The 51,072-nt window shown below is 42.6% G+C and carries 37 protein-coding genes (1 of these 37 cut by a window edge); 8 read left to right on the top strand and 29 right to left on the bottom strand.

The features are described from left to right. From VM932_RS12315 to VM932_RS12290, 6 genes are all read right to left on the bottom strand, one after another. Positions 1-1,406 (bottom strand): PAS domain S-box protein (locus VM932_RS12315; RefSeq protein ID WP_326279089.1); only part of this gene is annotated, 1,406 nt, incomplete at its 3' end. 521 nt (positions 1,407-1,927) lie between these two features. Further along, the gene (locus tag VM932_RS12310; protein WP_326279088.1) at positions 1,928-2,326 is read right to left on the bottom strand and encodes a hypothetical protein; all 399 of its coding nucleotides are present in this window, start codon (positions 2,324-2,326) and stop codon (positions 1,928-1,930) included. 41 nt (positions 2,327-2,367) lie between these two features. Next, a complete protein-coding gene (locus tag VM932_RS12305; RefSeq protein ID WP_326279087.1) occupies positions 2,368-6,579 on the bottom strand; it encodes a hypothetical protein in 4,212 nt (1,403 codons plus the stop codon). Between the two features lie 32 nt (positions 6,580-6,611). Next, entirely contained in the window at positions 6,612-7,070 is a 459-nt protein-coding gene (locus tag VM932_RS12300) for a DUF4402 domain-containing protein (RefSeq protein WP_326279086.1), read from the bottom strand. Between the two features lie 15 nt (positions 7,071-7,085). Further along, positions 7,086-7,937, bottom strand: coding sequence for a fimbrial biogenesis chaperone (locus VM932_RS12295; protein WP_326279085.1), 852 nt, complete (start codon positions 7,935-7,937; stop codon positions 7,086-7,088). Positions 7,938-8,173: 236 nt separating this feature from the next. Next, entirely contained in the window at positions 8,174-8,680 is a 507-nt protein-coding gene (locus VM932_RS12290; RefSeq protein WP_326279084.1) for a DUF4402 domain-containing protein, read from the bottom strand. 391 nt (positions 8,681-9,071) lie between these two features. Here VM932_RS12290 and VM932_RS12285 point away from each other — a divergent pair, with 391 nt between their 5' ends. Beyond that, entirely contained in the window at positions 9,072-9,305 is a 234-nt protein-coding gene (locus tag VM932_RS12285; RefSeq protein WP_326279083.1) for a hypothetical protein, read from the top strand. 222 nt (positions 9,306-9,527) lie between these two features. On the opposite strand, the gene VM932_RS12280 is transcribed toward VM932_RS12285, so the two are convergent. The 18 genes from VM932_RS12280 to VM932_RS12195 all read right to left on the bottom strand — a co-directional run bounded on the left by VM932_RS12280 (position 9,528) and on the right by VM932_RS12195 (position 40,084). Further along, positions 9,528-11,351, bottom strand: a complete 1,824-nt coding sequence (locus tag VM932_RS12280; RefSeq protein WP_326279082.1) for a helix-turn-helix domain-containing protein — start codon at positions 11,349-11,351, stop codon at positions 9,528-9,530. Between the two features lie 553 nt (positions 11,352-11,904). After that, complete coding sequence (locus VM932_RS12275) at positions 11,905-15,261, bottom strand: VCBS repeat-containing protein (RefSeq protein ID WP_326279081.1); 3,357 nt, start codon at positions 15,259-15,261, stop codon at positions 11,905-11,907. A 132-nt stretch (positions 15,262-15,393) separates the two neighbouring features. Next, the gene (locus VM932_RS12270; RefSeq protein WP_326279080.1) at positions 15,394-17,148 is read right to left on the bottom strand and encodes a RagB/SusD family nutrient uptake outer membrane protein; all 1,755 of its coding nucleotides are present in this window, start codon (positions 17,146-17,148) and stop codon (positions 15,394-15,396) included. Between the two features lie 22 nt (positions 17,149-17,170). Next, on the bottom strand, positions 17,171-20,377 hold the full coding sequence (locus VM932_RS12265) for a SusC/RagA family TonB-linked outer membrane protein (RefSeq protein WP_326279079.1): 3,207 nt from the start codon (positions 20,375-20,377) through the stop codon (positions 17,171-17,173). A 250-nt stretch (positions 20,378-20,627) separates the two neighbouring features. After that, positions 20,628-21,335: a gluconate 2-dehydrogenase subunit 3 family protein gene (locus VM932_RS12260; RefSeq protein ID WP_326279078.1), complete on the bottom strand. Its 708-nt coding sequence runs from the start codon at positions 21,333-21,335 to the stop codon at positions 20,628-20,630. A gap of 5 nt (positions 21,336-21,340) precedes the next feature. Then, complete coding sequence (locus VM932_RS12255; protein ID WP_326279077.1) at positions 21,341-23,062, bottom strand: GMC family oxidoreductase; 1,722 nt, start codon at positions 23,060-23,062, stop codon at positions 21,341-21,343. Positions 23,063-23,227: 165 nt separating this feature from the next. Next, on the bottom strand, positions 23,228-24,388 hold the full coding sequence (locus tag VM932_RS12250; RefSeq protein ID WP_326279076.1) for a multiheme c-type cytochrome: 1,161 nt from the start codon (positions 24,386-24,388) through the stop codon (positions 23,228-23,230). A gap of 339 nt (positions 24,389-24,727) precedes the next feature. Next, entirely contained in the window at positions 24,728-26,170 is a 1,443-nt protein-coding gene (locus VM932_RS12245; RefSeq protein WP_326279075.1) for an SLC13 family permease, read from the bottom strand. Between the two features lie 69 nt (positions 26,171-26,239). Further along, entirely contained in the window at positions 26,240-28,903 is a 2,664-nt protein-coding gene (locus VM932_RS12240; protein ID WP_326279074.1) for an exo-rhamnogalacturonan lyase family protein, read from the bottom strand. A gap of 13 nt (positions 28,904-28,916) precedes the next feature. Further along, the gene (locus VM932_RS12235; RefSeq protein ID WP_326279073.1) at positions 28,917-29,771 is read right to left on the bottom strand and encodes an ROK family protein; all 855 of its coding nucleotides are present in this window, start codon (positions 29,769-29,771) and stop codon (positions 28,917-28,919) included. Next, positions 29,771-31,027 (bottom strand): MFS transporter, encoded by a 1,257-nt coding sequence (locus tag VM932_RS12230; protein ID WP_326279072.1) that lies wholly within the window; start codon positions 31,025-31,027, stop codon positions 29,771-29,773. Before VM932_RS12230 ends, VM932_RS12235 begins: the two co-directional genes overlap by 1 nt. Before the next feature lie 50 nt (positions 31,028-31,077). Then, positions 31,078-31,965: a PIG-L deacetylase family protein gene (locus tag VM932_RS12225; protein WP_326279071.1), complete on the bottom strand. Its 888-nt coding sequence runs from the start codon at positions 31,963-31,965 to the stop codon at positions 31,078-31,080. Between the two features lie 197 nt (positions 31,966-32,162). After that, on the bottom strand, positions 32,163-33,542 hold the full coding sequence (locus VM932_RS12220) for a RagB/SusD family nutrient uptake outer membrane protein (RefSeq protein WP_326279070.1): 1,380 nt from the start codon (positions 33,540-33,542) through the stop codon (positions 32,163-32,165). Between the two features lie 16 nt (positions 33,543-33,558). Continuing rightward, on the bottom strand, positions 33,559-37,083 hold the full coding sequence (locus VM932_RS12215; RefSeq protein WP_326279069.1) for a TonB-dependent receptor: 3,525 nt from the start codon (positions 37,081-37,083) through the stop codon (positions 33,559-33,561). 71 nt (positions 37,084-37,154) lie between these two features. Further along, positions 37,155-38,324, bottom strand: a complete 1,170-nt coding sequence (locus tag VM932_RS12210; protein WP_326279068.1) for a FecR family protein — start codon at positions 38,322-38,324, stop codon at positions 37,155-37,157. A gap of 148 nt (positions 38,325-38,472) precedes the next feature. Then, a complete protein-coding gene (locus VM932_RS12205; RefSeq protein WP_326279067.1) occupies positions 38,473-39,027 on the bottom strand; it encodes an RNA polymerase sigma factor in 555 nt (184 codons plus the stop codon). A 762-nt stretch (positions 39,028-39,789) separates the two neighbouring features. After that, the gene (locus tag VM932_RS12200) at positions 39,790-39,927 is read right to left on the bottom strand and encodes a hypothetical protein (RefSeq protein WP_326279066.1); all 138 of its coding nucleotides are present in this window, start codon (positions 39,925-39,927) and stop codon (positions 39,790-39,792) included. Then, positions 39,917-40,084, bottom strand: coding sequence for a hypothetical protein (locus VM932_RS12195; protein WP_326279065.1), 168 nt, complete (start codon positions 40,082-40,084; stop codon positions 39,917-39,919). Before VM932_RS12195 ends, VM932_RS12200 begins: the two co-directional genes overlap by 11 nt. 111 nt (positions 40,085-40,195) lie before the next feature. Between VM932_RS12195 and VM932_RS12190 the strand changes: the two genes are divergently transcribed. From VM932_RS12190 to VM932_RS12160, 7 genes are all read left to right on the top strand, one after another. Then, positions 40,196-41,002: a LuxR C-terminal-related transcriptional regulator gene (locus VM932_RS12190; RefSeq protein ID WP_326279064.1), complete on the top strand. Its 807-nt coding sequence runs from the start codon at positions 40,196-40,198 to the stop codon at positions 41,000-41,002. Positions 41,003-41,217: 215 nt separating this feature from the next. Further along, complete coding sequence (locus VM932_RS12185) at positions 41,218-41,541, top strand: hypothetical protein (protein WP_326279063.1); 324 nt, start codon at positions 41,218-41,220, stop codon at positions 41,539-41,541. Positions 41,542-41,698: 157 nt separating this feature from the next. Continuing rightward, positions 41,699-42,646: a hypothetical protein gene (locus VM932_RS12180; RefSeq protein WP_326279062.1), complete on the top strand. Its 948-nt coding sequence runs from the start codon at positions 41,699-41,701 to the stop codon at positions 42,644-42,646. A 212-nt stretch (positions 42,647-42,858) separates the two neighbouring features. Then, positions 42,859-43,812, top strand: a complete 954-nt coding sequence (locus VM932_RS12175) for an alpha/beta fold hydrolase (RefSeq protein ID WP_326279061.1) — start codon at positions 42,859-42,861, stop codon at positions 43,810-43,812. Positions 43,813-44,008: 196 nt separating this feature from the next. After that, entirely contained in the window at positions 44,009-44,788 is a 780-nt protein-coding gene (locus VM932_RS12170) for a DUF4349 domain-containing protein (protein ID WP_326279060.1), read from the top strand. Between the two features lie 296 nt (positions 44,789-45,084). After that, complete coding sequence (locus tag VM932_RS12165; RefSeq protein WP_326279059.1) at positions 45,085-45,366, top strand: exonuclease/endonuclease/phosphatase family protein; 282 nt, start codon at positions 45,085-45,087, stop codon at positions 45,364-45,366. A gap of 540 nt (positions 45,367-45,906) precedes the next feature. After that, positions 45,907-46,191 (top strand): AAA family ATPase, encoded by a 285-nt coding sequence (locus VM932_RS12160; protein WP_326279058.1) that lies wholly within the window; start codon positions 45,907-45,909, stop codon positions 46,189-46,191. A 60-nt stretch (positions 46,192-46,251) separates the two neighbouring features. On the opposite strand, the gene VM932_RS12155 is transcribed toward VM932_RS12160, so the two are convergent. From VM932_RS12155 to VM932_RS12135, 5 genes are all read right to left on the bottom strand, one after another. Further along, a complete protein-coding gene (locus tag VM932_RS12155; RefSeq protein WP_326279057.1) occupies positions 46,252-46,446 on the bottom strand; it encodes a hypothetical protein in 195 nt (64 codons plus the stop codon). A 128-nt stretch (positions 46,447-46,574) separates the two neighbouring features. Then, positions 46,575-46,985, bottom strand: coding sequence for a response regulator (locus tag VM932_RS12150; protein WP_326279056.1), 411 nt, complete (start codon positions 46,983-46,985; stop codon positions 46,575-46,577). Beyond that, complete coding sequence (locus tag VM932_RS12145) at positions 46,969-48,006, bottom strand: response regulator (RefSeq protein ID WP_326279055.1); 1,038 nt, start codon at positions 48,004-48,006, stop codon at positions 46,969-46,971. Before VM932_RS12145 ends, VM932_RS12150 begins: the two co-directional genes overlap by 17 nt. Positions 48,007-48,010: 4 nt before the next feature. Beyond that, positions 48,011-48,436: a response regulator gene (locus VM932_RS12140; RefSeq protein ID WP_326279054.1), complete on the bottom strand. Its 426-nt coding sequence runs from the start codon at positions 48,434-48,436 to the stop codon at positions 48,011-48,013. A gap of 10 nt (positions 48,437-48,446) precedes the next feature. Further along, a protein-coding gene (locus VM932_RS12135) for a CheR family methyltransferase (protein ID WP_326279053.1) crosses the window boundary here: on the bottom strand, positions 48,447-51,072 show its 3' portion. 1,376 nt of this gene lie beyond the right edge of the window; 2,626 of the gene's 4,002 nt are visible here — the last part of the coding sequence; the start codon falls outside the window, past its right edge; the stop codon is at positions 48,447-48,449.

Here is a 51,072-nt window from a genome sequence, read left to right as displayed (position 1 = left end):
ACCGATTGTCCGGTTTCCCATACCGTGCCGGGCAAGCCTTCTCCAAATCCCATTTCCCTGGTCTCCCTAGAGTGTTCGTAAAAGGTTTCCCCGGCCCCATCCTTCCCGTACATGGCCGCGAAGCGAAGGCTGTTTTTGTGGCTGCTCGGCAGCCAGACCTCGCAAAAAGTGAAATCCCCATGGTGGGTGACCAGCCTGCACACCTGTTCAAGGGAACTGCCCAGGTCTTCATTATCCTTGAAGGTGGTGCTGATCTTGGAGAGAAAATCCTTATGGACCCTTTTATTCACAGTCGCCGTGACGTCCCGTTCAATGGCAATCCAATGGGTGTACCAACCTGCTTCATCTGCTACGGGCACCACGGAAAAATTGACCCAGAAGGGAGTACCTCCTTTTTTATAGTTAATAGTGGTTATTTCACAAGGCTCCCAATTGCGTAGTGCCTTTCCGAGCTTTGCAAGTTCTTCTTTATTGGATTCTGGACCTTGCAGGATCCTTGGCGATTTACCAATGACCTCCTCAGGTGCGTATCCGGTCATACGGGTGAATGATTGGTTAACATAAAGGATTCTTGGCCCAGGTTCATCAATAGGTTCAGCCTCGGTGATCATAACGGCGTCAGTTGTATGCGTAATGACACTTTCCAGCAGTTTGAGCCGTTGTTCCTCCTCTATTTGGGCTGTAATATCCTGAACGGTTCCTTCAAAGGAGATAGGATCGCCATTGGCGTTCCTATTCAATCTCCCCTGTTCCCGAACCCATTTGACACAATCATCGGGTAAGAGAATACGATGGACAAAATCCATTTCTGAATGCCCTGACAGTGCGTTTTTTTGTTCCAGCTCAAATAGTTTTCTGTCTTCGGGGTGTATAGAATTGTAAAAACCGTCAAAAGTTACTTGAAACCTGTTTTTATCCCTTCCCCAGATTTCATATACTTTATCCGTCCAACTCAGGGTATTGGTCCGAATATCGAATTCCCAATATCCCAGTTTGGCAATATTTGAGGATACTTCCAACCTTCTTTCAGCTTGCTGCCATGCCGAGTGTTGTTTTTCCTTTTTGGTTATGTCCACACCTACTGCCATGACACAGCTCTTATTTTTAAAATCGACTTTTTGACTATGCACTTCCACCCGGAATTCTTCACCATTTTTTTTCTTATGGGTAAAGGTCGCTAAAGGGATGTTGCCATTTTTATGGTCGATGTTTTCATGAAAAGCTTCTATATCCAAGGTTTCTCCTTGAGACACAAGATCTTTCAAGGAAAGTGATAGGAATTCATTTCTGCCGTATCCGTAAAGATCTATAGCTGCCTGATTGACATCCAAAATCTCTAAATTCTCCAACTCATAGACCCAGTTGGGCAAAGGGTTATGGTAAAAAAGATTGTTATAGTCGTTCATTTTGTTTTGGTGGGTATTTGGGTCAATGTACTTTGGATGCAGGTGGTCCAATGATTATATGGTTCAACTGGACCCGGCCCTGGAAGTAGGTTTTAGGTTTTTCTAGAATCCTCTAGCGGCAATCAATGTTATTTACAGGCAGACCATGATCAAGGAAAACTTATATCCGGTCTAACTGAAAGGCGAAAAATAATAAACATCAATATTTCCCAAGGGAGCACATAAGCTCCCAAGCTATCAATATCCGGCTTTATATCCCAATGCAAAAAAATGAAGATCACTAAAAGACATCAGGACAAGGCATTGGAAAGGTCTTAACATATAGAAAGGAAAAAATATATTTGATGGTTGTTTGTTTCGCATTATTAATCGGGTCAGAGCATTGTTTTTGTTAGTACTTAAAGATAACATAGGATTATTCTTCGATGCAACCAATTGTTGTGAAACCCACTTCCCTATATGTAATATTTATCTCACATGTTGTGAAACTTCAAAAGAATCATCAATGGCGAAAACTTAAGTCAAATATTAAGTATTGACCCGTAGTACCATAAGGTTGGGGCAACTTTTGTATTGTTCGAACCACCTAAAAAAGACAAAGTAATCGATGTTAAGGTCCTTAGTGGAATATGTTTCTCCCACAGCAGCGGATTTGTTGGGTACAGACCCGAGAAAACCACCGTGGAGCTGTTGTTGGACATGGCCTTGCCAGAGGTTATTCCCACCATTGCCCAAAGGGAAATAACCAAGCTTTGGGCCAAGGCACCAAATGATACGGAAATTGTGGAGGAATTGAAAATAGCCTTTCCACTGTCCGTACATAAAAGGAACATGCTCAAAAAGACCCAGTGCATCAATGGTGTGGAATTGGTAACCCTATGCCCAATGAATGGCGGGGCTTGGATGCTATGCACATACATATTGGAAGGGGTATATCACAAATATGGTTTGTTATTGTTCATTATGGCTTGTATAATAGATCAATGGATAAAAGCCGGGGTGGGGATGAAAGGTCCCATCGGATTTCAAAATCCTTGGAAAAATTTGCAGGCTTCAGTCCCAAACGCTGTAGTTGCAAGGCATTACCTTCAATCCTATATTTCCCTGGTTTTAATCCCAGGAAATGGAAATAACCCTCATGTTCCGATACCAAGGTGGTGATCATTTTATTGGTATCTCTTGGATATACATGTAATTTAATGCCTTCCATTCCAACTTTTTGATCTTCGGAGCGAATAAAAATGCGTCCGGTCAGCTCCAACATTTTAAGTCTTCTATTCTTATAGAAACAGACAATGAATGCGTCTTTGAAACCTTTTTCCTGAAGTTCCAACTTCAATGCCCTGGCATCTTCCAAAAGCTTAAATTCCCCTACCGTATATTTATACATGCCCAGATGGGTATAGCTCTGTACATTTGCGAGTCCACTAAAAAGATCATGGTTTACCGAGACACTCTCGTTTACCGCCAGGATTTGTACCTTAAAAACCAAATCGTCCATACGCCCGTTTTTGGTGGTTTCCGTTTTTTTGGTCCTAGGTGAAGGTGGGCCCAGCACCCAATTTTTTTCAATCAAGGAACCTTTTGCCCCACTTGGTATTGAAAAGGAAAATTCTTCATTCATTACGGTAAAGGTTTCCAGTTGTGAGATATCCAGCATAGCCTTATAATTTCCAGGGGGCAGTCCCTTGACCATAAATGTGCCATCTGCATCGGTAAGATACTCGACGACTTTCTGTTCAAGTTCATTGTAGATTGAAATGGATGTTCCTGCCATTCCGTTAAATTGATCGCCTTCCCGGTACCTTACCTGACCATAGACTTGTAATGGGCTTAAAATCCCAGTTGTATCAAAAGGGACGACCGTTGCGTTGCCAAAACCATTCTTGGCCAAGGTCTCTTTGAGGTCAATGGCATTTTTTAGACCAAGGCTTTTCTTCAAAAAATATTTGTAATGGTGGCCGTCATAGTATTCAAAAAGATCGGGAAGTAGATCAAACTGCCCTGCATTGACTTGTAGGGGTTCCTTGGATTTTTTTAGTTGGACTTTAAATGCCAAAGGATTTAGGGAGTCTTTGTCAGCTCCATGGGATGAAAGCATGATTTGACCGTGCAATTTCAACAACATCCCGAATTCATCGGGCGACAAGGGACGTCCGTTATATAGAGGCACCACTGTAGGTTTACGAATACCATTTTCCCGAGCCATCCTAGCCAATTTTGACGCTTCATCAAAACGGTTGACGCCTCCAAAAAGGTAGCCATATCCCCCCTTGCGCTCGTAAGGTATCATATCTGGATACTCCTGTAGGATTGGATGTGAGGAAGGCAATTCATTACTTGTTGTAAAAAGGTGAATACCATAGGTAAGCCCTGGCAGATCGATGGCAGTTCCCATTGTCCGGAACAAGCGCTCATAGACTTCGTCCACTTGCAAGGAATCCAAAGGTTGATCTGTTTGTTGGACAAGCGCTAGATCATCGGTATTAAAATAGGTCCCATTCCGCATTGTCTTGCCTTTATCCGCGGTGAAGCTGACAGATACGTTTTCGGCTTGGGCCTGCTTGTTGTCCGGATGTGGTTTTTGGTTTTCCAATGACACGACAGCTATATTTTTAGCTGAGTTTCCGTTGATTTTCTTAAGGTGTACGTGGAGATCGTCGACATAGTCGCCATTAGTGCCATTATCGATTGTGAAACGGGGTGTATGCTCCGACCGAAGCCCGATTTCTGCCAATTGTATCGAATCAAATTGAATGAGGTATTCACCATTGGGCAAACCATAATGGCCAAAGTAACCATCGTTTTCGGAAACCAGTTCTGCAACTTTTTTCCCAGAACTGGTTTTCAATTCCATTTTAAGCCCGCCAATGGCCTGACCATCATTTTGTACAATCCCCAATACTTCGCCGACCACCTTTATCGGAATCTTTATTCCTTTGACTTGGTTGGGGCTCAATATGAGGCTCATTGATTCATGGTCTAAGGTCCAGGCAATATTCTGAAGTGCATCCAGATCAAAGGAAAAATATTGATCTACATAAGGTTCCATGCCCATGAAGGTTATGGAGCCAGATTCCAAGTACTTCTTTTTCCCCCCATTTGCACTATACACCTCAAGACCCTTAATTGTGGTTTCTCCCTTATCTTTTATTCCATTGCCATTGCCATCGAGGAACGGTTCAAATAGCACACTTGCACGCCCTAGGGAACCCATATCGTCAAAAAACAGCTCGTTCTCCCCGGCAGTGTGGTTTAAGGAACCTCTCAAATGTTGGGAAAAGGCCCTTTGGTTGTTTCCCATGCTACCGCTAAGGCCCAAGCGGGAAAATCCCAAACCAACGTTGATTCCAAAATTCAAATAGAAACGATCATACTTAAAGTTTTGCTCAATGGAAGCCCGTAGTTGGGTATCCTTAAAAATGGATTTGGAAATTTCCGCCTTTAGGGAGTTGAAGTCATGGTCCTTAAAACTGTATTCCAGTTGGGAGGTTATAAACAGCTTGCCAAAAACCGCCTTGGACAATCTAAATTGGCTGACGTAATCCAGAGGTGCCCATTCACTGAAAAATAACCTTGTATTTAAATTGGCGTTGAACCCCAAAAAACCGGCGTTCAACAACCAATCCATATTCTCGAAGGTGTTGTGCTTAAAGATGGTCTGGTGTAAGGCCAATCTGGATGTGATGTTGACATTCTGGGGTCCAATCCGATTGGTCAGTACTGCAGACCGTTTTTCTTTGTAGGTATATAGAACGGTATTTTGATCAGCTTCGTATTTGGTATACGAGAGGTCCAACCGGTGGTTTTTTGGATGTTGGTACAGAAGATTGGACCGATATCCCACATTATGCAGGTAAGTTCCGGATAGCAATGTCTGGGGCCCAAGGCGCATATCTCCGGTAATAAAGGGAAGTACACTGTTCCTTTGAAGCGTTGACAGATACTCCAAGCCTCCGCCCACGGTTATTTTTTGTGAAATACCATAATTAAACCCTGACTGAAAGAAAAAAGCACCGGTTTCCTCCACCATTCCCGCACTTAGGTCATATTCGACATTTCCCTTTGGTTGAAACCCCAATGGTACAGACAGCTGTTTGGACAAGTGCTCCTCCTCTCCGAAAGGTCCAAAACAACGAATATCCATGGTAGTTATTCCATAACCCAAGGGTATTTCAAATTGGTAAAACCCCGTATCATCCGCTTTGGTAAAATCCACCAGTACATTATTGATATATAATTCGACCATCCAGTTCGCCTTGGTAAAGTCACTTATCGTATACCTCCCGAATTCCTGTTTTTGATAGGTAGGTCTATTTGTAATGTGCACACCGACGATAGGGCTAAAAATTGAAGCCTTGGGCCGGATATTTATTTTTCCCAGAACCAACTGCCGGATATTTTTGCTTTGGTTGTTGATCAACTGCCATCTATAAAATTGGTTTTGCGAATTGAACGGTTCATTGCTTACAAGGTTCAGCTTGGCGCTGAAATCACCCCCCATAAACCCACCTCCCAATCCAAGACCGACCCGATTGTAGTTCGACCCATCCGATCTTTGGCTTGTAAATATGTCCCATGTTGCGGTGCCGATCTCAAGTTCCGAATTGTACCGAATAAGTGTGGTGTCTGCAACAGGGTGCCCAGGATACTTGTTCAAATTGTTTCGTAATTTATCCCTGAACAATTTTTTGACATACGGCAGTGGCGCCTCTGCTTGCAATAAAACGGATAGGTTCCTATAATTGAAAGTGCTTTTCAGTCCAAAAACCTTGTAGAGGATTTCCTGGCCTAGGAATATAGCTGAGCGCTGTTTTTTAATATCGGTTTCCGAGAGTCCAAAAATGTTGCCTTGGTACGCTATAGTACGGTTCAAGACATCAATGCGATAGGTATCGTCCATTCCCCTTATATATCCCACAAGAGCATTTTGTTGGGAATCATCATTTACTTTGATTCTTAAAAACCCGAACAGCTCTGTGACGGACAAGAACAGCTTGTCCCCACAGATCAGTGCGGTCAACTCTGTCTTACCAATATGCTCCACTTTCATGGAAAGTGGGAACTCATCACAAGTTGGTTCAGATTCGGCCATGGCTATCCCTGACAATGCACAGAATAAAATAGTACAGAGTGTTTTTTTATGGAAAAGCCATTTGAGATCCAATACCATAAGGGAGGGTTTATGGCTTAATTACCGATTGTTCAAAAAGGCACCTTAGTAGTCCTTATCATAACCTGGCCTTGAAAGGTTCCAAAACCCGATCCCCTTGGTTCTACATCCAAGACCCCACCTATCTTAACCTGTAAGGGCGCCCTTTGGCTCAGGACATGGTAATCCAGGTTATTTTCACCAATTACGCTCAAATCCATTGGTTCATCGCTATTGGAGAGTTTGCTATAAACTACTTCGACGCGGATTTTGATCGGTTCGGGGCTTTCGGTCCAGATGGTGAAAATGGCAGGCTTGGGGGGTACCTCAAGATGTCTTAGGTGTCCTTCATCAATCCATGTACCATCTTCATGGACTGTTATCCTTCCGCCCCCGCTCCCCATAAGGTAAAATTTTCCAAAATCAAGGTCTTGAGTCTTCACCAAGTGAATCTCCTGGGCGTGTCCTGATACATGGAATAGGGCAATCAAAAAATAGATAAGGGGTTTCATTAACTAACGATTACTTCATAGGTTTAGGGTTTGTTGTGCATATATCCGTTTGCTTCCATCTTCCAAATAAGTCACCCTAATGTGCCCTTGCCCCAGATGTATATCTTCCGGGATGTTTATATCAAAGGTTGCATACCTTAGATTGCCTGGTGTGTAAATTGCAAATCCTTTTATGGTATTCAGGAGTACCGGCGATCCCTTTAGGGGGATGTATTCCATCACGATGGAACCATAGGAGGAAACATTCCCGCTTCTTCGGAAGGCCATTGTTAGGGTAAAACGATCCTTTTGGAGATTTTTCAATTCAAGGGAATCAATGGAAACCTTGATTTCAGGCTTACCAATTCTTATGATATTGGCAATGGAAATGCCATAAACATAATTCAATTTAATTTTGATTTGGTCAGTGACAGGTTCTCCGGTTTGGTCCCGATCAGGGTTCTGGGGCTCCAATACGGGCCTAAAGTACAGATGAGACCTATATTCGCCCTTTTCCAATGAATTTCCGTTGACCATTTGTATCTTGACCACTTGTGATTCTCCGGGGGATAGTGTTACACGTCGCGGGAAAACACGCAAAAATTTTGAGGCCAGATTGTGGGAGGCCTCCAAAGTATCGAGTTCCACCAACCGACCATCCGATACCATTTCCATTTCGATATGGGATATCCGATAGGTCGTGGTATCCGTTCCGATATTGCTAATGTGTAGGGTTTTGACTTTTTGAAGGGATCCGTCAAAGACAATGCGTTTGGGAAAAACCAACAGATCCCCCTGTGCACAAATGCTTGACGATGTGAAGGCCACCAATAAAAATAATGGGAAGGGTTTGAACCGGCCCGTAGTAAAATTCCTGATTATATTCATACCCTTAAAATTTGGATGTCCATAGAATTCTATGGACATCCGGTCTTAAAATTGGTTACAACCCTTTTTTGGTTTTAAGAGGTCGCACAAGGGCTATCCCACTCTTAAATCCACCAGGGAAAGAGATTGTCCAAACGAAGGGCCTTGAAAATGGATTCTGCTTTTCGATACCCAGTATCATCAACTACCATATTACGCTCTCGAATTGACATTCTTTTAGGAAAGAATCTTATAGGTTAATTGTAATTAACCGTTACCGTAAGGTCGGATGTATTGCTATAAGTCCCTGAAGCTTGGGCTGCTGCAAGGTTCAGCGTCGCACCAACATTGACTGTTTCAGCACCGGCTGTCAAAGTACCGGTTCCGGATGGAGTACTGGTAAAAGTGTCCACGGTCATGGTATTGACCCCGCCATCGTTCAAGGTTATCGAACTGGGCAAGGTTATCGAATAGGTATAACCGGCTTCACCTGTTATATTGAAGGCTGCCGCATTAACGGTGCCTGTTGTAGCGGGAATAGTGGCTCCGCCCGTAACAGTTCTAGTACCACCGGGTGCCAATACGACAGTACCTGAGGTGGATGCACTTACTGCAACATTACCGAAGTTCATATCAGCAGATTTGGTAATGGCAATGGGGGCAACCACTGTGGCCGTGGCGGTGGCGGTGGCTGATTCTTGGGCATACAGACCACTAAACGACCCAACCACCGCAAACATAATAAAGTAAACTACTTTTTTCATACAAAATTGATTTTTGTGTTATTTATCTTACAAAAGAAAGAATATTACCTTATTAAAACGATAAAAAGCATATATTTTCGATAAATTACCCTTTTTTTTTAATAAGTATCCCCTAAAAAAAGTTGTGTTCACTAGCAAATAGTGGAAAACTGAAGCTAATGTAGCTGAAATTTCAACTATTTGGACACCTAACTTTGGGGGCCCAATGGAAAGCAACAAAAACCCAAAAAAGCCATAAAAATCCTTAGGGAGCCATATCGGTGGTAGCGCATAATGAAGTATATTTAAAAGAGAAAACAAAGACCATCCGTATGCGAGCGACCTTGGTGAATTTTTTATCCATGATCCGTCCCAGCCCGTTTATACCACGGAAGCGCTATTACGGTTGGACATGAGGATGGGCTTCATGCAGCGTTTGGACCGCCACTTAGGACTGCTCTTCATAGATGAGGAGGCTTCGGAAGGCAATCTGTGCTATGCCTTTGAACCAGGGCTGAACCCAGATTATATCAGCTCATTTACAAAGGAGGACATTAAGAGCTTTCTCGAAAGGACCTTGACAGCCTCCCGTTACCATATGGGAAGGGATGCCGTGGAATTCCCAAAATCCCTGCATTTGGAATAACATCCGCGTGAAAAAACCAACACCCGGACAAAATTGGATGATGAAGAAAAGGGACAAGCCCAAATGGTCTTGTATCCGGTATGGTTGAAAACAATAGCCAAGTCCCGACAGGGAGTCACCGTATTGGGCCGCCGATAGCGCACCAATTATATACTGAACGGGCATCCAATACCAAGGATTGGAAACACGACAGTCCCCCAAACACTTTATGTGAAACTAAAATCACAGATCTTCCTTATTGAGTTTATCTATAAAATAAGAGGGCAAGATTCCCAAACGTTTTTTAAAGGCAGAATAAAATGTATTGAGGTTATTAAATCCGCTTGAAGTTGCAATATAGGATAACTTATTTTTACGGTACTCTTTATCCTCCAACAATCTATTTAAAAGATGATTTATCCGAAGCCCGTTAATATAATTATTAAAATTGGACTTTTTCTCATGGTTGATTACCTGAGAGAGGTATTTCTGATTTGTTTGCAATAGATTTGCCAAACTGCGCAGATTACATTTAGTGTCAAGAAAAAAAGCTTCTTCTTCCAGCCTATTGAGTTTGGTAAGAATTATTTCCTTTATATCCTCATCCAGATAATCCTTGCTGGGAATAGGTTTGGCAATTTGTCCATTGGGCCTATTTTCCTTCCCGATGGCAAACTTCTTTTTTTGACCAAGTTTTTCAACAGCCAGTTCCCGTGTTCTATAATATAATAGCTTATTTTTTCTCTTCACCTTAAAGTATGAAAGTGTTGCAAAAAATCCGGACACCAAGAGAATGGCCAATATTATGGTTAGGAAACGATATCGTTCTTCTTGCGACTTGGATTTAAGTTCCAAAATTTCCTTTTGTCTGGATATTTGTGAAATGCGCCTACTAGCCTCCAATATCCTTAATCGCTGTTCGGATTCGATGGTGAAAAGCGAATCCTTTAGGGATAAATGCAAATTGGAGAAATGAAGCGCTTCTTCGGTATTGCCCATTGACATGTTAATGGTAGACAAGGATTTACTCACTTCCTTAATAACATCAAACGCTTTGATTTTCTTTGCTGCCTGATAGGCCTTATTATATTCAATTATGGCACTTAGGCTATCACCTTTGTGCAAACTTAGAGCAGCCATTAAAACATGTGCTCTTGGCTTTCTAAACCTATAGTTGTTGGAATCGATCAATACCATTGCCCTATCCAAAAATTCCGCTGCCTTTTCCAACTCCGATTCTTCCAAGTAAATGGCCGCTATGTTCATGTACACGGCACTTTGGATATAATTGCCCGGGGCATCTGCAGAACTTTCCAACTCCAGATAAAAATCATAGATTTCTCGAGCTTTTTTACTCCCTTCAAGTTTATGGGTCATTCTGGCTATTTCATCAACTTTTGGAAAAATAAACCTAGCTTCTTTCAACTCCAATATATAGCCAAGTCCCTTTAAGCAATTGTCAAGTGCCTTTTGATAATCTCCCATTCTCAAATAGAAATGGGATATTGCAGAATATGCCCGCATTAAACAGTATCGATCATTTAGCCCCTCCCCTTTCTCTAGTAAATTCAAGGCAGTTTCATAGGCCAGGTCATACTCGCCCCTTTCAGTATAGATATACGACCTGAGTGTTTCGCTATCGGCTTCTATTTTACCAAATAATGTACATTTATCATCTGATTCAACTTGATTTATAATGTCCAATGCATTATCAAATTCACCATGAACGAAAGATATGAACGCCTGATTTAAGGATGCTCTCAAAAACCCTCTATCATAACCCAAATCGGTTGCAAGCCGATATGCTTCGTCATTGTATTTTTTGGCAAGTTCGGTCGATTTAAAAATATAGTGAATGAACAAATCCAGACAAGCGTCCACCCTATGTTCTCCCTTTGATCGGGCGTGGTTTTCCAGTAGGGTTTCCTGGCTTAGAAAACTATGATTATCCACCATTTCCTTTATGCCCTTTAAATAGGGCGCAAGTCTATTTGAAGAGACTTCCTGGCAATATATTGGCATAATGGCCAAATACAGCAATATGGCCACTTTATGTTTTAATGACATGTTGAGCGTTAGTTAGTTTGGTTGCATAACACAAGTGATTATACTTAAAAGGCATTCCATTGTTTAAAAATGCATTTCCATAATACTTATGAAGTTGGTTCGATACAATCTACGATTTAATTTTGTTTCCGTACAAATTCACCCAATCATTTTATATCGGATAAATAATTTTGGTGCTTACACTTTATACATTTGGCAAGATTACATGGAAGACAGCCCTCATTTTTGTGTCATTCACAAAAACGGGTAATCAACATTGTAAGAAAATCGTTGATATTTATGTCCTTCAAAAAAAAAAGCAATGCTGGAATACTACAACATTGCTTTTGAACTAAACTTGAATTAAATCTCAACTAACTCAAAATTTTATGGGTTTTAATCCAATTGTAATTTTCGAGAGAAGTTAAAACTCGATAATAAACTATCTTCATTAAATATACCTCATTCAAAGTGTTCAAAAACAATTAATTGGGAGATTAAAAATCAAATTCATGAATTTTAGTACCAGTTCCCACAATGCATGTGATTTTTTTATGAAGGATGGATAATCCAATTAAAATGTGATGTTCACGCCATTAGTTGAATTGGTTTTATCTTTAAAAACCAAGAGCTTGTCCTTATTTTGTGTCACGAAAAAAAGATAACCGCCCACTGCGTGGTTTACCCTCACAATGGACTTGGCATCACCTGGGACCAAAAACCCGCTGGCCGATGTTTTTTCACGTATAAAACCTCCTTGCCCGTTACCTTTTAAGAGTATGCCGTTAAGGGCATCGTATCTTCCAATAAAAGTTTCATTTCCAAAATCGTTCCCTATCCCAAGAATATCCTTGTGGCCATCTCCATCCATATCCCAAAGCATTATATCGTTTAAAGGTGCCAGTTGCGCCGCAGTGGGCAAAGGGTGAAGATTAAATTTACCGTTGCCCAGGTTTTCCAAATAGGCACTTTTATCAAAATTACCCTCTAAGATTAGGGCATTCTTGATTTCCTCATCACTGAATAAAGTGTTGAAAGTAGCTTCAGCATATTCCTTAAAATAGTCAAACTTTTTTCTAAACAAGGGGCTTTGCAAGTTTAAATCACCCCAATAATTGAAAGGATACGGTCTATATGTTCCCTTATCGTCTTTAATGTAAACAAAGCAAATGGGGTCTTGACTGCCATTTTTGTCAAAATCCTTGCCTACCATATGGACAGGCCGTTCCTTGGATGGTTGGAAAAAATTGTTGCTGCCCAAATTTCCGGCAACAAAGTCCATATCCCCGTCCCCATCCATATCGCTGGATTTTATGCATTCCCACCAACCGATATAATCATCAATTCCAGTTTCTTTACTTATTTTAAAGGATGTTGTTTCATTTTTGAAAAAAGTAATGGGCATATATTCCCCCAAGACTATCAAATCTGGCCTATTGTCCCCATCGTAGTCGGACCATATTGCATCTGTTACCATTCCGACCTTATATAGATCTGGTGCATATTCACGGGTAACATCCCTTAAGATACCTTTATCGTTTTTCAATAAATAGCTTTTTTCAGCTGCCGGGTATTTACCTGCTGGTGTCCGTCCTCCGACAAATAAATCCAAGTAGCCATCTTGATCAAAATCCACGGATTTCACCACCGACCCACTTGTACTTATCTCGGGGATCCTGTCAGGATCTAGGACAAAGTTTCCATGTCCATCATTAATAAGAATCCGGTCTTTGTAAAATTCACTGCTGGGCTCAAATTCATTGCTCCCAGAAACCAGGTATAGGTCCAGGTCCCCATCATTGTCCAGATCAAACAACTCCATATCCACTTCCTCGTAGCCCATGTCCTGTTCGTTTTCGAATATCATGTGCCCTTCAAAATTTCCATTTGCATCTTGCATATACAATACGGGGGAATGGTTTGCCGAACTTCCAACAATGACATCTTCGTATGAGTCGCCATTGATATCACCCACGGCCAAACAGGGGCCATGTTGTGAAAATTTATGGGGCAGGGTTCGTTGCTGGGTATTAAAATCTACAAAATCCTGCTCCACATGCTCATAGTTTATACCCAACTGATTTGAAACTTCGGATAATTCCGGGTCCTCCAACGAGTCCATATTAATTCTCAACATGTCCGCATTGTTCAGGATTTCACTTGTTTCATAATCAATCTCAATCAATTGATTGGGTCGAATATGGTTCAGTTTATGATAATTTCCATCAGGCCATTGTATTTCAAGCCCGGAAATCATTTCATTGGATCCTATTCCAAAATGAACAATAGGTTCCATGGAAGACATGTAACCTCTACTGAGGTAATGTTGGTAATATTGCTTTTTCCCTTTACCATAGCGGATCAAAACCTTTGCTCCAATGGCCAATGGGTTTCCTTTATTTCCCTTTAGAAGGACCCTTAGAAAATTATTGTTCCCAAAAGACCCGGATTCCGACCGGTTTTTGAAAATGAATGCTTCTTCATTGATATTATTGACAACATAATCCAGATCTCCATCCAAATCCAGGTCGGCATAAGCAGCTCCATTGGAAAAGGAGGGAATATTCAATCCCCAGGCATTCCCTACTTCTTCAAAGGTCCAGTCCCCTTTATTTCTGTATCCATAATTTGGTATTTTAACCACCGGGATGGAGTCCAATATCTGAGCGGGGGTCAAAAATGATGCAGCGCCCAACCTAAAGTCGCCAAAATCCCTATCGGTAATGTCCCTCGGAAAACCATTTGTAATCAATAAATCCCGAAATCCATCATTGTCGACATCCATGAAAAGTGGGGCCCAACTCCAATCGGTTTTGGAGACTCCCGCCATCAGGCCAATCTCACTAAAATTACCCCCAGAGCTCGAGCCCTTATGCAGCATATTTCGCATATATTGGTACTGATAACCAAAACGTTCGTTCAAGGTATACTCAAGGTAATTGGTTCGGCCTATGGTTGTTTTCATTCTTTGGTTGCTTTCCCCCAACATATCCAAGGTTATAATGTCAAGCAAGCCGTCATTGTCATAATCGGCAATGTCCGATCCCATTGAAAACTTACTCTGGTGCTTTATATAGTCCTCAATTTGATTTGTAAATGTTCCATCTTTATTGTTCATGTACAATAAATCGTTGGTCAAATAATCATTGCTGACATGGATATCCGGCCAACCATCATAGTTTAAATCCGAAACAGCCAGCCCCAGACCAAAACCTTCATGCACTATACCAGCCCCAATGGTCACATCGCTAAAGGTTCCGTTCCCATTATTATGGTACAGCCTATCATTACTTTTTGCAGATCCATCATTGATTTTTGGACGATAATTGGAGGGCAATGTATGTACTTGTTGGTTGTTGAGCACATATAAATCCAAAAGCCCATCCTTATCATAGTCAAAAAAAGTAGCGTTCATACTATTTCCTGGGTCATCGATACCGTACTCAGCGGCCATTTCACGGAACTTGGGTACTCCGTTCTTATCAGATCCCTGATTGACGAAAAGCAGGTTCCTTCTTTGATCTCCTTTTTCTTTCATGGCCGTACAGATGTATGCATCGAGCCAACCATCCAAATTAATGTCGACAACCGCAACTCCTGTACACCAATTATTATCTGCCCCGATACCAGAATCCTTGCCAACTTCCTTAAATTTAAAATCGCCTTCATTTAAATAAAGCTGGTTCGCCACTTGGTTGCCAGTGAATAAAATGTCGCTTTTGCCATCATTGTTAAAATCAGCTACGGCTACACCACCGCCGTTAAAAATATATTCATTTGTTAGAATATTGAAACTATCGGTTTCCACAATCCTATTGTTAAAATATATGCCCGTACTATCGGCATTCAGTTGCTTGAACAATACCTGAGGTTTTTTTTGGCATGAGAATACCAAAACATAAATAACAATAAGGGTGATACTCTTTTTCATTTTTGACCTATTATCAATATTCACTTATCCTGATCTGTTCTCGAAAGTTCAAATCCCTTAATTCCAAAAGGCCATGATATGAAATTATCAAGGCCTTTTGACTTTAAGTGTTAAAAATATTTATTTTACCTATTAGTAGGCAGGGTCTTGTGTCAATGTAGGCTGACCATCTTTTACCGATCTATCTATTGCCTCTATCGGAATGGGGAAAAATTCATTTTTACCCTTTTGAAAGGATCTGCCCTCCAAATACGTTCTATGTTCGGACTCACTTTGTATATATTGGTTTAAAACTTCAGCAGCTATGCCCCAACGTTGAAGATCAAAAAATCGATGTCCTTCCATGGAGAATTCCAATCTAGTTTCAAAACGTACGGCCCTTCTGGCCATGTCCTTATCCGTCCATGGTGATTCGTACTCGGAAATTTCATAATTGGCCGCTGGTTCACCATCGACGATGGTGAAATCGTTTCTTTCCTCACCTTGCGTGGCCAATGGAACAAAGCCTTCAGGATTGGCCGCCCTGGCCCTAATCCGATTTACCAAGCCCCTGGCAACCTCCAGATCGCCGATTTCCACTTCGACTTCGGCAAGCCATAGAATGATCATGTCCAAACGCATGATCCTGTAGTTGTTGGCCGATAGATTTCCCCATCCGCCTTGTCCAAAGGCCTCTGGTTCTGCCACATGCTTCATACTAAAAAAAGGTCCGGCATAGGTCAGGTCACGTACAAAATCGGTCTGATAAATTTTAAATCCTTTGTATAGAATCCCCGGTCTGCCCACGGAATGGTCCAATCTTGGGTCCACTGGACCGTCATATGTTGACAATGTGGTAACAGGATCAACGGTAGCCGGCACATCTTCATCATCAAAGGTCTCCAACATGGGAAGCCCGCCCTCTGTTTTAAAAGCATTTACCAGGTTTTGTGATACCTGATAAAATCCACAGCAGCCCCATGGATCGGTATAGGGGTGTGCAAGACCAATACCTCTATTGGCCGCATCTCCCGTGGCACTGCTAATGGCGTACTGGACTTCAAATATGGACTCCGAATTGTTTCGGGTAGCGACCAAAAAATTGTCTTGGTACTTTTCTTCCAAAGAGAAGGGGCCATTGTTTAGAATGTCTTCCAAAATGGGTTTTGCCTCCTGTAATTTCGTTGTGTTCGCAGAACCGTCCGAATTCCATCCCTGATACATTTTGGCCTTGGCCAAAAAGGCTTTGGCGGCCCAACTTGTTGGTCTGCCAACTTCGCTTTGCGTCTCGGGCAACACTGCGGCCGCGGCTTCAAAATCAGCTTCGATCAATGGCCAGATTTCCCGGTCATTGGGCACCTTGGTACTTTCAAGGTCGTTCAATTCAAAATCCTCATCACTGATATAAGTGGGCATTCTCCACATTTTTCTTGCCTCAAAGTGAAACAGCCCCCGCAAAAACCTGGCTTCTGCGATTATCTGTTGTTTTTGCTCCTCTGTAGCATCCTCAACTTTCTCCAAAGTATTTATGACATTATTGGTGGCAGCGACCCCTTTGTAAAGCCCTCTCCATTTATCCCTTACGTGAACATTGAACGACTGAAAGTCGTATGCCTCAATAAAGGATTGTTCAGGTTGATCCCCAGCATCTGTGCCCTTAAGAGCATCATCGGAAGCCAGGTTGAACACCCAGTTATGAATATCATTATGCCATGTCTGTCCCTCCAAACCGCCACCGGGGAGCATCGTATAGGCTCCGAGCAGAAGACCGTTGACGCCATCCAAAGTAGCAACATCCGCTTCACTGAACTGGCCCTGTGGCTGTCTATCCAAAAAATCGTTATTACAGCTCAATACCAAAGCAATCACGCCAAGTATTCCAAGTAAAGTCGAAATTATCTTTTTCATTTTTATAAACATTTAATTTGTATTATTTAAGTGTAACATTTAACCCTAGCGTTATCGTTTTTGATACTGGTTGGGCTCCGCCATCATAACCTAAAGTTAGGTTTCTTCTTGAGTCGTCCGCATTGCTCAATTGAACTTCCGGGTTAAGGCCCGAATATTTGGTAAAAGTGGCCATGTTTTGGGCCTGCACGTATACTTGAGCCTTGTCCAGACCCACTGTGGATAATATTTTATCGGGGAAATTATAGGTCAATTGTATATTCTTCAGTCTGAAGAAACTTCCATCCTCGATCAAGTAGGATGAAGGCCTGCTACTGATTTGATCATTGGCGTCCATAATCGGGGAAGTGGCATTGGGGTTGGCCGCCACCCAAGTACTTGGGTCTGCCGTTGGATTGGTCGGTTGCCATGCATCGAACAATGCCCTGGTGCTCCGGTTACCTTGAAAGGTATTGAAATCTGCAAAATATCTCACATAGTTGAATACGTCATTCCCTTGGGAGCCATTACCAAAGATGTTCAATTCCAAGTTTTTATAGCTTAAATTAATATTGACACCATAAGTGAAATCAGGGTGGGGACTTCCAATAACAGTCCGGTCATCGTCGTTAATGACACCATCGTTGTTAACGTCGGCCACCTTGAATTTACCGGGGGCATTATAATCTCCGTAAGGTGCCCAGGCATCAGCTTCTGCCTGGGATTGGAAAATCCCCAAGTTTCTGAACCCATAAAAAGAGGATAAGGGCAAGCCTGCCTCGGTTATGGACAGTGCAGGTATTCTCCTACTTTGACCAAAAATTCGGGTGCTCTCCCCTTCCAACGCATCAACATTGTTCTTGTACGCAGAAAGATTGGCACTGACATCATAGGAGAAATCTCCTTTTTTATCACCATAACTGATTCCCAAATCAAACCCTTTATTGGTCATCTGTCCCACATTGAATGCAGGTTCATCCGCTTGACCCGCGGTATAGGTGACAGGGACATTGATCAACATGTCGGTAGTAACCCGTTTCCAAAGGTCCAGGTTCAGTGAGACCTTGTTGTTCAGCATCACCAAATCCAGCCCTATGTTATTTGAGGTCGTCGCCTCCCATTTGGCATTGGGGTTTCCAAAAGCTCTTGGCGCAAAACCGATCTGTGGGGTACCTGTAGAACCGTCCACTGGATATCCCCCTGTTAAAATATCGGAACGGTAGGTAGTAAATGCATTGTAGTCACCGATTTGCTGGTTTCCTGTTTTACCCCAACCATACCTTAATTTTAAGTTATCTATCCAGGTGACATCTTCCATGAACTTTTCATCTGAAATCCTCCAACCTAAGCTAAAGGCGGGAAAAAATGCACTTCTGGAAGCCTGTTGAAACCTAGAGGATGAATCATTTCTCAAAATGACCTGGGCCAAGTATTTCCCGTTGTAGTCATAGTTTAACTGACCAAACTGGGACCATAGCGTATAATCTTGCCAAACAAATCCTCTATTGGTCGCGGTAGTGGCATCCCCTAAATCCAAATAACTCAGGATATTTGTTGTTTCAAAAGCAAATCGTTGTCTACTTGCCTCCAAACGTTCTTCAAATTGCTGGATAGACTCCACACCAACAAAGGCCTTGAAATTATGGTTTTCATTAAAGGTCTTGGAATAGGTCAAGGTATTTGTCCAAGTCCACTGGTACTCATATTGTTCCCTAGCAGTGGAACTGTTGATAAAGTTACCCTCCACATACTCTGGCTGTGGACGGCCTAAATCCCTCTGTCGCTGTATTCTTCCGTCCAATCCAAAACTGGTTCGTATTTCAAGGCTGGGGATCACCTCATAGTTCGCATAGACATTCCCCAATAGTCGTAAACTATATCTCCTATCGTCCCTGTCCCTGTACAGTCTGGCATATGGATTAAAATTGTTGCCCAGATTGGCCCCTCTACTACCTGCAAAATTACCGGCAATGTCATAAATGGGAAGCAAAGGATGGTGCTTATAGGAGCCAGAAACGGGACTCTGCTCATCATCATTGGAAACAAACCCCTTAAGGTTATCAAATGAAGCAGTGAAATTCTCGCCAATGGTCAGCCGTTTATTCAAAGCTTTGAACTCTGTGTTCGCCCTTAGCGATATTCTATCATAACTAAAGAACTTAACTATACTTTCTTGTGAAAAATATCCCAAGCTAAAGGCATAACGCGCCATTTCTGTAGCTCCTGAAGCCGAAATATTGTGGCTTAAAATGGGAGCGGACCTTGATACTTCCTGCCACCAATCGGTATCAGCAGCACGTGTAATAGCATATATGTTGCCAGGTTCCAATGCATAAAGACTCGGATCGGTACCGGGATCACCTTCAAAAGCGCCACTTGGAAAAACATAATCGGGTATGGTCACTTCACCATTGGGCCCGAAGGTATACTGTCCGTGACTTGGGGTCTTGCCTGCGTACAAATCGGCCAAATATAAATACGTGCCCAAATCTTCTGCATTTAACGCCTCTACATCGTTGGCCGGGGATTGAATTCCATAATACGTATTGTAGTTGATCGTCGGTTTGCCCATTTTACCCTTTTTTGTAGTGATAATGATGACTCCATTTGCAGCCCTAGATCCATAAATGGAAGCTGATGAAGCATCTTTTAGCACCTGTAGGGACTCAATGTCATTAGGGTTTAAATTAGATTGCCTTTGGGAAGGGACACCATCTATGATATACAAGGGGTCATTGTTCCCCAGCGTACCGAAACCGCGGATACGAACCGTTGCCTCACCTCCCGGTCTGGCATCGTTAATGATGGTTACACCGGCAGCCCTACCCTGTAACTGTTGAGAAAATGTAGTCGCTGGTACAGATTTAAGCTCTTCGGTATCCACAACGGTCACGGCCCCTGTCAAATCCTTCTTGGCCTGTGAGCCATATCCCGTTACTACGATTTCATCCAATCGGTTGGCATCCTCTTCCATGGTTACATTTATGGTACTTTGACCATTGACGGGAACTTGAATGGTCTTGTACCCTATATAGCTGATAACCAAAGTAGCGTCACTGGCAGCATCAATGCTAAAATTACCGTCAAAATCGGTTTGTGTCCCATTTGTAGTCCCTTTGACCAGAACGTTTGCCCCCGGTAAGGGTCCTGTTTCGTCAGATACCGTACCTGTAATGCTCTGGGCCTGTATAAAGCCCGTACAAAGTACAGCAGCCAAAAACATAATACTCTTGAAAAAAGGTTTTTTCATAATCAAATTTTAGGTTGTTTGTGTTAGTTAAATAGTTTAAAATCCAAAAGATCCATGATGGAAAATGTAAAATTGAATTAGGTAAACATAAATGATAAAGGCCACACTTTATTGTCAATATGTTATTATACACCTTCAAATTCATGAATTTTATAATTTCAATGCCTTATCATTGTGATATTTATATATTTTTTCTTAAAACTTCATTATCGGTTGTTTTTATAGCATTTGCCATCAAAAGGACAAGACTTCAAGTCAATAGATTTCCATTTTCATCCCATTCCGCAATTATATTACGCTTGCTCTGGTCAACGCATTTTGCAATCCATTCGGGGTCGTAAGCCACTCCATGCTGATCCAGTATATCTTGGGGAACACCGTCCCATATGTTTGGTCGATTTCCTTTATAGCCCAAATCCGCAATACCCTCTTTTGAAGTGTAATACCCTGTGACGGTTAAGTTTCGCACAATCGCAAAGAATTGAATTTCGAGAGGTTGCACATCCAAAGGAACTGTTGCATCATGAAAAGCTATGGTATCCAAGATTTGTTTTTGCTGCTCCAACGCAGCCTTCTTGAACTCCAGATCAAAAAGCTTGTTGCTTTGGTAATCGAGCCACATCAGCCCACCTTTTAAGGTGAGTTCGAATTCTGGGATATCCTTGGCAATAAATTCTATGAATTCTGGAACTTTGGCCTCAATTGGGCCTCCATAAGGTTCTTTAGACGGCAGAATGATGCTGCTTAAAACGGCAATGGTCTCCAATTCATGGTCCGAAAATAATTTTTGGGCATTCAATTTTCCTATTCGCTCCAACTCCTCCGGGGTTCTTCCAAAGTGTGCAGTGTCCATTTTACTTGGGATACTCATTTCTGCATCCGCCTTACAGCCATAAAAGGCCAAAGCAGAGGCCCCAGCCCCCATGATCATGGTTTGTATACTTTTCCTCCTGTCCATTGATTTTAGATGTTTTGTTGTTTAAGTTGTTCGATGATATAATCCGATGCTCGCCATGACAATGCCAAAATGGTCCATGTACAGTTTTTATCGGCTTGGGATGTAAAGGGACCCGCATCAACAATAAAGACATTGTCCACATCGTGCAATTGGTTGAATTTATTGGTTACAGAAGTCTTAGGGTCATCTCCCATCCGCGTTGTTCCTACCTCATGGATGATTCTTCCCGGGGCAAGCAAACCATAGTCTATATCGACGGTAGGTTTATCCCCAAGGGGTTCACCATCCATATTATGGATGATTTCCTCGAAGGTATCTTGCATGTGTTTGGCTTGTTTAATCTCTAGGTCGGACCACTTATAATTAAATTTGAGCACAGGAATTCCGAATTTATCCACCGTAGTGGGGTCTATCTCACAGTAATTCTCTTTACGCGCAATACCTTCACCGCGTCCAGCCATATGTATCACCGAACCGTAATATTTCTTTACATCGTCACGTAGAACATCCCCATACCCTCCTACATTTAAGCCAAAGAATTTATTGAACTCATTGGTATTGAAACCAAAACCATAATTTGGCTGTCGCATCCCGCCACCAATTTCAATATGGTAACCACGGGGAAAATCCAATTTCTTGTTATCTCCCCACCATGGGGAATACACATGCATTCCGCCTGTACCGTCCTCGTTATAGGTTACTTTACGGTTCATCAGCCCCGGGATGAATGCAGAACGGCTGGCTCCTGTGGAATCGTGCAGATATTTTCCTATATGGTCGCTGCTATTGCCCAAGCCATTGGGATGATGTTTGCTTTTTGAGTTCAACAGGATTCGGGCAGAACTACAAGCAGAAGCGGCAAGGACTATAACTTTTCCTTTAAGTTTGTATTCCTTTCTGTCATCTTTACTGATATAGGATACACCGGTCGCCTTACCTTCATCATCCGTAGTAACTTCACGCACCACTGAATTGACAAATATTTTGATTCTTCCCCCACTTTTTTGTGCCGGGAATATCAAGCAACTTCCAGATGAGAAATCAGCATATACCGAGCAAGACCTGGAACATTGTCCACAGTAAAAACAAACGCCCCTTTGGTTATTTATCCGTTTGGTCAACATTGAAAGGCGACCCGGTATAACCGGCACACCGGCTTTCTTGGCGCCATTGATATAAAATAACTCGTGGAGTCTAGGTTTTGGAGGCGGTAAAAAAAATCCATCAGGATCGTTTTCCAATCCTTCATTGGTGCCAAATACCCCGATCAGTTTATCGACCTTATCATAATAGGGCTTTACATCCTCATAGCCAATGGGCCAATCTTCACCATGTCCATCACGCGTCTTACCTTTAAAATCCTTTGGCCCAAAACGCAGTGAAATCCGGCCCCAATGATTGGTTCTTCCTCCCAGCATGTGGGAACGAAACCAATCAAATTTAGTGCCTGGCTCATGGGTGTAGGGCTCTCCCTCTATTTCCCATCCCCCATAGGCCATGTCCCAACCTCCGAAGGGCCTTGTGGTACCCGCTCCCCTATTTGGGGATTCATAGGGCCATTTTAGCTGGGTCATCGTCTTGGGGTCGGCAGGGTCAAAAAATGGGCCTGCCTCCACTATGGCAACGTTCAATCCCGCATCGGCCAATTGCTTGGCCGCCATACCGCCCCCTGCTCCAGAACCCACTATGATTGCATCATATAATTCTGGTGCTACTTTTATCTGCATAATAGGTTTCCTTTAAAATGATTTTTGGAAAAATACTATGGCAACCTAAAATATTTGCGTATTTAAAAATAAAAAGGCTCTAAATTCAAGAATTTTATAGTATTTCACTCTTTGTTTTATATAGTATTCAAAGAGATTTTTTCTGTTGGAAAGGTTTTGGGTCTTTTATGTTTTCTTGTTTTGTAGAATACTATCCACGTAAACACCGATCAGATGTGTTCGGATATTTACCGATGTTTCCTCGTTTGTATCCCCAAGCTTTACTTTCATGGTTTGAGAAGGAAAAAGTGGCATATGGCAGGAGATGCAATTGTCCCTTGAATTGAAGTTGGGAGTGGTGTGCAGCTTTTCCGGGCTTGAATGGCATTCGATACATTTGGAATTAAAATGTTCTTCATTCCCACGTTGATTTTGATGTGGATCATGACATGTGGTACAACTCATCGTAGCTGAATTTTTGTAACACTCACTACTTTTAAGAAGACCATATTGATTACCATGTACATCCAGTTCAGCCTCTGGCCTTCCAAAGTTGTAGTTTTTGGCATATTTGTCCAATCTTTCGCCGGCTATAAAGGAAAAGGGATTATCCTTTACTTGGATCGCACGCAGGCCCGAATGGCATTGCACGCAAATATCCATTTTTAATTGTCGGCCCAATGTGTCTATTTTGACAACTACGTCTTCTTCACTGTCGGTTAAGTTCCCTGATCTGTAATCCACATGTTCCTTTAATGGGCCGTGGCATCGTTCACAGTCTATACCATACATAAAGGATTCCCTTTCATAAACATTGGTATTGCCTCTAAAATTCTTGTTTTTGGCAAAGGTTACATGGCATTTGATACAGTTGTCAGTAACAGGCCTTGAATACTTATGATTGGGGAAACCCGGGCTATTTATCCAGCTATCTATCAACCTAAAATATGAGGCCTGCAACTGAAATAGCGAATCCCCCTTAAATGTCAAATAGGATTGTCCCTTGACGCCAGAACCTATTACAACATCAAAACTGGATTTATCGACCAATTCGCCCGTTGTCTTGGAATACGTATTTTGAACATAAGTCTGTCCATCACGAGCAATTTCCACTTCAACATCTGTTAGTTCTAGCTGGTTGGACCAGTTATCAAAATGATTCTTTAGCGTTTGCCCATTTACAATCGAAGAGGAATTATAATGTGACGATTCCAAATGGGTCTGGTATATATTTTTATGGCAAGGTATACAGGAAGATGAGCCTGCAAACCGATCACCATTATAATGAACCGGCATTTCTTGTGGGACTAATTTATATTCCCCTACATCTTCATTTTGAATACTCAAAATTACAGTTATAACAGCCATGGCCGCTATCAAACATAATATAGAGACTCTTTTGATCAATTTTGTAGATGGATATATTATGAATTAAACAAGTTAAGGTTCCTCTAAGGAAACCAATTTTTATGGCAAAGCGAAATTATCAACCCAAAAACGGTAATAAACTTCAAATGCAAAAACCGATTCTGAAGAATATTCAAAAACACTTGTATTGAAAAAATCTAATAAAAATGGTCCATAAATTAAACCCAACCCGTTAATCCGACACCTTTGGAGCTGGCCCCATTACTTGTCCATTATTCAATCATTACTAGGGAATAGAATGGCCCGCTCCGAGACTTGCTACTTTATAGAAAAATCCTTGATTAAAGGAAGTAAAAAATAAACGGCAAACGACATAATAATTATTGACAGGATGTTCATAAAAAAGCCGGTCCGCACCATGTCCGGAATTCGCAAATAACCCGACCCAAAAACAACAGCATTGGGAGGGGTTGCCACGGGAAGCATAAAAGCACAGGAGGCGGCAGTGGTACAAGCGACCATAAGCATGAAGGGGTCGACCCCCAGGGTCAATGCCAAGGGTGCCAAAACTGGCAACATCATGGCCGTGGTGGCCAAATTGGATGTAACCTCTGTCAAGAAGTTGATGGATGCAATAACAAGCACCAAAACACCGAACAGTGAAAATCCATCGAAAAATGTCATCTGAGCGCCCAGGTAATGCGCAAGGCCCGTATCTTGAAATCCCTTGGCAATTGCCATTCCACCACCAAACAACAGAATGATTCCCCAAGGGATCCTTACGGCTTCATCCCATCGGATGAGCGGTCGACCCCTCCCCTTTGCGGGAATAATGAAAAGTAAAATGGCGGAACCAATGGCAATCATGGTGTCATCTATGTTCTGAATGAATTTTTGCAATAAAAATGATCTTGATATCCAGCAAATAGCTGTTAGAACAAAAACAGAAAGCACCATTTTTTCTTCCCTGCCCATGGGGCCCAATTCCTGTAACAATCTATCAATTTCTTGTTTCCCTCCTGGAAACCGTCCCTTGCCCATCGGATATGCGAGCCTTGTCAGGTACAGCCATGCAAACACCAATAATACCGATGCAATTGGAAAGCCAAATTTCATCCATTGCCAAAAACCAATATCGACCCCATATGTTTTTTGGACAAATCCGGCAAGCACCAAATTGGGAGGCGTACCGATCAAGGTGGCAATACCTCCTATCGATGCGGCATAGGCAATGGCCAGCATCAATAATTTCCCAAACTCCGCTGTTTCATTTTTAAGGGTATTGGGGTTATCGCCCAACTGCTTTATAATGGACATTGCCATGGGCATTACCATTACCGTAGTTGCCGTATTCGAAATCCACATGGATAGAAATGCCGTGGCAACCATAAAACCAAGTACTATCGTATACATATTCGTTCCGATAGCCCTTATGATTTGAAGTGCGATTCTTTTATGAAGGTTCCACTTCTCAATGGCCATGGCCAACATAAACCCTCCCATATATAGAAAGACATATTTATGACCGTAACTGGCCGTTGTATCACCCAATGGGATGGTATCCAAAAGTGGAAACAAGATTATGGGGAGTAAGGCGGTGGCCGCAATGGGGATTACCTCAAAGACCCACCAAACGCCGATCCATAAGGTTGCTGCAAGTACATCACGGCCTTCCCCGGAAAGTCCTTCCCCCGTAAAATAGAAATGGACCAGGGCAAACAAAAGCGGCCCCAATACAAAGCCGAATTTCTTGTATGACATGTTTTGTTTTTTATTATGTGCACGAATAAAAAGGGGACGGTGCCAAGGCACACCACCCCCTATTGAAGATCATTGGACTCGTTCCATAGGCTCCCTATCCATCCAATACAACAAATAGGGTATATTGTAGGCATGGGTCCAACCAAATACCCTAAGGCCTTGATTGGTCTGCCAATTGGTAAACCGTCCCTTGCTCATGGGTAGGTTTGATATTTTCAAAAGGTCTTCACTGTATTCATTGGCCGATTCATAGGCTTCGGGTTTTTTGGGGAGCGCACCGATTTTAAGTAATTCAGCCCTTGCCATGGCTTCGTCCAAGTAGCTTCTTTCCCCACTTATTTCATATCCCAGCAACAAGGGGTATATGGTCGCTAAATAGGATTCCATTTCGTGGTTCAAGGGAGGTACGTCACGAACCCATCTGGCATGTTTCAACAATGCTTTTTTCACATTCCCCTTTCCTGTTATTTGATGATATTTATATAGACCCTGTGCCACATAGGTTTGGCTATACCCATACCGATCAAGCAGTAGATTGCCACCTTGTCGTTCCTGTAGTTCCAGCATCAGCCCTACCCTTTCGTCCAGTTCTTCCCTGTATTTCTGGAGCTTGGTGACATCATAGAGTTCGACCAGGTTTAACACCGATAAATACAGGCGTCTTCCCCTAAGGTCGTGTTCGCCCCAAATCCTTTTTATATAGGTATCACCCGTCATTTTTGCGACCTCCAAAGCTCGATGGTCCGCTGACAGATAATAATCCGCAATCCAACCTTGTATCCACACGTGGGCACTGAGCAATGCGTACCAATGTTCGTTGGCGTGCCTTCGGCCAATCCCCAAATACGGGGTTGATTCCGGTTCGTCCTCATAGTTCCAAAAATCGATGGCATCGTTGACCTCACCGTAATAGGTTCGCTTTTTCGGCCAATGGACATTGTCCACATCCATAGTGTGTCGACTCATGGCCTGGGCCAATTTGAAATATTCGGGGTCACCTGTCCTCATAAAATTGGTCCACAACATAAAATCGACCATTGGTTCATTATTGGTCCATTGCACCCATTTCCCGTTAAAGAAATAACTTTTGCCATCACCATAGTCGAATATACCATACCATGGTTCGTGTTTCTGGTTATAGGCCCACCATTGGAATCTGTATTGCAGTGCATTTTCAAACTCTGGATGGGTTTTGGAAGCCGGTGCCATGTTCCCATAAACCTTTGAGTCGGTATACCACTTGGGTGTGGCGTGCGCGACGGGACTTTCGATAACATATTCCATTTTTTTCCCTACGGATTCCGCAGCATCATTATCGTGGAAATAATAGACAAACTCCGTGGTCTTTGTGATACCTTGCGCAAAATTGTCCAGCATGCCCCCGTCCGGTTCCGTATTGTGTCTGGCAAAGTTCATCGGGCCATTTTCCTTGGGCCAAATACTTCCCAAAAGGGTCTTGTTGGCGGGGTCGACCTCTATCCCTTTAGGGTACTCCTTCATAAAATTCTTTATACCAAGGCCCACACCTCTTTTTCCATCGGTCACGTTGACCCAACCTTTGGCCTTTTGCACTTGGGCCACTTGGGCACCGCCTTTGGTGAGGGTCGCCTTAAATCCCAAATCCTTTTCGGTCTCTTCGTTCCCACCTTCCTTACTGAAGTTGTTAAGGTAAAGGCTTCTTAAGCTGTTGGTTTTGCGCCTATCCGGTCCCCTTTGCAATAATTGGATCGGTGCCTTACCATTAGTAGCAACTTCCTCCAAAACCGTATTTGCCCCATCGTCTTCCCAAGACCCTTGATAGAGGGGCATTGAAACGTTCACATTATCATCCAAATGATATTTAAACTGAAGTCCAATGGCGGCTATCCGGTCGTTGGGTTGGGTCCATCCCATATCATCTTCAGTATGCTCCGTGATGATTTTGTCGTTCTGGGTTGCAATATTGGCATGTTGACCCTCCTGTTTTTTGTGCTTGTCCGGAATACCGGTGTAGGTCATGGTGTGCAACACTTTTATATAGCTCTTTCCTGCATAGGCGTGCAACCAAATGGTAAATGGCGATAAATTATTGTCCTCCCTGCTGTAGGTATAGGTGCCCTCTACCCGGAAAATAGTATGCATGGGACCGGAACCCTTTTCCCTGAACACTTCATTGATTACCGCTTTGGAGGCATCCATTCCCGAATCATCCAATAAATCCAGAAATGACCCCCTATGCTTTTTTGGTGAGGATGCTATTAATTCTTCGGTATCAAACTTTCCGTCATTGTTGGAATCCAAAAAAACCTCATCTAAAAAGCCATTGCCTTTTTTATGGATTGAAAAAGATATCGGGCCAGTGTTTACATCAATCCCGCCTTGAGGCCTCATATTGTTGGTTGAGATGATCTTCTCCTTGGGCACCATTGGAACAACACCGTCCCCATATTCCAAAACATAGTCTTGGGTATCCTCTGAAAAAAAGAAAACCCACACCCATTTAATACTATCGTCAACAGGTCCCCAATTGCTGACCTCTGTAGTCTGGCATGGAATTTCCGTTCCATCGGAGGTCAATAGCCGTAAATGGTCAACGGAATTTAAGGCTCCCTTGGGGAAAGGGATCCCCAAGGTAATGGGCGCTCCCTTTTTGTTGTTCTCCACCGTAATACTGAGTTGTTTCCCCAATGTTTCAGGTTTGGCACAGGATTTAAGCAGTAAACAGGCTAACAGTACTGTTATTAGTATTCTCATTTGTATAGAAATATTATTCACTTTGCAGACATAGTGCGGCTGCACCCAATATGGGTGAATCCATCAAGTCCGAAGTTTCCAGTTTAAAGTTTTTTAATTGTTTTTGATAGGCAAAGGAATCCAATGCTCCCTGAAGGGTTTCCTTGAAAAAAGGATAGGCTTTACTGATGGACCCCCCGAGGATAATGGACTCCGGTGCAAACAAATAAAGAATGGCTTTTACGGCCTCTCCCAAGTGTGCCCCATACTCCCCAAAGGCGGTCAATGCAGTTGCATTGTTATCCAAGGCCTTTTGATAAAGGTCTTTGGCAGTCGCCCCATATGCCGTCTCAAAAAAGAAACTTCCCGCATATTGTTCCAGGATTCCATCCTTGTAGGGGAGCATGCCTACTTCACCAGCGCCACAGAGGACACCGTTGTACAGTTTGTTTTCTATGATAATGCCCATGCCAAGGCCCGTTCCCAAAGAAAGTGCCGCGCAATTCTTGTATTGCCTTGCTTTCCCGAAGTGATGCTCGCCCAGCGCAAAACAATTGGCATCATTGTTCAGGTGCACCGGAAGGTCAAATTGCTTTTGTACAAGGGCCTTTAATGGGACTTCTTTCCATGAAGGGATGTTCTGTACATCATACACAACACCTAAATCCGGGTCTACCACGGCAGGAACCCCGATCCCAATAGCTTCTACCTCGTCGGTCAGGACCGCATCAATGACATGAAATAATTTCGAGAGGGTGGTATCCGCTGCATCCATCCGATTTACTTTGGAAAGATGGCTTTGTACCACCTCCTTGCCCAATACCCTTCCCGCTTTGATCTTGGTCCCTCCTACATCAACCCCTAAAACTGCACTATTTGCTTTTTCCACTAGTCCTTTTTTAAGCTTATGGTCTTGTTGTTCACCAAAGGTTTGGCCCAAAATCCTATCGATAGGATAAACATCAATGGGACAATCAAAAAGAACATGCCGGACTTTAAGGACATCAGTTCTCCCAAGCCCCCGACAATAAATGGAATTACGGCTCCCCCGGCAATGCCGGTACAAAGAATACCAGACAATGACCCGTGGTGTTCCTTGACGGAATTGAGGGCCAAAGAAAATATGATGGAGTACATCACCGAAATGGAGCACCCTACCATCGGGAAACCTATCAATGCCATTTGTGCCGAGCCTGTAAGTGCCACAACGAGGCCAATAATTGTTAGGGATGTGGCATAAATCAATAATCTTCGACTATCCATAAATTTTAAGAGCAACAATCCCAATAGGCAACCTAGGGTCAACATGGCCCAAAAATAGGATACGGTATCCGCTCCGACGGTTTGTGGGTCAAGCCCGTGATATTGGCTCAAAAACTGCGAAATCCAGTTTCCAACACCCTGCTCCGTACCTACATAGCAAAAGATTCCCAAGAAATATAGAACAGTCCATTTGTTCTTCAATAAATCCCAGTACGAACTGGTATCACCAGCTTTTTCTTTCTCGGTTTTCTCAAACTTGGGATAGGTGGTAAAAAGGACATAGATAAACAAGACCAAACAAATTAATGCGAACACAAGGTATAGGGATGCCCAAGGCAAATCCGGTGGCACCCATCCGCGTAATAGTTCGGCAAAGGTATCCCCTCGGTTATCCTTGCTAACCAAATATTTGTACAGGTAAGGGCTTAAGAAGGAGGCGGATCCAAAAACCAGTTGCGCCAGTACGGAGTTGAAAGCGAAATGCTCTTCCCCACCGGCTACCCGCAACATGGGATTTATAATAACCTGAAGTACGGCCATGCAGCAACCCAAAACGAAGAGGGTGATGCTAAAAACACCGTATTGCGGAAATAAGGCAAAACCCAGGGAAGCAAGCGCCATGACCAAGAATGAAACAGATAGCAATATCCTTTCACTATACTTTTCGGACAGGAAGCCTGCCGGTATGGACATAATGCCATATGCAATAAAGAACGTGAAGGGCAAAAAGCCCGTTAAGGTAAGGCTCAGGTCAAAGCTCTCCTTGACATCCACTATAATGGAATTAAGGATATTGGTAATGAAGGATATCACAAAAAATACGATCATTACCAAGGCAATAATGTGAATGTATTTTTTGGTCGTGGGCTTGCTGGTCTCCATAGTTAATGGGTTGGTTGTTTGATTTTGGATACTCCCTGGGGGTTATTTTCCTATTTGGCTCCCAACATGGGGAACATTTCCTTAATTTCCTCTTCGGTGGGTTGCTTGCCATATTCACATATCTCAAAGTATTCCACATGCTTTACCTTTGAAACATCGAGGTTTGGATACCATCTTTTGACAGCTTCCAAGGTATGGGCATCGGCAGTTCGGTTCATCCACTTATCCTTGAGCCAAGCCAATCGTTCCCGTTCCCCCTTGGGTATGGTCGAAACATCCACGCCATTGGTCCATGGCAACCATTCGAACATCTGTGATTCGTGGGCGGCCAATCCCTTTACCTTGGTATCGATTACATCATCGATCACAACGGCGATATCCTTTTGGAACGGATATGGTTTTTTAAAGTGATCGCTCATATAGAGAAAGACAGGATTCTTTTTTAAAGGTGGGGTATCGGGAGCTACATTGGGTACAATGTTCATGTAGGCCGCATCCTGTACTACGGACCCGGCATTCCTATGGTCCGGATGATAGTCATTTGGACGAAGGCCCAAAACAATATCGGCGTCCCAGTCCCTGATCCTACGGATCACTTCCAACCTAACGTTCAAGGTGGGGAAGAGCTCTCCGTCATGGTTGTCCAACACCTCATATTCGGCGATTCCCAAAGCTTTGGCGGCATCTTTGGCCTCTTGTCTGCGTTTTTTGGCCAAAACGCCCCCTCCCATGGCATAATGACCGGCATCACCATTGGTAAGGGCCAAGAATTTTACCTTGTGCCCCATTTGGGCAAATAGCGCGGCAGTGCCACCAAATTTCGAATCGCAATCATCGGGATGTGCCCCAATGGCCAAAATGTTCAAGACTTTTTTTTGTTGGGCCTGAAGGCTTGTAAATGCAGCGCATAAACAAAGGGCCATAATTAATTTTTTCATTATTTTATTGGGTATTTGATTTGTTAAAATTTTACAATTGTAGTGCCTATCATCACAGGGACAAGCTTTTGGTCCATTGTTTCAAACAAGCATCAGATCGATTGGCGCATAGTACTAAGTAGGTAATCCATGGTAGGGGGCTCGATCAAACTAACTTAATGAATGAAAACATGCACTTTCTTTCTGGTGTAACGCTTTTAGTTTTGCACAAAATTTGGATTGATATCCATTTCCCTTTGTGGAATAAAGAAATACGGCCGGGTACTTGTAATGAAGGCTTCGGCATCGGGGACCAGGCCTGTTGCACCAAAGCGTTTTAGGTCGGGCCACCTATGGTTTTCAAAGGCCAGTTCCACTCTTCGTTCATGCAAGAGTTTTTGTTCAAACGTGCCCGGTGTCGATGCATCGATATCCGCAAGACCGGCCCTGTTCCTGACCGTATTGATCAGATCATAACTTTCAGGTGTTTCCCCGAGGGCCTCTGCCAACATCAACAATACATCGGCATAGCGAAAGACCACAAAATTGGTATCGGAATCGTTCTCCACGGCCAAATCGGATTGGTACTTTCTGATATGCCTGGCCTCCACGGTTTCCCCGTCCAAATTCACATAGGTAGCTCCCATGGAAACCTCGTACCTCAAATCTCCTTCTTCATAAGCTTCCTGCATGGAAACAGTTGGTCGGTTTCGGCCAAATCCAGAACCAGTTTGCAAATCGGTACTAGGGGAAAAGTCATTGGTAAAAAGGCTGCCCTGTCCGATGCCCCCGCTGATATACTGTACCTCGAAAATCGATTCCGGGTTGTTTTCATTGGGAACTCCCCATAAATCGGCGTAATCGGGCAATAACTCGTACCCATAATCAGCTATGATCCGTCGCAGGACCGTTTCCGCTGCCGCATTGTTCCCCAGGGTCAAGTGAACCTTGGCCAACAAGGTGGCCGCCGCTCCTTTGGTCGCCTTGCCCACCTCGCTACCTGAGTAGGAAACGGGCAGGTTTTCCTCGGCCGTGGCCAAATCGGTCACCAACTGTTCCAAAACGGTAATTTCATCGACCTGCACCAGTTGATCCCCACTGATATATGGGGTAAGTTGCAATGGGATATTTCCAAAGCCGATGGCCAAATGGTAATAGATCAAGGAACGGATGAACAAAGCTTCCCCTGTAATCCTGTTTTGGAGCGGTGCATCCATTGCTATGGAGGGGATACGGTCCAAAATAACATTGCAATTCGCGATTACCCTATAGGACTCGCTCCAGGCAGAGGTAATCTGTTCATTGAGCGCATCCTCGGTAAAGGAATTGATCTCGGTATATTGCCGGGCAAGCCCAGTGGCATCAGGGCCCTGGTCGGTATTGTCGCTGCGCATCTCGAACATGGTCCAATAACCGCGACCATAAACCCCTGTGCTCTGCAGTCCGGCATAGCTGGCATTGATAGCTACCTCGAAGTCTTCGGGGGCATTGTAAAAATCAGCCTCGTTTCTATTGGATATGGGGGCGAGATCGGTAAAGTCTTCACTACATCCGGCAAAAAGGGCCGTACATAGCATGATATATAGAATTCGTTTCATTTTTTCCGTGTTTAGATTAAAACTTTAGGTTTACACCCATGGTAAAGGACTTGGTCAAAGGGAATGCTCCGTAGTCTTCTCCCGGTGTCAAACTATTCGTCGTAATACTACTGACCTCAGGGTTATAGCCCAGATAATCGGTCATGGTAAAGAGGTTGGTAGCGGTAACATAAAACCTAAGTCTTTGAATCTTGCTCCCGAAAAACTTTTCGGTCGGCAATGTATAGCCCAAGGTCACATTTCTCAGGCGGACATAGGAACCATCCTCTACCTGGAATGAAGAAGGGCGGTTATTGTTCCCGTGGTTACCGGACACCCTGTCCGCCCGCGGAATCGATCCATTGCCGGGGTCGGATGCAGACCTCCAACGTTCATTGAATATGGCATAGGAGTTAAAATTGGCCTCTCCATTCTTCATGTGCCTAGAGGTTAGGTTCAAGATTTCATTTCCTTCAACCCCTTGGATCAAAAAGCTGAAATCGATATTTTTAAAGGTCAACCGGTTATTGATGCCCCAAGTGAAATCCGGAAAATAACTTCCGGTCACCGTTCTATCGTCCGGGGTTATCTCCCCATCACCATCAATGTCCTTGAACTTAAAGTCGCCCGGTGCCGGGTCTGGTGCCTGGGTATCAAAAGGTGCACTATCGATATCCCCTTGGGATTGGTAAATGCCGTCCACCACATAACCATAGTAGCTGCCAATGGGATCGCCGACACGGGTAACGTGCCTCACACCGGCACTTCCGGAGGAATAGATGGGTTCATTGCCCTCGTTCAAAGCCAGTACCTCATTGGCATTGGCAGCAAAATTAACATCGGTGTTCCATGTAAAGTCACCTACAAAGTTTTTAGTACTCAAGGCAACTTCAAAACCCCTGTTCTGCACTTCTCCAAGATTTCTCAAAGTGGTCTCAAAGCCTGAAACCGAGGATATGGCCACATTCAATAGAAGGTCCCTTGTCTTGGTATCATAATAATCCGCCAATAGAAAGACCCTATTATTGAACAAACCCAATTCAATACCTACATCAAACTGTTCGGATTTCTCCCAGGTAAGGTTCGGGTTGGGAATGGTGCTTTGCACCAATCCGTTGATCTCATTTCCCCCTAGGTTGTAGTTTTGGGGCGACAATAGACCAACGGCCCCATAGTTGGGAATCTCAAAGTTTCCCGTTTGACCCCAGCTTGCCCTTAGTTTTAGTTCGGAAATGGTCTCGGAGTCCTTCAGAAACGATTCCTCGTTCAACCTCCACCCCATTGAAAAGGAAGGGAAATAGCCCGTTTGGTTGTTTTTGCCAAACCTTGAGGATTTATCGGAACGGAATGTTCCGGTAAATAGGTATTTGTCCTTGTAACTATAATTTACCCTAAAGAGGGAGGACAACAAAGACCACTGTTCCTTTACCGATGTCCCTCCAAAAACCTGTCCTCCGCTTACCGTCGGCACCAAGTCATCGGGATAGTTATTGGCCAGTACTTGTTTCAAGGTCAAATTATCCTTCTGGGCGGTATATCCCAAAACCGCATCAAAATAATGGTCTCCAAATTCCTTTTTCCAATTAAGGGTGTTCTCCCACAACCAATTGGTTTCGGTAGAGGAAGATGCCTGCCCGTAAGGATTGCCGTCCGCCGAATTTCGATATAATAGGGTGTTGGCACGATAAAAGTCCTGGTTGAACAGGTTGATATACACCCCTCCAAAGGTCTTAAAACTTAGTTCAGGGAGAATATCATAGGTAAGCCCAAGGGTTCCCCGGGTCTGGAATTGGAAAATTTGATCGTCCACTGCCTCGATTATGGCCAAAGGATTACTTGCAGTGGTGGTCCCACTGCCCAAATAAGATTGGTTGTTCAACTGGTTGATGGTACCATCGGGGTTATAGGGACTCACCGTGGGCGAGTGCACGATTCCCGAATAAACAATACCCGGAGGTGTGGCAAAATAGGGGGATGAAGCGGGAACCCTTTGGTTTTCAGTCACCGTTGGCGCCAACCTGAGATCCAAATTCAACTTTTCCGATAGTTGGGAATTCAAATTAAGCAAGACGGAATAACGCTCAAATTTTGCCTTTTCAATAATACCGGTCTGGGAAAAGTATCCCGTGGAGGCATAAAAGCTGGTCTTGTTTTTAACTGGTGAGGCATATGAAAAATTATAGCTTTGAACTACCCCTGTTTTAAATAAAAGATCTTGCCAATCCGTATCGGTCCCATCCCAGTTCAAAAAGGATTCGGGCATCTCATAATTTCCATTGCCCCGTTCCCCCGGACCTATCGGGTCGTCGATGGAGGCTCCCTCAACCGATTGCAGATATGCATTGTTTCTTGCATCCCTGGTAAAATCTATCAATTCCTCCGCATTCATCAAATCCAGCTTGTTGGCAACGGACTGCATGCTTAGATAGGAATCGAACGAATAGACTCCCTCATCCCCGTTCGATCCTTTTTTCGTTGTTATGAGCAACACTCCATTACCGCCACGTGAGCCATAGATGGCCGCGGCACTGGCATCCTTCAATACTTGGATCGATTCAATGTCGTTGGGATTCAAGGTAGCCAAGGGATTGATGGTGGGAGGCTGAAAAGTGGACCGTCTATTGGCCACGCCCCCTAGTTGGCTGGAAGAGGTCAGGTTGCGCGAAATAGGTATTCCATCAACAACGAACAAGGGGTCATTTCCGGCCGAAATGGACCCTGAGCCCCTTACCCTAATATTGGGGGCCGCCCCAGGCTCACCGGAAACCTCTTGAACCTGCACTCCCGATACTTGGCCGATAAGCGCTGCTTCCGGTGTAAGTGCAGGTACTTCCGTAATGGTTTCCGAGGATACGGACACCACGGAACCTGTCACCTTCTTTTTGGCCAAGGTACCGTAGCCGACCACGACCACCTCTTCCAAAGCAGCCGCATCCTCTTCCATGGTCACTGTTACGGAAGTTTGTCCCGATACGTTCACTTCCTTTGATCTGTACCCTATATAGGAAACTTGGATGATTGTGGTCCCCATGGGCATGGCTATCTCAAAGTTACCGTCAAAATCCGTGGTAGTCCCTACACTGGTCCCCTTTGCCACAACACTGGCGCCGGCAAGGGGAATCCCGGATTCGTCCAACACAAGACCTGTAAGATTGGTTTGAGGTTTTTCATTTCCAGTCCTTTGTTGGGGAACCAAATTCTTAAGGGCGGCACTGTTCCTTTTCTTAATGACAATTTGCCTTGCAATAATTTCGAAGGTCAGATCGGTATCCTTAAAGACTTCCTTAAAAAAGTCTTCCACACATAGGTTCTCGCCAACGATGGAAATTTTTCTGTCAAGATCGACTTCGGAAGCTTCGAAAAAGAACTTGTACCCGGTGGTTTTGGTAATGGTTTCGAAAACATCACCCAGTTTGGTGTCATCAAAACTTTTGGCAACCTTATCGTACTGTGCGCAGGAAGCTGCACTGACCTGTCCAAACATGAACAGCAAAAAAAGGCAGTACATCATGTTTTTGCACAAATTGGGCACCAACGCACGCATTGTTTTGGTTTTTTTCATAATTAAATTTGTAGTTAGTTAGTAATTGTTTTTTGGACTATTGGTTTTTACTTCATGGGCACTATAGTTTATCAGGGTTTTTCAATTATTATTAAATCATCTTTTTTCGTGTAACTAAAATGGGTGTGGGCCTGAATTGTCCTTAGTACATGGTCGATGGTTTCCTCATCGAACATACCGGTAAACCGTCTTTCATCCAGCTCGCTATAGGTATTGTCGATTTTGACATTGTACTGGCGTTCCAATCTTTTGATGATATTGTTCATGGCTTCGTTTTGAAAGGTCAAAACCCCTTTGGTCCAGGAGATATAGGGGGATACGTCGACATCCTCAACCGTAAACTGCCCTGTTTCCTCCAAACTTGAGGCTTTTTGTGAAGGTTCGAGCATCTGAAGTGCCCCACCCCCTTTTTGGAGAGGCTTTCCAACCCCCACGGAACCTTCTACCAAGACCACTTCATTGCGTTCATCACCTTCATAAGCGGAAACATTGAACACCGTCCCATAGACCCGGGCAACCATTTTTTTGGTATTTACTATAAAGGGGCGGTCCGGGTTCTTGGCAATTTCAAAAAATGCCTCGCCACTAAGGGCAACCTCTCTGTTCTGCAATCCCTCAAAACTGGAAGGATATATCAAACTTGAACCCGAGTTGAGCATTACCCTCGACCCATCCTCAAGGGTCATGGTCAGCGTTTTGCCAAAGGGTACCCTTATGGTGTTCTTCGTGCTTTTCCCTATGGATTTTTCATCTTCTTGGGTCAGTCCACCTTTCACGAGGGACTTCAAGCTAGATCCACTATGGCTTTGTAGGCTTTTATCGGTTCCCGGGTCTATGGTAAATACTTTCCCGTTGTCCAATTGCAAGGTAATCTGATCGGTATCCAGTTGTATGCCATCGGAAAGAGGATCTGGTGAGGTCTGGGTCAATAGAAAAAACAGGGAAGAACCTAACATTATGGTAATGATGGCGGCATACTTCCAAAGCTCTTCTGGTAAATTCAAGGTCCTTGCCCCCTTAGGCGCTTTCTTTTGTATAGCATCGAGGAAATGCTCAAAAGCATCCTCGGTCTGCCACGGTCTATCCTCATAATTGACCAGAAAATCGGCTTGCACCAATTTTTTAAAGACCTCCCTATTGTTTCCTTTTTGGACCCATTCGTACAAAATGGCCAATTCTTCCGAAGAAGCTTCTTGGTTGATATATCTTGTAATTATTCTTCTAATATCAAGTTTGGTCATCTGAAATATTTTGTCACTTTATTAAGAGACGGGATATTTTCAAAAAACCCTTACAAAAATTTATTTTTTTAACATTTTTATTGAGAAGTAAACAGCTATTTAGCTTGGATGTTATATGGAAGAATTGTGAAAAGGATATTGAACAATGTTAAAGAAAGCTGGTAAGTTCTGCCCTAAGACGTTTCATGGCCCTGGCCATGTGCACTTCGACAGTCTTGATGGATATGTGCAGCTGTTCGGAAATTTCCTTGTATTTCAATCCTTCTTTTTTACTCAGGATAAAAACCTTTTTACATTGTTCGGGGAGATTGTCTATTTCCTTTTCCACCCGTTTGAGCCGTTCCTCAAAAAGGGAACTGTCCACTTCAGCAATTTCCAAATAGGCTTGCTGCCTTAAGCTTTCCAATAATTGGAACTCCTTCTTCTTTCTACGTTGGGTATCTATGAACACATTATAGGCTATCTTAAAAACATAGCGCTTCAATTTGCCTTTGCCTACTTGGAGTTTGGAGCGATTTTCCCAAATTTTTATAAAAGTTTGCTGGGCTATTTCCTCGGACGCCCCGGAATCTCCTGAAATCGCAGTAAGATAATTACAGAGTTCCTTGTGGTATGAGAGGAAGAGGTGGCCATAAGCTTCTTTGCGGCCTTTTTTTAACTGCTCAACAAGGTACGGTTCATGGTTAAAGCTATTTCGATCCATTTTTTCGCCATTATTTTAAAGGATTTGATATTCGTAAAAGCAATAAACCGTGGTTTTGTTCAATACCTTTTAAGACCAAATCCTTTCATCCCTAATACAAAGCCGCTCCAATGGTACATAAGAGCGAAATCTGTATAAACGAAAAAGTGCCCTAAACGGGAAAAATTGAACCAAGGAGTTGGACAATTTCCCAAAAAGAAAAGTAATCATTGATCCTTTTACCTTAAAAAACCAATAGTAATAATTCCCAAAAAACGTTAACAAATTATAAAAAAATCTTTAAACCTCTACATTTTTTTATTTTTTCTCCACTTATTTCCTATAAAGTAGAATATTTCCATTAATTCTCTTGAAGATACGAGGAAGGTTTGGTGGCCCTATCCAATGATAAGCAACTTTAAACCTTATTTTGAAAAACGTTTGGAGCCCAAATACCATTCAATTGGGGCATAGCGATCCAGACCGACCCTCATACTATTTTGTACACTTGATAAAGATGTCCCATTGCTCGTGATTATTGGCAAGTGCATTACATTTTCAACAAGGGTAAAATATCCTCTGGGAAGGAATTTCAAGTATTTCCGCTACCAAATATTTCTACAGCTTCCTTAATATCCTTCTTGATAAACTCCCAATACTTTCTCTTGAGGCAAATGGAATCAAAGTCCTCATCCGCCCTTTTAAAATTGGTTAGGTTATGTAATATCAAATTCCTATCATGGCCATAGGGGTATCGCTGTTAGTGCAATTGCAGCATAGTTCCTATCCCAGAGTCGGTAAGCAGTTCATGGGGGTCCAAAAATCCTTTTTAAGTCCCTCTCGTTGAACCACTTCCAATTTCATGGCAATGATTTCTTCAACAGTGGCCATATGGATTCCGTCCTCGATCTTAATGGGCATGATAAAAGCATCGGTATGGAATACATCCAAACTTTATGGCGCTGTTCTTATCCTTGCCTATGAGATAGGATTTTCCCATTCCTGGGAACAATTCCCGAATATCGTCCACGTAAGCAAATTCATTGTTCAAATGCAACAAAAAGAATACTCTTTTCATGAAAGAACTTTTAACACGCCAAAGCTACTCCATAAACAAAAGCTTGTAAATACTTCATTTTAGGTATTCTTAACATCATTTTTTATTTTGCCAGACCAAAGCAACCACTGGATGAAAAATAACATTACTGCCGTTGAACAAGTATGGAAAGTATGGGAAAAAGGGTGGTTAGACCAAGTACAAATCCCATCACGTTATGAAATGCCCGGGCACCTGGCCCGGTTAGCCGCATTGTTTTCACCAGGTCAATTCTATTTTTATGTCGTGGATATGTACAATCTCAGAATACAACATATGTCCCCCAGTGTAAAAGAGCTGATAGGCATAATACCTGAAGAAAGCGATATGAAAAAGCTTTTGGCAGTGGTTGTCCCGGAGGTCTTACCGCAGATTGCCACAAAAGAAGCTATGGGGGTTGATTTTTTGAACCGCTTCCTACCGGAAGAAGACCGCTTACACTACAAATATGTTTACACATACCCTTATGTCAACCACCGTGGGGAACGGCGTGATATGATGATACAGGTTTCGGTACTGAGCCTTTCCAACACGGGCAAAGCACAACAAATTTTAGGGATACATACCGATATTACCCATCTTAATGTAAAGCATAACGATACGGTGTCGTTCATTAGCCTTAACGGAAAGGAAAATTATATGCATGTACCGATGGGGGAAGGTATTTTCGACCCCAGACATACAGATAGGGAACAAGAAACCATAGCACAAAAATTGACCGAAAGGGAAAAAGACATAGTAGGGCTTTTAGCCAAAGGCCTGGGGGATGCGCAAATAGCCAATATTTATGATATTTCCGTTTATACCGTGCGCACTCACAGAAGGAACATGCTCAAAAAAACAGGCTGCAAAAACAGTATTGAGTTGGTGACAGAATGTTTGATGTGCGGGCTAATATAAAAGTATAATTTAAAAACTACTGCCGACATCATTCCAGACAAAGGAGAACCTGTGTTGATTATTGATGATGTGCAGATTGACCACAGAGAATGTTATGAGAGGTTTAATGAAATAAAACTTAAACAAATAATCGGAATCCAATATATTTAAAGACCTGTGAATTCAGAGATTTATGGAGCAAATGCAATTAATGGATTAATAAAGATTAAGACAAAATGATTAAGAACAAGTGGCGTTTGGCATTTTGGATTTCCATCCTGACTCTTTTGATTGTCATAATAATCGGATTATATTCGATTTTTGACCAAGGAGTGACAATTACCTACATGAGAGATGGATATACTAATACGGAGAATGATTTAAATTCTCTGGTTGAAATAATTAACGAAACTAATTTGACCAAATCCGAGATTGAAACCAAATTGAAAACTCATAGATTCTTTGAGTTTATGGACTTTGGACAAGATACTATTCCACTTGAGCGCGTAAGTTTAATTTTTGAAAGGGATACTTTAAGAAAGATAGAAAAGCAATGGTAAAAAATGTCAGTTGCCAACACGCAATATACGTAAGCCGGGGATGTGGGGAATTTAAACTTTTGTACATTGACCCAAATTCGCAAGGGTTTGACAAGTTGGAGCTTCGAAATCCCAGAACTATCTCATAAAGTGTGCAATTAGAAAAAGACGAAAATCAATGATAAAAACAATTAGAATTACGACCTTACTGCTTTCATTTTCTTTAATTGGGTTTGGACAAGAATTACCAAAAGAAAAGTCGGTAAACCATATTCAAATTAAAGGAACAAATATCTTTATGGTTCCACCGCCTTCATTTGAATCTTCCAGCAACTTTAAGGGTTTCCAAAATCCCAATGACCAAACTTCCATGATCGTGGCGATGGAAATTCCCGGACCTTATTTTGAAGTTTCAAAAGGGTTTGATTCCGAAGTGCTGCAAAAACAAGGAATGGAATTAAACACAAAAAAGGAAATCAATGTAGCTGGGTTTGATGGATTGCTTATTGAATTGGACCAATCTGCAAACGGAATGATTTTTTCAAAACAAATACTTATCTACGGAAATGAAAAATCGAGTACTTTAATAAATGGGGTTTACTTAAAGGATTCGCTGCAATTGGGCGAAAAAATAAAGCAAAGCGTGTTAACGACATTTGTTGATTCGGAAGTGGAAAGCAATCCAAGAGAAGCCCTAAATTATTCACTTAATGAAAATGTCGGCTCTCTAAAATTCAAAACGGTCATTGGAAATGGAATGCTGTTCAACAGAGATTTGAAAACACCGACAGAAAGTGTCGATAAAGCAACCTTGTTGACTGACAAATCATTTGCAAAAGTTGAGATTAAAAACGAAAAATCGTTTTGTATCGCAAGATTAAAGAAATATCCAGCCGATTATGCTATAATTCAGGATAAAGGGGTTTACGAGGTAAAGATTGACAATCTAAAAGGATTTGAACTTTTCGCCAAAAACAATGATGACGAAAGTGAGGAAATGTATCAAGTTATCTTGTTTGACAAAAAGGGAGGTTATTACCTTTTTGTTGGCACTTACGTGACTGGAAGCGATAAAGCAATTTCAGATATCAAGAATGTAATACAAACATTTAAAAGGAAAAAATAACTGCACACGGCGGGATACGTCCCTCCTTCGGCAGAAAGCTGCACAAGCCCTTGACCTGCGGAAACCATGCTTTGCTTTTTAGTGTAAAAATGGGCGTATTCGACTCAATTGGAGGTACTTGCCCAACAAAGTTCAGTATTTATACAGGTGTAAATTAGAATTCAATGTGACATCATTGTAAAACAATCGTCCTTAGGGTAAAAATTATAAAAATGAAAGCGTTTATACTTTTTATCCTTATTTCATTACAGGCGGCATCTTTGTTGGCACAGGACACGAATTATTCAGAGTGGTACCTACAAAGGGAAGATGTTGAAATTTATGTAAAAGAAATTGGAGCAGAAAAGGACACTGTAATTGTCATCCACGGCGGGTTTGGCGCAAATCATGATTATATGATGGACGCTATAAAGGGTTTGGAAAGCAGGTTCCATTTTGTTCTGTATGACCAAAGGGGCTCTTTATTGTCACCTACTGATAAGGAAAATCTTAGCTTTCAAAAAAATGTGGATGACTTATACGAATTGACCAAGGCATTGGAATTGAAAAAGGTCAAACTTTTTTGCCACTCCATGGGGACTTTGGTCGGAATGGAGTTTACAAAACAACATCCTGATTTAGTGACAAATTTAGTTCTTGCGGGAGCACTTATTCCAAAATCCGATAGTATCCAAAGTGTTTTTTCCGAACGGCACAAAAGCCAAGTAAATTTTCTATTGAATAGAAGGGAAGTTGAGGAACTCGCCCAGCCCTATAAGGAGAAAGGGTTGGATAGTCTAAAATCCGTTCAGGACATTGGAAAATCAAGGTTGTCCCACAAAGACCTGACCGAGCATTGGAGATTAAGATTTGCTGCTGTCAATATCTTTGACTTAAAGAAATACAATCTGGTAAAAGGTGGCAGAGCCTATTATAAGAAAGACGCTTCCGTTATGACGCAGACGGTAAACTGGGATTATGACTATAGAAAAGTTATGAACGACAAGGCCAAAACAACCGTTGTCAACGGAGCGTACGATTTCTTTGATTTTGATGGCAAAACATTTAAAACGCTGCTAAAACAATATCCAAAAGTTCAACTGAATATTATACCGGAAGCAGGTCACAATGCTTGGATAGACAAACCAAAGTTATTTGAAAGATATTTGCTAGAAGGGTTGGAATGAGGAAGGCCAACAAGTAACGTTGGCAGCCATTCCTACTTTGGCTAGCAGGTGTGCAAGTCCCTAATTTACTGCCTGGCAGTTTTTCCTTCGAAAAACTACGCAGGCGTGAGCGGTTTGTTTATTTATTAACTTTAATCATTAGCCAACGCAGCAAACCAAAGCCAAGGAACGTTGACCACAATATAAAACAACGACTATGAAACATAAGACCAAATATTTAGGACTAATAATTCTTTTGACATTTTTCGGTTGTGCGCAAAACACTGACAATGCAAAAATGAAAATGGCCGACGAGGAAATGGTCGCACCGACAACTGAACAAAAAACCAATGAAACGGTAGAACGGAAATTGATCAAAGAAGGACACGTAGAGTTTGAAACAAACAACGTAAGCTCTACAAGAAAAAACATTTTTGAAGCAGTAGAGAAATATAACGGTTACGTTTCTTCAGATCAGGAATTTAAATCACCGGGACGAAAAAGTAACACAGTTGTAATCCGTATTCCAGCCGACAATTTCGACAACTTGCTGAAAGACGCCACTCAAGGAGTTGAAAAGTTTGAGAGTAAAGAAATTAATGTAAAAGACGTGACAGAAGAGTTTCTCGACATTCAAGCGAGATTGAAAACTAAAAAAGAACTCGAAAATAGATTTTTAGACCTTTTAAAACAAGCTAAGAATGTGACCGAAATTTTGGAGATTGAAAAACACATTGGACAACTTAGATCTGAAATCGAATCAGTTGAGGGTCGTTTAAAATACTTACAGGACAGGGTTTCATTTTCGACTTTAACAATGACTTTCTATGAAAGTATCCCAAACTGGACTGAGTTCGGACAGAAGTTCAAAAATGGTTTTAGAAACGGGTGGGACAACTTGATTTGGTTTTTTGTCGTGCTGACCAATATTTGGCCATTTATCCTAATCGGACTAGGACTAATAATTGGAATAAGGCTTTATAGAAGAAAAAAGTAACAATACTGTGGCCGACAGCGGTAGCCGCTCCTCCTTCGGCGGATATGTATGCAAGCCCTTGACCTGCGGAAACAATGCTTTGCATAAAAAGGCAAGGCTAGGGCATAATCAACCTATTTGGTGGTATATGCACAAGCAAGTGGTAATTTAAATTTCTTCATGGGACTTTGGCTTTATTTTTTTAATCTTTAGGTAGTCCGAAATTACATGGAATACCAGATACTACCTTACGTTTTTCCGTAATAGCCCTTTGTCCATTTATTCCTAATTTCCAAATCCAAAATCCAATCAGCCCCATGTTAAAAAGGATATCTTTCCTTGTATTGATATGCTTCCAATGTGTCCTTTTCGCTCAAACTGAAGAAATTCAACTAGTATCCTGGAACATCAAGGATTTTGGGCGGACAAAAAACACCGACGAACTAAATCAAATCGCTGAGATCGTTAGGGATTTGGATATCCTTGCCGTCCAAGAAGTGGTCTCGGGAAATGGTGGGGCACAGGCCGTTGCCAAATTAACCGATCTGCTCAATAGAAAAGGGGCCAAATGGGACTATGTTATCAACGACCCCTACTAACAGCCCAAAATATGTTACCGAGCGTTATGCCATTGTTTGGAAGACCAAAAACATAAAGATAAAAAATAGAAGTTGGGTGATGGGCCGATAACCAGGTCCTTTGTCATATTCGGGGAAGCATTAACCGCTTTGGGATAAAATCACCTTTTTACGCAATAGGTTAAAGCAAGCTCTACCATACATTTGTCTTTTTATGCTCTAAATCTGGTTTACGTGGCCTTTTACAGCGCCATTGGAAAGCATAAAATTAATCTGGAAGACCAGTAAAACAATCTTAAGCTAGTCATGAAAGACGGAAAAATAGTCAAAACACACTGGATAAATAAAATCCGTCCCAGCAATATTGACATATCTTGCCTCTGCCTGTACAATTCCCAATAAGTCGATAATATTGTCGACTGTTTTTGAGGGAAAAAGCCAGTACTACCATACCGACCCATTACAATCGAATTGAATAATTTTCCGACCTTCCGTTGCAGGTTTTGAAAAAGCGACCCACCATTTCAATGGAACCGATCTTGTATTCTTCGACCGGGCCTTTTGGATGCCCTTTGCTACGCCGCCCTAAAAGACACGTCCATTGACCTGGAAATAAAGACATTATCGGAAACCAACAGGTACAACGGCAAGGTTTTCATTTTGCCCCCATGGCAGGATATCTACCAAACCGATGCACAACGAAAACGGGATTGGAACCAAGTGGTGTTCACCTGTGACAAAATGGTACAGGCCTATCACGGGTACCAATATGACCTGATCGAGCTTCCCAAGGCAGCTGTGGAGAAAAGAGCGGATTTCATTCTTGACCATATCAAGAGCAACTGACAGGTCAAGCACTACTTTTCCCTTTGTTGATCAAATATGACCTGACTTCCCGATGGACCTTTAAATAATGCCGCTCCAAATCCCCTCCTTGATTTCAAGGGGTTTGGCAATTACTGGCCTTGGAAACCGTACTTTTCGGTCCCTCCCATCGGCAAAGACCACACCCCCCTGTTTTAACCGAAAGAAGACCTCTGCCCTGCGTTTGGACACCTCCTTATTGGAGGGTTGTTTTTCAAATAACCATTGGTATGTCAAGATGCTGGATTTTCTCTGGCCAAGATGGTATTTACCTCCCTCGTTTCGCCAGTATCACACAAACCCATCCCAAAGAAAATCGCCGGTATATTCAGGTATCCCGTGAAAATAGAATGTATGGGATATTACTAACCTTTGTGTCCCAGTATGAGCATCATATCATCAATTTCCAACGGCTTGGTAAAATATCCCTTGATAATGATCGGCCATTGCCCAGCTTTTTCTTTGTCCATGGGATCTATAGAGGAGGAAATGATATTTATCCCAATGTTTTTTTCCTTGCTGTTGCGAAAAAAACCTGCTCGATTCAGGCCCTCGACAAACTCCCACCCATTCAAGACAGGCATATTGATATCGAGTAATAATGTATACCCGCCCTTCGGGGAGTAACCCTCCTGCAAAAAAAGGAACGCGTCATGGCCATTGGCGAAGGTTTTTATAGTCCGCCGATCATCCAACTTTTTGATCATTTTATAGGTTAGCCAATTAAATATGGGGTCGTCATCGATCAATAGTATCAAATCAGTGTTTTTCTCCATGCTTTCCATCTATTTGAGCAGTCCTTTCAACTATATCCTGGATAACCATATCCATTTCCTTACCTGACTTCTTTAGCTGTTCGAGTAAATACTTGAGATCTTGCGAGTAGCCTTCCTCTATTTCCAATAAATTGATGATGCCCAAGATCCGGGACAGGGGCGCCCGTACGATATGGGATTGGGTCCAAGCAATCTCCCTTAAACGCGCGTTCTGTGCTTCAATGGTCTGGATATGGTTATATTTTTCCGTAACATCGTTTGCGAGCACCAAACGGGCATCACTACCTTGAAACATGATGTCATTACTGTAAATTTCCACCTGTATCAAGTCTCCCGATTTCAGGGTGTGGACGAATATGCCCGCAAAGGGCGTATCCCTGTTTTCTTTCCTTTCAGCTATACTATCATTGAGCGCCCTGTAATGTTCCTTTGGCCTTATGTCCCTTATGGTCATGGCCATAAACTCTTCCTTGTCATAACCATAAGTTGCCATGGCCGACTTGTTGACGTTCAAAAACGCCAGGCTGACGGGGTCAAACACCCACATGGGCTGTGGACTGAAATCGAAAAGTTCCTGATACATCTTGGTACTGCGCTGCAATAAGCTGACATAGCTATTCCTCTCCTTGGCATATATCAAGGCCCGGTATAGGATTTCAGGGTTCAAATCATCCTTGATCAAATAATCGGAAACGCCCAATTTCAAACTTTCTTGTGCTGTCCTTAAATCCGCATAGCCCGATAATATGATAATAGGGACGTTATTGGACATTCCCAATATGTCCTTGACCAATTCCATGCCGCGTGCATCCGGCAGATGTAGATCCAACAATATAACAGCAATATCAGGGTTCTCTCCGTTCAAATAATCGACGGTGTCCCCAAAATTACCACACCTTACAATGGCTGCGCCCCTGAGCTTCTCCAACAAAAAATCTTCCACCAAGAAAAAATCGCCATCATTATCCTCAACGACCAGTATCGTGCCTTCCCCTATATGTCCATTATAGATTGGCCCCATTCCCTTATCTGGAGAGTGTTGTCAATTGAAGCCAAAATTCCTCAATCTTTAAAATAGCCCTTAAGAAATCCTCCATTTCAATGGGTTTGGTCACGTAACTGTTGGCGTGGTTGACATAGGCTGTATCCACATCTCTTTGTAGGGAAGATGTGGTGAGCATCACAACTGGAATCTTTTTCAAAGTATCGTCCGCTTTGATTTTTTTCAAAACCTCTATCCCACTATAAATCGGGATATTGATATCCAAGAGAATGAGGTCTGGACGGGCCACTCCCTCAAACTGCCCTTGCTTGTAGAGGAAGTCTATGGCTTCCTCGCCATTTCTTGCCACGCTTATTTTTGTTTTGATCTTGCTTTCCTCGAAGGCGTCCAAGGTAAGGACAATATCCCCCTCGTTATCCTCAATCAATAGAATGTGTGCTGGTTTCATATCCATTTTTTCAATGCTTGGGCAGTTCCACAAAAAAAGTTGTTCCCTTTTCCGGTTCGGAGATTAAGCGGATCGTACCGTTGTGCAATTCTGCAATTTTTTTGCAAACTGATAGGCCGATACCATTACTATCACTGTTTGGGGATACCACTTTGAAGATTTTAAAAATATCATCAAAATATTTCTCGGCTATGCCTACCCCGTTATCCGATACTTCAAATATAATCATTTCATCTGTTGGCCTTGCTTTAACGGCGACCTTCAAGGGTTTGTCGCCTCGATACTTAACGGCGTTGCCGATTAAATTGGTCATCAATCGATTGAAAAGGGTAGGATACACCTCAATATGATCAACTTCAGTTTCCAGATGCAGCTCCCCGCCGATTTTTTGTAGCTCTAATTCAAAGGTACGCTTGATCCCCTGCAAAGTTTCCATAATATCGATTCTCTTCTTATCCTCCTTTACCGTTCCCGACCTGGAATACTCCAACAGACTATCGATAAGGCGATTGATCTCATTGGACGAATCCTTGATGATTTCAAAATATCGATGACGGCGCTCTTCTTGCAAATTTTTGCCCTTGCGCTCTATGAGTTCCAGCATCCCCTTGATGTTCCTTACAGGGGCCTTAAGGTCATGGGAGGCAATATAGGCAAACTCTTCAAGGGAACGGTTGATTTCCTTCAGCTTGATATTCTGGTTTTGGATAATCTCATTGAGCCTGTGTACTTGACGTAGATGCTCCTGTTGCCCCGTAATGTCGTTCTGGATGGAAAAGAAACCCAGAAAATTGTTTTCCCTATCGTACAGTGGTTCGGCCTTTATATTTACATCATATTTGTTGCCGGTTTTGTCATAATTGATCAGATTGACATCAAACCCCTTTTTAAGCTTGATCGCCTCGGACATCTCCTTGATTGTCTTGGGATCACTGTCCTCCCCCTGCAGCAAACTTCCCGGGGTTTTGCCCAGGGCCTCTCTTTCGGTAAAGCCCGTCATTTTCTCAAAAGCCCTATTGGCGTAGGTAATTTCGCCCCTTGTATCGGTAATGATCACAGCACTGTTGGTCTGCTCTGCGATAAGTGACATTTTTTGCAGGGAAATCTCGTCCAATTTTTTAAAATGGACATCTCGAACGGTCATCAAATACTTCATCGCACCAGAAGACCCGCAGGTTATTCCCTTAATAGTCGCTTCCATCCAACGTGGTCCAAAACCCTTTTTATTGATTCGAAATGAGCATAAGCCCGATTTATTGTCATTTGTGGAACGAGCGATGATACCTTGAATCTGGTCCCTCGATTTCTTGTCCATTATCTTGTCGAAAAAATTGGTTTGATCGACTTCATCAAAAGGTAGCCCCATAATTTCGGTAACTGTCGAGTTACAATATTCAATGGTACCTTCTTTATCGATAATGCACACCATATCCCTGAGGTTGTCCAATATCGGTTCGAGCACCTGATTTGTGTCTTTATCCCTCGACCTTAATGATTCAAGGGATAGCTTGGATAATTCCAATGCCTTTCTTTTCCCCAATGCCTTGGTCAACTCCAGGAATATCAATACTACCCCTTTAATCTCATTGGACTTGGTTCGAAATGGGGATATCTTCAATAAATACTTTTTGTTTTTGATATCCTCGATGCGCGACTCGAACACCTCTGAGGTCAATAGTACAGCTTCGATATGGCCCATAAGGTTCTCAAGTCTGATTTTGCCCCTGAAATGGGTGATATTTCGACCTATATCATGTGGCAAGAGCTCCAAAATCTCTTTGATTGCTGGAGTGAACCTCCTGATGTTCAGCTCATGGTCCAAGAAAAGCATGGCCACATTTGTACTCTCAATAAGGTTTTCAAGATCCTCTTTGGCACTTGACAATTCCAAGTTTCTCTCCTGATATTCTGCATTGACCGTATAAAGCTCCTCATTGACCGATTCCAACTCTTCATTGGAACTCTGAAGTTCCTCATTGGCGGATTGCAACTCTTCATTACTGGACTCCAGTTCCTCGATGGTCGTTTGCAAGGTTTCTTGGTTGACACGCAATTCTCGCTCCAAAATATTGATTTTTTCCTGGGTCGCAGTGGCCAAATCAATGGAATCATAGTGTACTTCGGTATCATCAAGTTTATCCTGTTCGAAGGCAATTAGCAAAATAGGTTCCCCATCGAGAAGCATTTTTTGCCTGACACGGATGGCTATCGATTTTTGTCCCTCGACAAAAGGGCGGATTTGTTTCGGTACACGGATTGAAGAAATCTCCATGGGCTTGCCTGTCTGCAGCACTTGACGCCCTACAACCTCCAAAGAAATCCTTAGTTCTTCGGGCAACATTTTTATCAGATTGGAACTGATTTCACCTACGGGGACCGTTAACCAACGATGTGCATTTCCCGAACTGTGCAATAAATTGAATTGGTCGTCCACGATCAGGGTATCCGGTGCATACTCCTGAATGATGGCTTGTTGGATTTCACCAGTTCGTTTTCCCGTTCCCCACAAACCGTCCTTGGCAGGCTCTTCCGTAAAAGCTCCGAAAGTAGCGGCTTTTTTGCTCCCTCTAATGTTCATGGAAATAGGGTGTTTGGGAACGAACCGCTTACTCTCCTTGTTCATGTAAATCTTATGC

It is taken from the genome of Flagellimonas halotolerans (assembly GCF_035818535.1).
In the GTDB taxonomy this organism is placed as follows: Bacteria; Bacteroidota; Bacteroidia; order Flavobacteriales; family Flavobacteriaceae; genus Flagellimonas; species Flagellimonas halotolerans.
Note: the sequence above shows the minus strand (reverse complement) of the source record. Positions and strands in the feature narration are given on the sequence as shown.

Coding starts and splice junctions, on each gene's coding strand:
- VM932_RS12265 (WP_326279079.1), bottom strand. CDS start 20,377: ATGAAAAAACCTTTTTTCAAGAGTATTATGTTTTTGGCTGCTGTACTT.
- VM932_RS12280 (WP_326279082.1), bottom strand. CDS start 11,351: ATGTCATTAAAACATAAAGTGGCCATATTGCTGTATTTGGCCATTATG.
- VM932_RS12300 (WP_326279086.1), bottom strand. CDS start 7,070: ATGAAACCCCTTATCTATTTTTTGATTGCCCTATTCCATGTATCAGGA.
- VM932_RS12245 (WP_326279075.1), bottom strand. CDS start 26,170: ATGTCATACAAGAAATTCGGCTTTGTATTGGGGCCGCTTTTGTTTGCC.
- VM932_RS12285 (WP_326279083.1), top strand. CDS start 9,072: ATGAGGATGGGCTTCATGCAGCGTTTGGACCGCCACTTAGGACTGCTC.
- VM932_RS12215 (WP_326279069.1), bottom strand. CDS start 37,083: ATGAAAAAAACCAAAACAATGCGTGCGTTGGTGCCCAATTTGTGCAAA.
- VM932_RS12200 (WP_326279066.1), bottom strand. CDS start 39,927: ATGCCCATTAAGATCGAGGACGGAATCCATATGGCCACTGTTGAAGAA.
- VM932_RS12275 (WP_326279081.1), bottom strand. CDS start 15,261: ATGAAAAAGAGTATCACCCTTATTGTTATTTATGTTTTGGTATTCTCA.
- VM932_RS12290 (WP_326279084.1), bottom strand. CDS start 8,680: ATGAAAAAAGTAGTTTACTTTATTATGTTTGCGGTGGTTGGGTCGTTT.
- VM932_RS12210 (WP_326279068.1), bottom strand. CDS start 38,324: ATGACCAAACTTGATATTAGAAGAATAATTACAAGATATATCAACCAA.
- VM932_RS12240 (WP_326279074.1), bottom strand. CDS start 28,903: ATGAGAATACTAATAACAGTACTGTTAGCCTGTTTACTGCTTAAATCC.
- VM932_RS12140 (WP_326279054.1), bottom strand. CDS start 48,436: ATGAAACCAGCACACATTCTATTGATTGAGGATAACGAGGGGGATATT.
- VM932_RS12185 (WP_326279063.1), top strand. CDS start 41,218: ATGATTAAGAACAAGTGGCGTTTGGCATTTTGGATTTCCATCCTGACT.
- VM932_RS12175 (WP_326279061.1), top strand. CDS start 42,859: ATGAAAGCGTTTATACTTTTTATCCTTATTTCATTACAGGCGGCATCT.
- VM932_RS12230 (WP_326279072.1), bottom strand. CDS start 31,027: ATGGAGACCAGCAAGCCCACGACCAAAAAATACATTCACATTATTGCC.
- VM932_RS12170 (WP_326279060.1), top strand. CDS start 44,009: ATGAAACATAAGACCAAATATTTAGGACTAATAATTCTTTTGACATTT.
- VM932_RS12145 (WP_326279055.1), bottom strand. CDS start 48,006: ATGGGGCCAATCTATAATGGACATATAGGGGAAGGCACGATACTGGTC.
- VM932_RS12310 (WP_326279088.1), bottom strand. CDS start 2,326: ATGTATGTGCATAGCATCCAAGCCCCGCCATTCATTGGGCATAGGGTT.
- VM932_RS12295 (WP_326279085.1), bottom strand. CDS start 7,937: ATGAATATAATCAGGAATTTTACTACGGGCCGGTTCAAACCCTTCCCA.
- VM932_RS12150 (WP_326279056.1), bottom strand. CDS start 46,985: ATGGAGAAAAACACTGATTTGATACTATTGATCGATGACGACCCCATA.
- VM932_RS12255 (WP_326279077.1), bottom strand. CDS start 23,062: ATGCAGATAAAAGTAGCACCAGAATTATATGATGCAATCATAGTGGGT.
- VM932_RS12190 (WP_326279064.1), top strand. CDS start 40,196: ATGAAAAATAACATTACTGCCGTTGAACAAGTATGGAAAGTATGGGAA.
- VM932_RS12165 (WP_326279059.1), top strand. CDS start 45,085: ATGTTAAAAAGGATATCTTTCCTTGTATTGATATGCTTCCAATGTGTC.
- VM932_RS12220 (WP_326279070.1), bottom strand. CDS start 33,542: ATGAAACGAATTCTATATATCATGCTATGTACGGCCCTTTTTGCCGGA.
- VM932_RS12260 (WP_326279078.1), bottom strand. CDS start 21,335: ATGGACAGGAGGAAAAGTATACAAACCATGATCATGGGGGCTGGGGCC.
- VM932_RS12205 (WP_326279067.1), bottom strand. CDS start 39,027: ATGGATCGAAATAGCTTTAACCATGAACCGTACCTTGTTGAGCAGTTA.
- VM932_RS12195 (WP_326279065.1), bottom strand. CDS start 40,084: ATGAAAAGAGTATTCTTTTTGTTGCATTTGAACAATGAATTTGCTTAC.
- VM932_RS12225 (WP_326279071.1), bottom strand. CDS start 31,965: ATGAAAAAATTAATTATGGCCCTTTGTTTATGCGCTGCATTTACAAGC.
- VM932_RS12180 (WP_326279062.1), top strand. CDS start 41,699: ATGATAAAAACAATTAGAATTACGACCTTACTGCTTTCATTTTCTTTA.
- VM932_RS12305 (WP_326279087.1), bottom strand. CDS start 6,579: ATGGTATTGGATCTCAAATGGCTTTTCCATAAAAAAACACTCTGTACT.
- VM932_RS12270 (WP_326279080.1), bottom strand. CDS start 17,148: ATGAAAAAGATAATTTCGACTTTACTTGGAATACTTGGCGTGATTGCT.